Source organism: Cupriavidus sp. CP313 (genome assembly GCF_054072015.1).
This window is the reverse complement of the sequence record NZ_JBSVZB010000001.1, coordinates 55,606-112,489: the sequence shown is the minus strand read 5'-3', so window position 1 is coordinate 112,489 and position 56,884 is coordinate 55,606. Positions and strand designations below refer to the sequence as shown.

The following is a 56,884-nucleotide window of genomic DNA, read 5'->3' as shown; positions in this document are numbered from 1 at the left end:
CAGGGCTCCGAGATCAAGGTTTCGAAACAGGAATACCCGAAGTACCTGGAGCAGGTCTACAAGCGCACTTCCATGAAGAAGCCGCGCAATTTCGTCGGCTTCACCAAATCCCTGCCGCCCGAGGAAATGGAAAAGATGCTGATGGCCAACGCCACGGTCACCGAGGCCGACCTGAAGCGCCTGGCCGAGCAACGCGCACTGGTGGTCAAGCAGTCGCTCGAACGCGAGGGCAAGGTGCCGGAGAGCCGGCTGTTCCTGACCGCGCCCAAGCTCAGCGCCGAGGGTATCAAGGACAAGGGCGCGCCCAACCGCGTGGACTTTTCCATCCGTGGGTAGCCCGGGTGGCGGGGGGGGGGGGGGGGGGGGGAAAGCAGGGNTTTCATCGGTTTCCCCCCCGCCACAGGCCCTACCCGGAAAACCGGTATGATTCGGCCCGGACAATCCGTTCCATAGCCGATTCAGGAGTGTGTTTTGCAGCAGGATCAAATGGAAGCCGCCGTCGCCTACAAGACCTGGGTGTGCGTGATCTGCGGCTGGGTCTACGACGAAGAACAGGGCTGGCCGGAAGACGGCATCGCCCCCGGCACGCGCTGGGAAGACATCCCCGAGGACTGGCGCTGCCCGGAATGCGACGTCGGCAAGGCCGAATTCGCCATGATCGAGCTGTAACGCCGCAGGCACTTCCCTGTCCGGCTGAGCCTTGCAGGCTCAGCCCTGGGCTTGCGCCAGCATGGCAGCAAGCAGCACATTGGCGCCCGCCTCTAGGTGCTCGGGCCTGGCGTCCTCGATCTCGTTATGGCTGATGCCGTCCTTGCACGGCACGAAGATCATTGCCGTCGGCGCCACCCTGGCCAGGTAGACCGCGTCGTGGCCCGCGCCGGTGACGATGTCGCAATGCGTGTAGCCACGCGCCGCGGCCGCCTGCCGGACATGCGCCACAAGCTCGGGCGCGAAGGGCGTCGGCTCGAACCGCTGGATCGCTTCGACTTCCACCGCCAGCGCGGCACCTGTCGTGCTGCCGCTGGCCAGCGCCGCGCACGCTGCGCGCAGCCTTGCTTCCATCTGGTCAAGCTGGCCGCCATCGAGATGGCGAAGGTCGACGCTGAATTGCACCCGCCCCGGGATGACGTTGCGTGAAGACGGGTGGACATCGACCACCCCGACCGTCCCCCGGCCATGGGGGGCAAAGTCGTTCGCGATCTTCGTCACTTCCTGGAACAGGAACGACGCGCCATGCAGGGCGTCCCGGCGCAGCGCCATGGGGGTGGGGCCGGCATGCGCCTCCATGCCCGTCACCGTGACGTCATACCAGCGCAGGCCAAGCGACCCCGTCACCACGCCGATAACCTTGTCCTCGGCCTCGAGGATCGGGCCTTGCTCGATATGCGCCTCGAAGTACGCGCCAACCTTGTGGCCGACCGGCGCGTTGCCCGCATAGCCGATCGCCGCGAGTTCGCCGGCAACGGACTTGCCGGCGTTGTCCGTCGCCGTCAACGCGGTGGCTTCGGGGAAAACGCCGGCAAACACGCCCGATCCCATCATCACCGGCACGAAGCGCGCGCCTTCCTCATTGGTCCAGATCGCCAGTTCCAGCGGCGCCTCGGTGGTCACGCCGTGCTGGTTGAGCGTGCGCATGACTTCCAGCCCGGCCATGACGCCATAGCATCCGTCGAACTTGCCGCCGGTGGGCTGGGTGTCGATATGGCTGCCGGTCGTGACCGGGGCAAGCGCGTCGTTGCGGCCCGCCCGGCGCCCGAAGATATTGCCCACGCGGTCGATGCGCACCGTCATGCCGGCCTCGCGCATCCAGCCGGTGACGAGGTCGCGCGCCTGCCCGTCCAGCGCGGTCAGTGCCAGGCGCGCATTGCCGCCCCTGGGCGTGGCGCCGATCTGCGCCAGTGCCATCAGCGCTTGCCACAGGCGTTCGCCATTGATCGTGATTGCGTTCATAAGCCCGTCCCTGAGTGTTGGATGCCGCCGAAGAAGGCCCTCGCATTGGCGGCGAGCGAATCGAGGTGGTAGCCGCCCTCCTGCACGATCAGCGTGGGCAGGCCCAGCGCGGCAACGGCGCGGCCGAGGCGGCCGAAGCCTTCGGTGGACACGTCCACCAGCGACTGCGGATCCTCGCGGTAGATGTCGAAGCCAAGCGACAGCACCAGCGCGTCTGCCTGGAAGCGTTCGATGGCGCCGCGCGCCGTGTCCAGCTTGTCGAAGAAGACGGACTCGGGCGAACGGTGCGGCATCGGCAGGTTGAGGTTGTGGCCGGCGCCTGCGCCGCGGCCGTGCTCATCGTCGAAGCCCGCGACCACCGGATAGAAATTGGTCGGGTCGCCGTGGATCGACACGTAGAGCACATCGGCCCGGTCGTAGAAGATCTCCTGGATGCCCTGGCCGTGGTGCATGTCGGTATCGAGGATGGCCACGCGGCCAAAGCGCGCGCGCAGGGCCTGTGCGGCGATCGCCGCATTGTTCAGGTAGCAGAAGCCGCCCGCCGCGTCGCGCCGGGCATGATGGCCCGGCGGCCGGCACAAGGCGTAGGCGCGGCGTTCGCCGTCCAGCAGCGCCCGGGCGCCGGCCACCGCGCTCTGCGCCGACCAGTAGGCCGAGCGCCAGGTGTTCAGGCCCACCGGGCAGCTGCCGTCGGCAAGATAGCGCGCGGCCTGCGCCAGCACGCCGCGCAGGGCGTTGGGCTCGCGCACGAAGATATTGGACATGACCTCGTCGCCCCAGTCCTCCGGCAGCTCGCGCCAGCTGGCATGGGCGTCCTGCAGGAACTGCAGGTAAGGCTGGTCGTGCACGGCGGCGAGCGGCGCGAGGCCGAGGTCAGCGGGGGCGTGGAGCGCGAAGCCAAGCGCCTCTGCCGCCTGCACCAGCCGCTGCGCCCGCGCGGGCAGTTCCTGCGGCGAGCGCATCTTGCCGCGCGAGTAGTAGCTCTGCGGATGGTGCAGCAATTGCTCGGGATGGAAGAACGTCAGCATGGAGTTTGCAATGTCTGTGGAAAGCCGTCAGGCCTGCGCGGCTTGCCCGGCGGGTTGTTGTTGCTGGCGCTGGCGTGCATCGATGCCGGCGATGCACAGCAGCGACACGCCGGCCAGCAAGGTGTAGAACACCGCCAGCGGCCACCATTGGCCCTGGAAGCGCTGCGCGAGGATGGTCCCCACCAGCGGTGTCAGCCCGCCCGCCACCGCGCCGCAGACCTGGTAGGACAAAGAGATCGCCGAGTAGCGCACGCGCGTTTCGAAGACGCCGCTGACAAAGCCCGCGATCACCGAATAGAAGCTCGCCATGCACACCACCGCCAGCGCGATGCCGAGCACGATGGCCGGCGCCTGGCGCGTCTGCACCAGCAGGAACATCGGATAGGGTGAAGCCATGGCCAGCAGCGCGGCCAGCTTGAGGAAGCGCGCGCCGCCAAGCTTCTCTGCCAGCCAGGCGGCCAGCGGCTGCACCAGGAACTGGATGATGGCGACGGCGAACAGGCAGTCGAGAATCAGCGTCCTGGACAGCGACAGATATTGCGTGGTGTAGGCAATCATGAAGGTGTTGGTGAAGTACACCCCCGCAATGCCGATGGTATTGGCGCCGATGCACAGCAGCACCGGCACGCGGGCCGTGCGCCAGACCTCGGCAATCGGCAGCTTGGCGGTCTTGCGCTGCGCCTGCACCTGCGCGAACTCGGGCGATTCATTCACGCCCAGCCGGATTGCCACGCCCACCAGCAGCAGCGCCGCGCTGGCCAGGAATGGCAGGCGCCAGCCCCAGTCCATGAACACGTCGTGCTCCATTGACGTCACCGCGCGGAAAGCCAGCAGCGACAGGATCAGGCCGGCCGGGCTGCCGAGCTGCGCGAACGAGGCGAAGAAAGTGCGGCGGCCCCTGGGGGCGTGCTCGCCCGCCATCAGCACCGCGCCGCCCCATTCGCCGCCCACGGCGATGCCCTGCACCACGCGCAGCAGCACCAGCAGCACCGGCGCGATGGCGCCCGCGGTGGCGTAGGTCGGCAGCAGGCCGATGCCGATGGTGGCCACGCCCATCATCATGAGCGTGATCATCAGCGCCTTCTTGCGGCCGATGCGGTCGCCCCAGTGGCCGAACACGATGCCGCCGAGCGGACGGGCAAAGAAGCCGACCGCGAAGGTGCCGAATGACGCCAGCGTGCTCAGGAAGGGATCGCCGCCGGGAAAGAACAGCGGGCCGAACACCAGCGCGGCGGCGGTGGCGTAGATGTAGAAGTCGTACCACTCGATCATGGTGCCGACAAAGGCGGCCGTAGCGGCGCGCACGGGCTGGCGCGTGCCGGAAGGGGACACTTGCATGGACTGGCTCCTCACTATGTTTGTGCCGCTGCATCAGGGGCAGCTGTGGGAGGAGTTATCGCCCGTTGACAAACATCAGTCAAATTTCTAATATTTATTTTTAATATAACTTGAATTTATATGGTGGCGTGATGGAGCGTTCTGCCCTGGACCGGGCCCTGCTGACCGACCGGCTCGACTGGAACCTGCTGCGCACCTTCCTGACCATCGTCCACGAGCGCAGCCTGAGCCGCGCTGCGGTGCGGCTGCATATCACCCAGCCGGCGGTGAGCCTGGCCTTGCGCCGGCTCGAAGAGCATCTGGGACACACGCTGATCGAGCGGCGCGGCAGCAATTTCCGCCTGACCCGGGCCGGCGAAGAGGTGCTGCGCATCGCCACCGACGTCTATGGCAGCGTGGCGCGGCTGGGGGCGGAACTGGCGGAGCAGCACGATGAAGTCAGCGGCCTGCTGCGGCTGCTGACCGTGAGCCGGATCCATTCCGGCGTCTATGACGAATGCCTGGCCGCCTTCCATCGGCAGCATCCGCGCGTCACGCTGCAGGTGGACGTGATGCGCAGCACCGAGATCGCAGACGCCCTTGCGCAGAAGGCTGCCGGCGTGGGCCTGAGCCTGTACCGGCAGTCGGGCCGGCAGTCGGGCGACAGGCTTGAGCACATGCTCTTCCTGCGCCAGCGCTACGCCATCTTCTGCGGGCGCCATCACCGGTTGTTCGGAAGCACCGGGCTGGCCATTGCCGACCTGCTGACCGAGAACTTCGTGTCGTTCAGCAGCGACCAGCTTGGCGACGTGCTGGCGCCATTGGCCGTATTCCGTGACCAGCACGGTTTTTCGGGCCGCATCGTCGCGACCTCGCCCAGCCTCGATGAAATCCGGCGGCTGGTGTTCGCGGGCTATGGCATTGGCTGCCTGCCGGAACACATCGTGGCCGACGATGTCGCCCAGCAACGGCTGTGGCGCCTGCCGCCCGAAGAGGGCGTGGCCGATATCGACATGTACCTGCTGTGGAATCCGGAGCGGCGCCAGACGCCGGCCGAGGCGGCGTTCCTCGAGCACTTCCGGCACTACGTGGCGCGCTATTCGCTGATGGAGCGGCTGGGGGAGTCAGTGAACGCGCCGCTGGCGGCGTTGCGCGCGCCGACGGCGTGACGGGCTATTGCCCGGTTCGCGTGCCGGGCAATGGTGCAAGAGGGGGCATTGTTGCTGCTAGCCGGGCCGTCGCAGCGTATGCCGGCACAGCCCCGCGCGTTGCCGTTGTGCAGCGCAGCGCCGGTAGCGCATCCGGTACGGATGGCTGCAGCGCCAGATGGCCCGCAAGACGGTAATGAACAGCAGCGCCGCCATGACAGCAGCGAGCAGGCCGATCGACATAACGGCCCTCCTCCCCAAAAACCGTCTGTCCGACCTCTGGGGGTCAGATCAGCAGCGGTAATGCCTCTAGCACCAACACCGCAACCAGTGCGCCGATCAGGGCGCCCATGGTCCGGCAACTGATGCGCAGGTATTTGGCGGTCACCGGGATCGAACCCATGGCGATCACGCCTACCAGCGCCATCGGAATCAGGAATACAAGATCATGCGCGTTGAAGTGCATGGCGGTCTCCTGTCTCTCTCTTTTGTGATTCCAGTATAGGCAGTGTGTGGCCGATGCACGGCTGCTTGCATCGGGATTGTCCCGAACCCGGGCGATGCGGATGCCACCCAGGTATCGATGCGCGCACATAGGGCCGTTCAGGCGTTGCGCTGCGTACGCATGCCCCACGTTTTTCGCCATGCGAACCCCGAAGCGGGAAACACGTGTCCTATGCTGATCAGAGACGCGGGGCCCCGTTCCCATTCAAGTCCAATGCCCCGCAGACCGAGAGAGACGGAGGTGGCTATGGAACTTCACATGCAATCGCACCACTACGTGCGGCGGCAGCCGGACTGGACCGCGGCAGCGGTTTCGGGGCTGGCGGCCGGGGCGTTGCTGCTGGTGCTGGAGCTGTTCTGGTCGTCGATGGTGTCGGGCGTGAACCCGTGGATCGCCACGCGCATGATCGCCGGGATCCTGATGGGCCAGGACGTGCTGCAGAGCGCAACGTTCACCGTCGGCACGGTGGCCGCGGCTCTGATGATCCATTTCGTGCTGGGCGCCGTGCTGGGCATGATCCTGGCGGCCATCATCGCGCCATTTACGCTGGATTCGAGCCTGGGCATGGCAATGCTGGCGGGCGCCGTGTTTGGCCTGGTGGTGTACTTCTTCAATTTCTATGTGATGACGCGGGCCTTCCACTGGTTTGTCGAGGTGCGCGGATGGCATACGTTTATCGGGCACCTGATTTTCGGGATGGCCGCGGCGGCATGCTACTGGAAGCTGGAGAGCAAGGACGTATCGCACTGACATCGCATCGGGGCAGGGCGCGGCGAGCGCCCGCACATGACGGTTGCGTTGCGCGCGCCAGCCCCTGGGCGGGTACGCGCGCAAGGCCTGCGGCGGCCGGAATCAAGGGTTCCCGCCGCCGCTTTTTCTCGCGCTGCGCGCTTGTGCAGTGCGACACCAATGCATTGGCATGTCGCCTTGCAGTGACCTGACGGCATGCACTAGTCTTATGTCTACCTGCGTGACTTGAGCATCCCTCGCCGCGCGCGAGGAGGAGGGTGGATATGGCGTTGGCCATCGCACTCGTAGTCATGGTCGTCGCTTCGGTGCTCTTCCATTTCCTGAGCCCGTGGTGGGCGACCCCGCTGGCGTCCAACTGGAAGCAGATGGACGACACGCTGACCATTACCCTCGTCATCACCGGCATTTTCTTCATCGGCATCAACCTGTTTGTCGGCTACATCGTCTGGCGCTACCGGCATGAGGCGCCGCATCCCAATGGCGGCACCGGCCACCGCGCGTCCTACCACCCGGAGAACAGCAAGCTCGAACTGTGGCTGATCGCCGGCACCACGCTGGGCGTGGTGGCATTGCTGGCGCCGGGCCTGTTCGTCTACGCCGACTACGTGCGCCCGCCGCGCGACGCGATGGTGATGGAAGTGGTGGGGCAGCAGTGGTCCTGGGCCTTCCGCTTTCCCGGCAAGAGCGGCCAGCTGGGTGCGTCCGATCCGCGCTTTGTCACCGGCGCGAATCCGCTCGGGCTGGACCCCGACGATCCGCGCGGCCTGGACAATATCGTGATCGTCGGCCCGGAGGTGCACCTGCCGCTGAACAAGCCGGTCAAGGTGTTGTTGCGCTCCAAGGACGTGCTGCATGACTTCTATGTGCCGCCGTTCCGCGCGCGCATGAACATGGTGCCGGGCATGGTGACATCGTTCTGGTTCACGCCGACGCAGACGGGCCGCTTCGACGTCCTGTGCGCGCAGCTGTGCGGCGTGGGGCACTACAACATGCGCGGCACGGTGGTGGTGGAAGAACCGGCTGCGTACGAGGCATGGCTGGCGAAGCAGCAGACCTTTGCCATGACGCTGGCGAAGGCCGCGGCACCGCCGGCGGCAATGGCCGCTGCCGCACCCGGCGCCGCGGGCGACGCCGGCACTGTCGAGAAGGGCCGCGCGCTGGCGCAGAGCAAGGGCTGCGTCGGCTGCCACAGCATCGACGGCAATCCGGGCGTGGGGCCGACCTGGAAGGGCCTGTACGGCAAGACCGAGACCTTTGCCGACGGCAGCAGCGCCAAGGTGGACGATGCCTTCCTGCACCAGGAGATCATCGACCCGCATGCGCGCCTGGTCAAAGGCTTCGGGCCGGTGATGCCGAAGTTGCCGATGAGCGAGGACGAGGTCGCGGCGCTGACCGCCTATATCAAGTCGGCCGGCAGCGGCGCGGCGGAAGCTGGCATGGTGGCGCCGGTAGCGCCCGCGGACGTGCCCGCCGGCCCGGCTGCCGCAACCAGCGCCGCCACCACGGCAACCGCTGGCTCTGGCGCGCCCGCTGCCACGCCCGGGGCCGCGTCCGGCACCTATACGACTTCGACGGCCGTGGCCGTGCCGCCCTCGGCGGCGCCCGCGCCCGCCAGGAAGTGAGGAGACCCGCATGGCTTACGCCGACGATGCCGCCCATCACGCGCCGCAGAGCTTCTGGACCCGCTATGTCTGGAGCCAGGACCACAAGGTGATCGCCGTGCAGTACACCATCGTGGCGATCGTGGTGGGGCTGGTGGGCGTGGCGCTGTCCAACCTGATGCGCATGCAGCTCGGCTTCCCGGGGCGCTTCGAGTTCATCGACGCCAACCGCTACTACCAGTTCGTCACCATGCACGGCATGATCATGGTGATCTACCTGCTGACCGCGCTGTTCCTCGGCGGCTTCGGCAACTACCTGATCCCGCTGATGGTGGGGGCGCGCGACATGGTGTTCCCCTTCCTCAACATGCTCAGCTTCTGGGTCTACCTGCTGTCGGTGATCGTGCTGCTGACCAGCTTCTTCGTGCCCGGCGGGCCCACCGGCGCGGGCTGGACGCTATATCCGCCGCAGGCCATCCTGCCCGGCACCCCAGGCCATGACTGGGGCATCATCCTGATGCTGGTGTCGCTGGCGATCTTTATCGTCGCGGCCACCATGGGCGGCCTCAACTACGTCACCACCGTGCTGCAGGCGCGCACGGAAGGGATGACGCTGCTGCGCATGCCGCTGTCGGTGTGGGGCATCTTCATGGCCACCATCCTGGCGCTGCTGGCGTTCCCGGCGCTGTTCGTGTCGGCGGTGATGATGCTGCTGGACAAGACCCTCGGCACCAGCTTTTTCATGCCGGCGATGGTGTCGATGGGGCAGCAGCTGCAGTACAAGGGCGGCAGCCCGTTGCTGTTCCAGCACCTGTTCTGGTTCTTCGGCCACCCCGAGGTATATATCGTCGCGCTGCCGGCCTTCGGCATCGTCTCTGACCTGGTCAGCGTGCATTCGCGCAAGAGCATCTTCGGCTACCGCACCATGGTGTGGGCGATCCTGGCGATCGGGGTGCTGTCGGTGGTGGTGTGGGCGCACCACATGTTCGTCAGCGGGATGAACCCGTACTTCGGCTTCTTCTTTGCCACCACCACGCTGATCATCGCCATCCCCACCGCGATCAAGGTCTACAACTGGGTCATCACGCTATGGCGCGGCGATATCCATTTCACCGTGCCGATGCTGTTCGCGATCGCGTTCATCAGCACCTTCGTCATCGGCGGCCTGACCGGGCTGTTCCTGGGCAATGTCAGCGTGGATATCCCGCTGTCCAACACTTACTTCGTGGTGGCGCACTTCCACATGGTGATGGGCGTGTCGCCGATCCTGGTGGTGTTCGGCGGCCTCTACCACTGGTACCCGAAGGTCACGGGCCGGATGCTGGACGACAACATGGGCCGGATCCATTTCTGGGTCACCTTCGTCGGCACCTACGCTATCTTCTTCCCGATGCACTACCTGGGCGTGCTGGGCATGCCGCGCCGCTACTACGCCTATGAGAACTACGCCTTTATCCCGGAATCGGCGCATGTGATGAACATGTACATCTCGGTGGCCGCTTTCATCGTCGCCACGGCGCAGCTGCTCTTTGTCTTCAACCTGGTGTGGAGCCTGTGGCATGGCCGCAAGGCCGACGCCAACCCGTGGCGCTCCGCCTCGCTGGAATGGCAGACGCCGCAGACGCCGCCCGTGCACGGCAACTGGGGGCCGCATCTGCCGGTGGTGTACCGCTGGGCCTATGCCTACAGCGTGCCGGGCGCGCGCGAGGACTTTATCGCGCAGAACGCGCCGCCGGAAGAGGGCGGGGCCGAGCCTGAACCGCATGCCAGCCGCGGAGCCGTCGCATGAACGCCGAAGCCCTGTACAAGGTCAGCCGCGACGATTTCGGCGGCAACCCGTCCGACGAGAATGCCGCCAACCACCGGCCGCGCGGGCGTGCCCCCGCAAGCATCGGCCTGTGGGTGTTCATGGGCGTGGTGACCTCGCTGTTTGCGCTGTTCCTGACCGCCTATGCGCTGCGCATGGACAGCCCGGACTGGCACCGCATCGGGCTGCCCTGGCAGGTGTGGCTGTCCACCGCGCTGCTGGCCGCGGGCAGCGTGGCGATGGCGGTGGCGTCGCGCGCCGCGGGCCAGGGCGAGATGGCCGTGGCCAGGCAGGCGCTGCGCCTGGGCGGTCTGGGCGCGGCCGGTTTCGTCGCCTCGCAGCTGTGGGCCTGGCAGGCACTGGGCGCGATGCAGGTGATGCCTGCCGGCAATCCGGCCGGCAGCTTCTTCTACCTGCTGACCGCGATGCACGGCCTGCACGTGCTGGGAGGCCTGGCCGGCTGGGGCTTTGCCATGTCGTCACGCGGCAGCGGCGAGTCCGCGGTGCTGCGCATGCGGCTGTGCGCGCGTTACTGGCATTTCCTGCTGGCGGTGTGGGTGGTGCTGCTGGCGGCGCTGGGGTGGCTTACGCCCGAACTGGTGCGCTATATCTGCGGCACGGCCTAGCGGCGGCGGCAGCAAGGAGGACCGGCATGTCAACGCAACTGTCTTCACCATCGGGCACACCCGGCGTGGCGCCTGCGCCCCAGGTGGGCGGCGTGCGCGGCCTGCTGGCCGACTGGTCGTCAGACCAGCAGGCCTTCAAGGTGTCGTGGGGCAAGGCGATGATGTGGATCTTCCTGCTGTCCGACACCTTTATCTTCAGCTGTTTCCTGACCGGCTACATGACCGTGCGCATGTCGACCACGGTGCCGTGGCCCAATCCCAGCGAGGTGTTCGCACTGCACGTGGGCGGCGCCGACATCCCGTTGCTGCTGATCGCCATCATGACCTTCGTGCTGATCAGCAGCAGCGGCACCATGGCGATGGCGGTCAACTTTGCCTACCGGCGCGCGCGCCGTGAGTGCGCGCTGCTGATGTTCGTCACCGCGCTGTTCGGCGTGATGTTCGTCGGCATGCAGGCCTTCGAATGGACCAAGCTGATCGTGGACGAGGGCGTGCGCCCGTGGACCAACCCGATGGGGGCGGCGCAGTTCGGCTCGACCTTCTTCATGATCACGGGCTTCCACGGCCTGCATGTGTCGTGCGGCGTGGTGTACCTGCTGATCGTGGCCACGCGCGTGCTGCGCGGACGCTACGAGGCCACCGGCAACTACCAGATCGTGGAGATCGCGGGCCTGTACTGGCACTTCGTCGACCTGGTCTGGGTGTTTATCTTTGCGTTGTTCTATCTCTGGTGAGGGCGGCCATGGCATCGAATCCGGCAACTCCCGCAACCCCGGTTACGCCAGCGCATGGCTCCGGCCAGGATGCCGGGCATGCCGCGCACTCCGGCCAGCAGCATCCCATCGGGCTGTACCTGAAGATCTGGGCGCTGCTGTTCGTGCTGTCGACGCTGTCGTACCTGGTCGACTATTTCCATGTCACCGGCTACCTGCGCTGGACGCTGATCCTGGTGTTCATGGGGCTGAAGGCGGGGCTGATCGTGGCAGTGTTCATGCACATGGCATGGGAGCGCATGGCGCTGATCTGCGCCATCCTGGTGCCGCCAATGTGCCTGCTGGTGCTGGTCTGGCTGATGGCGGAAGAAGCGAATCACACTTTCCTCACGCGCGGCCTGTTCTTCCGCTGACCGGCCGCGCCGCTGCCGGATTTCAACGCTGAACGGAAGCCGAGCCCATGCACGCCGCCACGCAAGCCATCCTCACCTTCAACCATGGCCGCGATCCCGAGCGGCTGACCCGCAAGCTTGCGGCGATCGCCGCGGACCCGTTTGGCTTCTTTCGCGGCACCAACCATCTCTATGCCGCATCGCTGCGCGATGAGGCGGCAATGTGCGATGCGCCCATCACCTACGTCTGCGGCGATCTGCACCTGGAGAACTTCGGCAGCTTCAAGGGCGACAACGGGCTGGTTTATTTCGACCTGAACGACTTTGACGATGCCCTGGTCGCGCCGCTTACCGTGGATGTGGTCCGGGTACTGTCGAGCGTGCTGGTGGCCGCCGGCCAGCTGGGCCTGTCCGAAGCCAACGCCACGCGCGCCTGCGAGGCCATGCTGTCCACCTATGCCGCCGTGCTGCAGGCGGGCAAGCCACGCTGGCTCGAGCGCGCCACGGCGGTCGGCATGGTCGCCACGCTGCTGCGCCGGGTCAAGGGCCGCAAGCGCGGCGCGCTGCTGGCCGAGCTCACCACGCTGCGCAAGGGCAAACGGCGCCTGGTATGCAACGGCCGCCATGCGCTTCCGGCGGACAAGCCGGCCCGTGAGCACGCTCGCGCGATCCTTGTTGCCTACTCGAAGCAGGGCCACCATGGCCACCGCCTGGCCCTCGACGATGCCGCGCGGCGCGTGGCGGGCATTGGCAGCCTCGGGCTGGAACGCTACATGGTGCTGGCCCGGGATGAACTGAGCGGCATGCAGCGCCTGGTCGACATCAAGCGCGCCGCGCCCAGTCCATGGCAAGACCTGCCCAACCTCTGCCTGCCGCCCTGGAGCAGTGATGCACGGCGTGTGGCGGCCGTGCAGCAGGTCATGCAGGCGGCTTCGCCGGCGCTGCTGTCGGCAGTCGACATGGGCAAGGCCTCTTACCTGGTAAAGAGCCTGCAGCCAACCGCCGACCGCGTCGACCTGGCGCATTGCAGCAACTTTGCATCGCTACGCGAGTTGCTGGGCACCATGGCGCATGCCGCGGCGTGGGCGCATCTGCGTGGCTGCGGGCACCAGGCCGCGGACCGGATCGAGCAGCTGCAGGCGTTTGCCGGCGGCACCCGCTGGCGCACCGGCGTCCTGCGGCTGGCACGGCATGGCTGCGTGGTGTCGGTGGCACAGTGGAAAGCCTATGCGGACGATTACCGCAAGGCGCGGGGAGGGTGAGCGGGGGCCGAACGGGGGCGAAGGGTGCACGCGCCGTTCACGCTTGCGTGAACGGCGCCAGCGTCAGCGCCACCGTCAGGATGGTCAGGCCTGGGTGATGAACTTGGTCACCAGGTAGCCGTCGAAGGTCTCCTGGCCGCCTTCGCTGCCGATGCCTGAATCCTTGATGCCCCCGAACGGGGTCTCGGCCAGCGCCATGCCGAAGTGGTTGATATTGACCATGCCGGCTTCCAGGCCGTTGGACACTTCGGTCGCAGTCTTCAGCGAATTGGTGAACACATACGACGCCAGGCCAAAGGGCAGGCTGTTGGCGCGGCGCAGCACCTCGGCCGTGTCCTTGAAGCGCGTCACCGGCGCCACCGGGCCGAACGGCTCGTCGGTCATCAGGCGCGAGTCGTCGGGCAGGTCGGTGACCACGGTCGGCGCGAAGAAGTAGCCCTTGTCGCCAAGGCGCGAGCCGCCGGCCACCACCTTGCCGCCGCGCTGGCTGGCGTCGTCCAGGAACTGCTCCATCGACAGCACGCGGCGCTCATGCGCAAGCGGCCCCATCTGGGTGCCGTCTTCCAGGCCGTTGCCGACCTTGATCGAGCCGATCACCTCGGTAAAGCGCGCCAGGAAGCGGTCATAGGCCTTCTCCTGGACGTAGAAGCGCGTCGGCGACACGCATACCTGGCCGGCATTGCGCAGCTTGAAGCGCGCCAGCATCTCGGCGGCGGGGTCGATGTCGGCGTCGTCGAACACCAGCACCGGCGAATGGCCGCCCAGCTCCATGGTGACGCGCTTCATATGGGCACCGGCCAGCGCCGCCAGCTGCTTGCCCACCGGTACCGAGCCGGTGAACGAAATCTTGCGCACGATCGGCGATTCGATCAGGTAGGTCGAAACCTCGCCGGGCACGCCCCAGACGATGTTGAGCACGCCCGGGGGCAGGCCGGCATCATGGAACAGCTGCGCCAGCGCCACCACCGCGCTGGGCGAGTCTTCCGGGCCCTTCAGGATCAGCGTGCAGCCGGCACCCAGCGCCGACACGATCTTGCGGATGGCCTGGTTGAACGGGAAGTTCCACGGCGTGAATGCGGCGCACACGCCGATCGGCTCGCGTACCACGATCTGGCGCACATTGGGCTGGCGCGGCGGGATCACGCGGCCGTAGATGCGGCGGCATTCCTCGGCGTGCCAGTCGGCGTGTTCGGCGCAGACCATCACTTCGCCGACGGCTTCGGCGAGCGGCTTGCCCTGGTCCAGCGTGATATTGCGGCCGATCTCCTTGGCGCGCTCGCGGGTGAGCTCGCCCACGCGGCGCAGGATCCTGGCGCGCTCCAGCGGCGAGGTCTTCTTCCAGGTTTCAAAGGCACGCTGCGCGGCGGCCAGCGCGCGGTCCAGGTCGGCGCGGCTGGCATGCGGCAGCTTGCCCAGCACTTCCTGCGTCGCCGGGTTGATGACATCCTGCTCGCGCCGGTCGCCTCCCTTGATGAATTCCCCGTCGATATAGAGGGCGAGATCCTGGTACATGCGTGTTCTCCTGGTGGGCGGTGAAACCGCAAGCTTAACCCGGCGGCCGCGTTCATGCAGCGCGCCGGGTGCGTTCCCAGGAGGAATGTGCGGGAATGTCCCCGCGGCCGGTTCAGGCGATATCAGGCGGTATCGCGCGTCCGCGCCACGGGCACGACTTTAGCTCCGGCGCGGGTGGCTTCCACCACCAGGATCACCATCAGCGTGATCAGCGTCAGGCCGAACACCGCATAGCCGATGCTGTCGCCCTCGATGGCGAACAGGCTGGGCGCGTAGGTCGGGCTGGTGCAGATCATCGTGCCCGCCGACATGCCGGTGTAGTGCATGCCGCAGACGGCAACGCCCATGACCACTGCCGCTGCCAGCTGCTTGCCGCGGGTCTTCACCGTGGTGGCCAGCCACAGCGCCACCACCGACACCACCACCGCGATCACCACCGACAGCCCGATGACAGCCAGGTCCCAGTCGAAGCGGGTGTTGGAGCGGATCGCCGCCATGCCGGTGTAGTGCATCGCCACCACGCCCAGCCCGGTCAGCACGCCGCCCTTGACCACGTTGTCGGTACGGCTGCCGCGCGGGCGCGAGGCGATCGCCAGCCCGGCGCCGGCCAGCACCATCACGACGACCAGCGAAGCCAGCGTCATGAACAGGCCGAACTCGCGGTGCGTCGGGGTCTGGTAGGCCACCATGCCGATGAAATGCATCGACCAGACCGCGCCGCCGCCCAGCGCCACACTGGCGCACAACAGCCGGTCCACGTCCAGGCGGCCATCGGGCATGCGCACGCGCCGCGACCAGCGCAGGCCCACGTAGGCGCCGCAGACGGAGATCAGGAACGACAGGCCCACCATCGGCCAGTCATAGGCAAACGGCACCAGGGCGCCGGAAACAGGCTGGAAACCGACAAACATGACCCCACCTCCTCGTTTTGACTGCGACTGAAGGGCGCACGCGCATGCCGGGCATTCCTTCCGGCAGCCGGCCTGGGACGCGGTGGTCCCGCGCCGAGTATGCGGGGGGCCGCAACCGGAGGGGAATAACTCATTCAGGTAAAAAAGCACGGTGCCGTGCCGGCCGTGTGTCCTTGTAGCCGCCTCCGGGCAGGAATAGACTGGGCGGATTTCCTCATGCGCAACGCCTCATGAAGCCAGACGCCAGACTGACCACCGGCCCGATCGGCCGCACCCTGCTGCTGTTCTCGCTGCCGGTGCTCGGCAGCAACATCCTGCAGTCGCTGAACGCGTCGATCAATTCGGTCTGGGTCGGCCGCTTCCTGGGCGAGGCCGCGCTGACGGCAACCTCCAACGCCAACATCATCCTGTTCTTCCTGCTGGGCGTGGTGTTCGGCATCAGCATGGCCAACACCATCATGATCGGCCAGGCCGTGGGTGCGCGCGACCTGGACGAGGCGCGCCGCGTGGTCGGCACCAGCACCACCTTCTTTGTCGGGCTGTCGGTGCTGGCCTCGGCGCTGGGCTATTTCTATACGCCGGCCATCCTGGCGGCGATGCACACGCCGGAAGACGCCGCGCCGCTGGCAGTGAGCTACCTGCGCATCATCTTCCTGGCGCTGCCGTTCATGTACTTCTACAACTTCGTGATGATGACGCTGCGCGGCGCGGGCGATTCGCGAACGCCGTTCTGGTTCATGCTGCTGTCCGTGGTGCTGGACGTGGCGCTCAACCCGGTGCTGATCTTCGGCATGGGCCCGATCCCGCCGCTGGGCATCGCGGGCTCGGCGCTGGCCACGCTGATCGCGCAGCTGGTGAGCCTGGCGGCGATGATGGTGCTGCTGTACCGGCGCCGCCATTTCCTGCTGCTGCACCGTGGCCAGCTTGCGCTGCTGCGGCCCGATCCGGCAATCCTGCGGGCGCTGGTGGTCAAGGGCTTGCCGATGGGCCTGCAGATGGTGGTGATCTCGTCGTCGGCGATCGTGATGATGGCGCTGGTCAATGCCTATGGCTCGCAGACCACCGCCGCCTACGGCGTGGCCTCGCAGTTGTGGACCTACGTGCAGATGCCGGCGCTGGCGGTGGGCGCGAGCGTGTCGTCGATGGTGGCGCAGAACGTCGGCGCCGGGCTGTGGCAGCGGGTGTCGCGCATCACGCGCATGGGGCTGCTGATCAATGTGGTGATGACCGGTGCGCTGGTCGCGCTGATCTATCTGTTCAACCGGCATTCGCTGGGGCTGTTCCTGGGCACTGACGGCGTGGCCATCGGCGTCGCGCAGCATATCAACGTGGTGGTGCTGTGGTCGTTCATCCTGTTTGGCTTCACCATCGTCATCTTCGGCACGGTGCGCGCCACCGGCGCGGTGATGGCGCCGCTGGTGATCCTGTTCCTGTCGATGTGGGTGATCCGGCTGCCGTTCGCGTGGGTGCTGGGCCCGCGCATCGGCGCCGAGGCGATCTGGTGGAGCTTTCCGCTGGGCTCGGTGGTGTCGCTGGTGCTGGCGGCCGGCTACTACCGCTTCGGCAACTGGCGCCGCAGCCATATCCTGCCCGCCGGGCCGCACCCGGCAGAAGCCGTGGGGCAGGCGGCCGACACCAGCATGGGAACGCCCTGTGAAGACGCGGGCGAGGTCGTCGAGGAGACAGCCTCGGCAACGCCCGAGCCCGCAGGCGCGCGCTGACCTGCAGCGGCCCGTGATTGTGTCGCCGGCTTTGAAAGCCATTCGAAAGACCGGTGTGTCATCGTGTCATCGCTGGCACTCCCTCCCAGCGCACGCGTCGCCTGCCTAGCCAGAGCAGGCGTGCGCGTCTTTCCGGCCGCGCCTTGCCTTTGACGCAAGCGCGCGTGCCGTCTTGTTCGTCTGACGTTCCCGCCGATTTTGCTTCCGGATTCTTCCCCGAATTAATACATCACGTTGTGATGTATTAATTCTGGCGCATCGGCTGGATTTGCCTTGTTTTCAAGGGGTATCGGTGAATACCCCTAAACCAAGACAAATGAAAGGCACCTGAAAGATCACGTCTCTAAGGTTCGGGTCAACCGTCGGGGAGCATGCGCGGCGCATGCCTTGCCGCCCGAGCCAGTGCGCCCCCGACACGGCATTTCGTGAACTTTGAGGAGAATCGTTTTGCGCATACGCAGCCAAAAGGACTTTGCCTCCGGCCTGATGTTCGTTCTGGTCGGTCTGGGCTTTTCCTGGGTCGCTCGCGGCTATTCCATGGGAACGGCCGCGAAGATGGGACCCGGATATTTTCCATTCCTGCTGGGGCTGGTGTTGGCAGTGCTTGGGGCGGTGGTGCTGCTGTCCGCGCTGTCGTCCAAGGGTGAGGAAGACCATCTTGCCCGCTGGGACCTGAAGACGTTGCTGTGGATCCTTGGTTCGGTGGTGCTGTTCGGCCTGCTGCTCAAGCCGCTGGGCATGGTGCTGTCGGTGTTCGTGCTGGTGATGGTGTCGTCGATGGCCAGCCATGAATTCAGCTGGAAGGGTGCGCTGCTCAACGCCGTGGTGCTGGTGCTGATCAGCCTTGGCGCATTCGTCTACGGCATCAACCTGCAGATGCCGGTGTGGCCGGCCTTCATCACCGGTTAAGGAGCGCCGACCATGGAATTGATTGATCACCTTGCGCTGGGCTTTTCCACGGCCCTGTCGCTGCAGAACCTGGCCTACGCCTTCCTGGGCTGCGTGCTGGGTACCCTGATCGGCGTGCTGCCGGGCCTGGGGCCGCTGGCCACCATCGCCATGCTGCTGCCGGTGACCTACACGCTGCCGCCGGTGGCCGCGCTGATCATGCTGGCCGGCATCTACTACGGCGCCCAGTACGGTGGTTCGACCACCGCCATCCTGGTGAACCTGCCTGGTGAATCGTCCTCGGTGGTGACAACCATCGATGGCTACCAGATGGCGCGGCGAGGGCGAGCGGGCGTGGCACTTGCCACCGCCGGTCTCGGCTCGTTCTTCGCCGGCTGCGTGGCGACGCTGATCCTGGCCGCCTTTGCCACGCCGCTGTCGGAACTGGCGTTCAAGTTCGGCCCTTCCGAATACTTCTCGCTGATGGTGCTGGGCCTGATCGGCGCCGTGGTGCTGGCTTCCGGCTCGCTGCCGAAGGCTGTGTCGATGATCGTGCTGGGCCTGCTGATGGGGCTGATCGGCACCGACGTGAACTCGGGCGCCGCGCGCTTCTCGTTCGACGTACCGGAACTGACCGACGGCATCGACTTCGTGGCGCTGGCCATGGGCATGTTCGGCTTCGCGGAAATCATCGCGAACCTGGAGCAGAAGGAAGCCCGTGAGACGTTCACCGATAGCGTGACGAACCTGTGGCCGACCAAGGAAGACTTCAAGCGCATGATCCCGGCCGTGCTGCGCGGGACGTTCCTGGGCTCGGCCCTGGGCATCCTGCCGGGCGGCGGTGCGGCACTGGCTTCGTTCGCGGCCTACTCGCTGGAAAAGAAAACCTCCAAGTACGCGCATGAATTCGGCAAGGGTGCGATCGAAGGCGTGGCCGGTCCGGAGTCGGCCAACAACGCCGCGGCGCAGACCTCCTTCATCCCGCTGCTGACGCTGGGCATTCCGCCCAACGCGGTGATGGCGCTGATGGTCGGTGCCATGACCATCCACAATATCCAGCCCGGCCCGCAGGTGATGACCAGCAACCCGGCGCTGTTCTGGGGCCTGATCGCCTCGATGTGGATCGGCAACCTGATGCTGATCATCCTGAACCTGCCGATGATCGGCGTGTGGGTGAAGCTGCTGACCGTGCCGTACCGCTTCCTGTACCCGGCGATCCTGGTCTTTTGCGGCATTGGCGTGTACTCGGTCAACAACCAGACCTTCGACGTGTTCATGGCTGCGGGCTTCGGCATCATCGGCTACCTGTTCCTGAAGCTGCGCTGCGAACCGGCACCGCTGCTGCTGGGCTTCGTGCTGGGGCCGATGATGGAAGAGAACTTCCGCCGCTCGCTGCTGCTGTCGCGCGGTGACTTCACCGTGTTCGTGACGCGCCCGCTGTCGCTGGGCCTGCTGATCGCAGCCGCTGCCCTGGTTGCAGTGGTGGCCCTGCCGTCGATCAAGGCCAAGCGCGAAGAAGCGTTCCAGGAAGAATAGCGTTACGCGCGCTCCCCGGAATGGCGCCGGCCTGGCTCATGCCAGACGGCGCACGCAACGCAAGCATTCGGGGTGCCTTCGCGCACCCCGTTTGCTTTCGCGGGCCGATCGCGCTGCACGTCCGCCCGCCATCAAGACCAGAGAGTGCCCGACTGCGGCAGCAGTCATGGGCTGCGCATGATGATCAGGATTCCCGCACCGTCGGGTGCGCCGACAGCGCCCATGAAACCGCCTATCTTTGACCGGTTTTTCTCACGTATCTATGTGCTCAAGCTGGTCCAGTCGAGCCCGTCCACGGTCCTGAGCCTTGTCGACCGGCTGCGCGAGCGCGGCATCGACAAGAATATCCGCTCGTTGCGGCCGATCCTGCGCAGCCTGATGATGGCGCGGGCCATTACTGCCGAGCTGGTTGAAGGTAGTGGCCGCGTCTATTGCATCACCGAGCAGGGGCGGGCGGAGCTGGAGGCTTATATGTCGCACCTGGCGGTGCTGAAGGCGGAGCTGGAGCCGGGGGAAGAAGAGTAGGGGCAGTCAGCCGCCACCCGTCAAACAAGAAAGGCCGATCCTTCGGACCGGCCTCCTGCAGGCTGCCCGCCTGCCGCAGGCAGCTGCAAGCATGCTGTTACTGCGTTACGAGCTCAAGCCCAGCCTGCGACTCATCATCGCCACGTGCCACCAGCACCTTGATCTTGTTCGGCGTCAGGCCAGCAATGCCATCCACCGGGATCGTGGTGATCAGCCAGTCAGCGTTGTTGGCCAGGGTCAGGGCACCCGAATCGAAGATGACGGTCTTGGTGCCCGCCGTGGTGATACGCAGGCGATAGGTGCCGCCGTCCAGGTCAAGCGAGTCCCTGCCTGAAGCGGGAGAGGCCTGCTTGTACCCAACCGCGCCGAAAGTCGGCGCCACCGAGTTCAGGTCGATCGCCGGCATGGTGATGTAGACATCGACGTTCTGCGCATTGAACGAGGCGTTCAGTGAGCGCACGCGGGCCTTGTTGGACAGCAAGCCCTTTTCAAACGGATCGTCGATGGTCAGGGCTTCCGCGGCGCTGGCCCCCGGCAGCGCCACCACGGTGTACTTGTGGCCGGTGGCGGCGATGACCGTGGCGCGGGCCAGTTCGGTCTGCGTGCCGGCGGTGTTGAACGAGATCAGCTGGTTGCCGATTTCAACGTTGAAGTAGGTCGAAACGAACTTGTACGGCTTGTTCACGAAGCTGGTCTTCACGCCGTTCTGCAGCACGTCGACATTGGGGCCACCGGTGATGGCGTGGATCGCGCGGATGGTCGGCTTGCTCAGCCCGATGCGGTCGTCGATGCCGTCGTCACCGCCGCCGCAGGCGGTCAGGACCGCGGTGGCGGCCAACGCCAGGCCAATGAACAGGGTCTTGGATCGGAACATGGGTCACCTCTTGCTGTTGGAGTCAGAGACGATCTGGCCCATGCCCGCGCGGGGCGCGCCGGTCGCGTGGCCAGTTGGCGGTCTGTCGATGCAGGCGCAGCGCTTGCGCCCGCCGTGATGCAAAGATAGGCATCAAGCCAGGGGCGAGACAGGCGCGGGGTTCCTAATCGCTTGTCGGACGATTCCGACAAGCGATGACGCGTGCGTGCGCGGCGGGGCGGCCAGGCCCGCAGGCGCGGGGCCTGGCGGACGTGGCCGGGGCAGGTGGCGCGGTTGGCCGGGTGGCTGCCAGTGTGTAACTGGTTGTTGCAGCCGTGCTGCTGCAGTGACTCAGCCTTGCGACATCATTACCTGGTTGCGGCCATTGCGCTTGGCCTGGTAGAGGCCTGCATCGGCGGCTTCCACCAGCTGGTTCGGCGGCTGGTCAGGCTGGGGCACCAGCACGGCGCCGCCGACGCTGACGGTGACGCAGTCGGCGGTGGGGGAGCCGCTGTGGACAATGGCCAGCCCCTGCACCGCGCGCCGTACCTTCTCGGCCAGCAGCCGCACGCCGCCGGGCGAGGTCGCCGGCAGCACCATGGCGAATTCTTCACCGCCGAAGCGCGCGGGCAGGTCGGTGGCGCGCACGCAATTCTCGCGGATCACCGTGGCCACGCGGCGCAGCACCTCGTCACCGGCGACGTGGCCGTAGGTGTCGTTGTAGGCCTTGAACGCGTCGACATCGATCATCAGCAGCGCCACCTGGGTTTGCTCGCGCAGCGCGCGGCGCCATTCCGCGCCGAGGTATTCATCGAAATAGCGCCGGTTGGACAAGCCGGTCAGGCCGTCTGAATTGGTCAGCCGCTGCAGCTCCAGGTTGGTTTCCAGCAGCTGTTGCTGGCTTTGCCGCAGCGCGCGATAGGCTTCGTCGCGCTGCAGCTGGTTCAGGTACGAGCGCGAGTGGTAGCGGATGCGCGCAATCAGCTCGATGCTGTCGGGCAGCTTGACCAGGTAGTCGTTGGCGCCGGCGGCAAATGCCGCGCCCTTGGTCGCGGCTTCTTCCTTGGTCGACAGCACGATGATGGGGATGTCGCGCGTGGCGGGGTTCTCGCGATAGCGCTGCACCAGCGTCAGGCCGTCCACGCCCGGCATGACCAGGTCCTGCAGGATCACGGTGGGCTTGGTGCGCTGCGCCACCGCCACGGCCTCATCGGGCTGCGAGCAGTAGTGGAAGTCGATGTCGGGCTCGGTGGAGAGCGCGCGGCGCACCGCTTCGCCGACCATGGACTGGTCGTCCACCAGCAGCACCATGGCAAGGTAGTCCTTGTCGGCTGCAGGCGCCGCGGGTTGGTTGGGTGATTCGGGTTGCATGTTCAGTTCCTGGGTGTCACGGTCCCGGTGCCGGCCGGGACGTATTGCATTGGGTCAAAGCAGCGCGGCGCCGCCGCATGCCTGCACCAGCCGCGGCGCAATGCGCGGCAGCGGCAGGATCTCCGCGGCCGCGCCCATGGCTGCGGCGGCCTTGGGCATGCCGTACACGGCGCTGGTGGCGCGGTCCTGGGCGATGGTCAGGAAGCCGCGCTCGCGCATGGCCTTCAGCCCCAGCGCGCCGTCGCGGCCCATGCCGGTGAGCAGCACGCCGATCACGTCGCCGCGCCAGTGCTCCACCACGCTTTCGAAGAACACATCGATGGAGGGGCGGTACAGGTAGTCGCAGGGCTGCTCGGTGTAGGTCATGCGCGTGGGGCTGGCCAGGCGCAGGTGATCGTTGGTGCCGGCCAGCAGCACCGTGCCGGCCTGGGGCGCGTCGCCGGCGCGGGCAATGCGCACCGGCAGCGCGCACTGTCCGTCGAGCCAGTTGGCCATGCCGGCGGCAAAGGCCTCGTCCACATGCTGCACGGTGACCACCGCGGCACCGAAGTCCGCCGGCAGTGCCCCCAGCAGCGTGGCCAGCGCGGCCGGGCCGCCGGCCGAGGCGCCGATCGCCACCAGCCGTGGTGCGGCCACTGCGCGCGGCGCCGCCGTCAGCGTGTGCTGCGGGGCCACCCGGCCCGCCAGCAGGCGGCCGATATTGCGCAGCTTGCGCAGCAGCGGCCCGGCGGCAAGCTGGGCGTCGGGCTCGGCCAGCGTGGGGGTGTCGACCGCGTCGATGGCGCCATGGCCCATCGCGTCGAACACCTGCGAGGCGTTGCGGCCCAGGTCCATGGTCACCACCACGATCGCGCAGGGCGTGGCGGACATGATGCGCCGGGTCGCCTCGACGCCGTCCATGACCGGCATCAGCAGGTCCATCAGGATCAGGTCAGGGGTCCGGCGCGCGGCCATCTGCACCGCCTGTTCGCCGTCGCCGGCGACCCAGGCGATCTCGAACGACGGATCCAGCGCAAGCGCGCGGCGCAGCGCGGTTACCGCAAGCGCCGAGTCGTTGACGATGCCGATTTTCATTGACGTGCCTCGCCGATCAGGTCCTGGACCGCGTCGAGCAACGCGGCGTCGTGGAAACTTCCCTTGGCCAGATAATAGTCCGCGCCGGCCTCCAGGCCGCGCTGGCGGTCCTGTTCGCGGTCCTTGTACGACACCACCATCACCGGCAGCTGCCGCAGCGCGGCGTCCTGCCGGATCCGGCGCACCAGCTCGATGCCGTCCATGCGCGGCATGTCGATATCGGTGATGACCAGGTCGAAGGGCTCGGCGCGCAGCACGTTCCAGCCGTCCATGCCGTCGACCGCCACCGCCACATCATAGCCGCGCCCGGCCAGCAGCTTGCGCTGCAGCTCGCGCACGGTGAGCGAGTCGTCCACCACCAGCACGCGCCGCGCGCGCGCCTGGACGCTGGCCACGGCCGCCTGCCGCACGCCTTCGATGCGGCCCTCGGAGACCAGCTTCTCGACCGAGCGGATCACGTCCTCGACATCGAAGATCAGCACCGGCATGCCGTCGTCGGTGAGGCTGCCGGCGGCGATGTCGCGGACCTTGCCCAGTGCCGCGGGCAGCGGCTGCACCACCAGCAGGCGCTCGCCCAGCATGCGGTCGACGGCAATGCCATAGATGCGCTCGGCCTCGCCGATGACCACCACCGGCACTTGCTCGCGCGCATTGGCAGCGTCGGCCTCGGGGCGTTGCAGCACCTGCGCCGCGCTGACCAGCCCGATGGCGCGGCCCTCGTGGCGGAAATGCTGGTGCCCTTCAGTCTGCTCGATCTCGCTGCGCGCCACCGAGGTCGCGCGCAGCACGCGGCCCAGCGGGAAGGCATAGGCTTCGCCCGCGACCTCCACCAGCAGCGTGCGCACTACCGACAGCGTCAGCGGCAGCTCCAGCCGGAAGTGCAGGCCCTGGCCCGGCTGCTGCGTCAGGCGCAGGCTGCCGCGCACGCGGCGCACCATCTCCTGCACGGCATCGAGGCCCACGCCGCGGCCGGAGACCTCGGAGACCGTGTCGCGCATGCTGAAGCCCGGCAGCAGCAGGAAGTCGAGCAGCTCTGCCTGCGACAGCCGCGCCGCGGTCTCTTCGGACGCCAGCCGCCGCCGCACGATGGCGCGGCGCAGGGCTTCCAGGTCGACGCCGGCACCGTCGTCGAAGATCTCGATGACCAGGCGGCCCGCGTTGTGGCGCGCCTGCAGCGTGACGCTGCCCTCCGCCGGCTTGCCCTGCGCCGCGCGCGCCTCGGGCGGTTCGATGCCGTGGTCCACCGCGTTGCGCAGCAGGTGCGCCAGCGGCGCGTCCAGCGCTTCCAGGATGTCGCGGTCCACCTGCGTGCCTGCGCCGATGAGCTCCAGGTGCACCGGCTTGCCCAGCGCGCGCCCGAGGTCGCGCACCATGCGCGCGTAGCCGGTCAGCGCGTCCGCCAGCGGGCGCATGCGCGAAGCCAGCGCGCTGTCATAGAGCCGGCGCGCCAGCCGCGTGGCGCGGTGATCGTACTGTTCGAACTCTTCCAGCCGCGCGGCCAGCTGGTCGTGGCCTTCGTCCAGCAGCTGGCGCAGTTCGGCCAGTGCGGTGTGCGCAGCCGCGCCCGCGTTGCCGTCCGGCGCGTCCTGCAAGGCTTCCTGCAGCGCATCGGCGGCGCGCAGTGCGCGTGCCTGTTGCCGCCTTGCCTTCTGCAGCGAGGTGCCGAAGGGGCGCAGCCAGTGCGACTCGACCATGGCCTCGCCGGACAGCGCCAGCAGCTGGTCAAGCGCATCGGCATTCACGCGCAGCATGCGCTCCTGCGTGTCGTCTGCCGGTATCGCGGGCGCTGGTTCCGGTAACGGGGCCGGGGCCAGCGCTGGCGGTGCCGGCACGAACGGCGCCCCGGCACCGCCATCGACCGTGCCCAGCCGCTGCACCACTGCATCGATCTCGGCGCGGCCCGCGTGCTCGGCCCAGCCTGGGTCGCCGCCGGGCGGATGGCCGATGCGCAGCAGCAGGTCGGTGCCTTGCAGCAGTGCGTCGATATGCGCGGCGGTCAGCGGCATGCCGCCCTGTGCGGCGACCAGGCAGTCTTCCATGGCGTGTGCCACCCGCACGCCGCCATCGAGCCCGACGATGCGGGCCGCGCCCTTGAGCGAGTGGGCGGCACGCATGCAGGCTTCGAGCTGCTCGGCGGCTGCCGGGTTGCGCTCCAGCGCCAGCAGGCCGGCATTGAGGACTTCGGCCTGGGCATCGGCCTCGAGCGCGAACAGTTCCAGCAGCGAGGCGTCGCGCAATTGCTCGGGATTCATGCCAGGCTCCTGGCCAGCGCCTGGCGCACCAGTGCGGCATCGAGCAGCCCGACGCTGCGGCCCTGGTCGAGGAAGAGCGCCTGGGTATAGCGCGCCGACGCCCGCGCAAGGGTGGCGGGCAGCGGCTGCAGCGCGGGCTTTGGCACGCGGGCGATGCCGGACACCTCGGCCACCGGCAGCGCGATCGCGGCGCGGCCCTGCCCGAGGATCAGGAAGCGGCTGCCGCTGGCACTTTCACCGGCGCCCGCGTCGAACAGCCGGGCCAGCGACAGGCAGGCCAGCAGGTTGCCGCGCACCGCGGCCAGCCCCAGCACGGCGGCATCGCGCCGGTGCGGCAGCGAATGGATCGGGCAGGGGGCGGTGACTTCGCCCAGCGCAGCGGTCGGCAGGGCCAGCCACTCATCGCCGATGCGGAACACCAGGCAGGCCAGCGCGGTGCCGCGTTCGGCCGGCAAGGCGCCGTCATCGTCGGTGAGCGTGGCGGCATCGGGCAGTGCGTCCGGCACGACGTCCAGCCGTTGCGCGTCCAGCAGCATGGCCGCGGCCTGGGCGTAGGTCGGGCAGTTGCGGCAGTGCGCGTGCTCGGCCAGCGCGGGGCACGAGCCGTCGCCGCGCACGCCGATGCGCCGCCAGCAGTCGTCGACGTTTTCGGTGCGCAGGACAATGCCTTGGGGCTCAGCCATGGTGCTTGCGGGTGTGGCGTTGCGCGCGCTGGCGCAGGCGCATGGCGCCATCGTGATCGCCTTCGGTATCGAGCAGCGCGGCCAGGTGGTACAGGCTTTCCTGGTGCGCCGGGTCCAGGTACAGCGCCTTGCGGTAGGCGGCATGGGCCTGCGCGGCGCGGCCGGCGGCGTCGTGCAGCACGCCCAGCATGCAATAGGCGTCGGCGTTGGCATCCGGGGTGCGCTCGAGCAGCGCCAGGCAGGCGGCGGTGGCGGCCTCCAGCTCGCCGCGGTCGGCCTGGGCGGCAATGGCAGCCAGCGCGGCGCGCTGATCGTTGCCAGGCGCGGGCGCCGCGGGCCGCAGGGGCGTGGGCGTGACCGGGGCAGGCCGCATCGAGGCTGGTGGCCTCGGCAGCCGTGGCGGTGCGGCCATGCGGGGCGGCTGGGCCGCGTGCACGGGCACACGCGGCGCCGCCCTGGCGGCTGGCGCGGCGGACGGCTTGCGGAAGGCAAAGGTCAGCGGCAAGCCAACCGGCTCCAGGCCCTGCGCACTCAGCACGCTGGCCTCGGCCGGCCCGACAAAGAGCAGGCCGTCGGCAGCGGCCAGCCGCGCCAGCGTCTGCACCGCATGCCGCTGCCCCGGCGCGTCGAAATAGATCAGCAGGTTGCGGCAGAACACAAAGTCATAGGGCGGCTCGCCGGCCAGCAGGCCGGGATCGACCAGGTTGCCCTGCAGCAGCCGCACCTGCGCGCGCACGCGTGCATCCAGCACATAGCCGGCGGGCGTGGCCGTGAAATAACGGTCGCGGAAATCCAGCGGCGCGCTGCGAAAGGCGTTTGCGCCGTATTCGCCCTGGCGTGCGCGGGCCAGCGCGCGGGCGCTGATGTCCACCGCATCGATGGCAAAGCGGCCCGCCGGCACGCCCGCATCGAGCATGGCCATGGCGATCGAGTAGGGCTCTTCGCCGGTGGAGCAGGGCAGGCTCAGCACGCGCAGCGTGCGCCTGCCGTCGGCAAAGGCGCGCTCGGCGGCAAGGCGGCCCAGCGCCAGCAGCGCTTCGCGATGCCGGAAGAACCAGGTCTCGGGCACCACCACGGCCTCGATCAGCGCCTGGAATTCATCGGCGGTGCCGTGCAGCAAGTCCCAGTAGGCCTGGGTGTCCGGCGCCTGCCGTGCCTGCTGGCGCTCACGCACGGCGCGTGCCACCGCACCGGTGCCGATGGCGCCCGCGTCCAGGCCGATGCGGGCCTTGAGCAGGGCCTCGATGTGCGTGGCAGTGCTCATGTCGCGGCCTCCCCGGAGGTGTCGGCAAACAGCATGGCATGGACGTCGTCCGGCAGCAGGGCCTCGACCCGCACCCACTGCAGCAGGCCGCGCGCGTCGTGCCGCACCGGCCCCAGGTAGCGCGGGCTGGCCCCGGCGATGCCGCCGTCGACAAACGATTCCGCCGGGCAGCGCAGTGTCTGGGTGGCCGATTCCAGGCGCAGGCCCAGCAGCCGGCTGGCCTCGCCGCCATGGCGGCGGTAGTGGACCAGCACCGTGCGCGTGCTGGTGCGCAGCGCCGCCGGCACGCCGGTGGCCAGCGCCGGCAGGTCGATCACCGGCACTGGCTGGCCGCGGCGCTCCATCAGGCCCGCCACCCAGGCCGGCGTGCCGGGGATCTGCTTGAGCCGCGTGAGCGGCAGCACTTCGGCCACCTCGGCGGCATCGAGCGCATAGTGGTCAGCGCCGAGGCGGAACAGCAGGAAGAGTTTCATGGCGGCGGGGCGCAGGTCCTGGTGGCGGGGCCTAGACCTTGAAGCGCGATACGCCGCTGCGCAGGTCGTTGGCCACCAGCGTCAGTTCGTCGATCGCCTGGCTCGACTGGCGCAGCGACTCCACGGTCTGCTGCGCGGCCTCGGACAGCTGCATCAGCGCCTGGTTGATCTGCTCGGCGCCGCCGGCCTGGGCCTGCATGCCCTCATTGACCATCAGCACGCGCGGCGCCAGCGACTGCACCTGCGCGATGATCTGCGACAGCTGGTCGCCCACCTGCGTGACCTCGGACATGCCGCGGCGCACTTCCTCCGAGAACTTGTCCATGCCCATCACGCCCGCCGACACCGCCGACTGGATCTCGCGCACCATCTGCTCGATATCGTAGGTGGCCACCGCGGTCTGGTCGGCCAGGCGGCGGATCTCGGTCGCCACCACGGCAAAGCCGCGGCCGTATTCGCCGGCCTTCTCGGCCTCGATCGCGGCGTTCAGCGACAGCAGGTTGGTCTGGTCGGCCACCTTGGCGATGGTGGTCACCACCTGGTTGATATTGCCGGCCTTTTCGTTGAGCGTGGCCAGCTTGGCATTGACCGAGCCGGCGGCGTCCATCACATGCTGCATGGTGCCTTCCATGCGCGACAGCCCCACCTGGCCGGTGCCGGCCAGCCCGGCCGCCTGCTCGGCGGCACTGGAGACTTCATGGATGGTGCGCACCAGGTCGCGCGCGGTGGCCGAGATCTCGCGCGAGGTCGCGCCGATCTGCGTCGTGGTGGCGGCGGTCTCGGTGGCGGTGGCCTGCTGCTGGCGCGCCGTCGCGGCGATCTCGTTGACCGAGGTGGTGACCTGGATCGCGGTGCGCTGCGCCTGGCCCACCAGCGAGGTCAGCTCGCCCGACATCTGGTTGAAACCTTCCTCCACTTCCTGGAATTCGTCCTTGCGGCGCAGCGCCATGCGCAGGCGCAGGTCGCCGCCGCGGATGCCGGACAGCAGGTTGACGATCAACTGCATCGGCACCGTGATCGCGCGTAGCAGCAGGTAGCCGCAGACCACGGCAACCACCAGGGCCACGATCAGCGCCGCTTCGATGCCGATCTTGGCTGCACTGACGGCATCGTCGATGCCCCGCGCCGCCCGCGAATTGACCGCGCTGTTGTCGTCCACCAGGTGCTGGGCCGCCTTGCGCGCCTCGACCCAGCGGTCATGCGCTTCGCCGCGCAGCGCTGCCGCGGCGGCGGCGCCGTTCCACTCGCCCTGGCGGGACAGGATCTGGGCGGCCTGTTCGTAGCGCGCGCGCACGTCCCGATAGGCCTTGAAGGCGACGCGGTCTTCGTCGCGCGTGATTGAGGTCTCGTACTGCTGCTCGAGCTTGTCGAGGCGGCCGGCGGCGTCCTGGCTTTGCTGCTGGAAGCCGCGGCGCTCAGCCGGGTCGGCGGCATTGATGGTCTGCCACGCCAGCACATAGCGCTCGCCCCAGACGCCGCGGATGCCGGTGCTGTAGTTCAGCCCGGGCAGCGCGTCCTGCAGCATCAGCGTGGTTTCGCGTTCAATGGCGCTCAGGCGGGCGTAGGCGACAACGCCCATCAGTGCCATGACAAGCAGGATCAGCGAGAAGCTTGCCAGGATGCGCGTGCGGATGGTCCATTCGTTCACGGTGAGGTCCCGGTGATGTTCTTGTTCAGGAGCGGCCGTTCCCCGCAAAGCCGCCTCAGGGGCGGCGCTCCGGGCAAGCAGGAGGTCGCGGGGCGGCGGGGGCGGCCTGATGCGCGGTAGGGTACTGTAAGCCGGGAGCCGATTCAACGCGCAATGCGGCGCCGTTGCGCGGCCGCATAGATGTTCCCGCCACAATCGGAACTGCTTGATTTTTTCCAAGTTTTCGTCACACTTGCTAAATTGCTAGCAGGTAACAATGTCGACAATTACAGATGGGGCAGGGATGGTGGCCAAGTCGGGGGCGAAGGCGGCTGGCGCCTCGCCAGGCTCGGATCTCGATCCGCTGACCGGCGTTGACAATCGCCAGGGATTTCTGAAGCGGCTGGAGGCACGCCTGCAGAGCGAGGCGGTGCCCCGCTGTGCTTTGCTGCTGATCGGCATTGACGATTTCCGCGCCTTCAACGACATGCACGGGCATGCCGAAGGCGACCTGATCCTGCAGCGCGTGGCCCGCCGCCTGCGCGACGCCTCGCCGCGCGACGCCGCCATCGGCCGCATTGGCAGCGACGAGTTCGGTGTGCTGCTCCCCTCCATTGCCGATCCCACGCTGGTGCGCCATGTCGGTGCGGCGATCCTCTCGATGCTGTCCTCCCCGCATGAGAGCGCAGGTCGCCGCCACCATGTGCTGGCCAGCATCGGCGCCTGCGTGATCCCCGCCGCCGGCGAACAGGGTTCAGACGTGCTGGCCGCGGCCAGCCTGGCGCTGGCCCGCGCCAAGCACGACGGCGGCCGCACCATCCGCTTCTTCAAGCCGCAGATGCGCTCGGACGTGACCACGCGGCTGTCGCTGGTGCAGGCGTTGCACGAAGCCTATGCCCAGCGCCAGTTCGAGCTGCTGTACCAGCCGCAGGTCGACCTGCGCGACGGCCGCGTGCACGGTGCCGAGGCGCTGATGCGCTGGCGCCATCCGACCCGCGGCCTGCTGGCGCCTGCCGCCTTCATCGACGCGCTGGCCGGCAGCAGCATTGCCAGCGATGTCGGCATGTGGCTGCTGCAGACCGCCTGCGCCCAGGCGCGCGCGTGGTCGCTGGCCTTTCCGCAGCCGCCGCGGGTGGCCATCAACCTGTTCGCGGCCCAGCTGTCCGAAAGCCGGCTGCTGACCGAGGTGCGCCACGTGCTGCGCGCGCTGGAACTGGCGCCGGACTGCCTGGAGATCGAGATCACCGAAACCATCGCGCTGCAGCAGGGCGACGAGGTCGCGGACCAGCTGCAGGCGCTGCGCCGCGACGGCGTGACGCTGACCTGCGATGACTTCGGCACGGGCTATGCCTCGCTCAGCTTCCTGAAGTCGTTCCCGGTGGACCGGCTCAAGATCGACCAGTCCTTTATCCGCAACGTGACCGAAGATCCGGTCGATGCGGCAATCGTGCGCTCGGTGATCAACGTGGGCGCAAGCCTGCACATTGGCGTGGTCGCCGAAGGCGTGGAAACGCCCGAGCAGCGCGACTTCCTGCTGGCCAACGGCTGCCATGAGGCGCAGGGCTACCTGTACGGCCGCCCGATGCCGGCCGAGCGCCTGACCGAAATGCTGCGCCAGCAGTCCGGCCGCTGAGCCGCCTCCGCCCCCGTTTCGCCCCGCCCGCCCCCGCCCTGTCAGGGAAGTTGTTTCCACCTTTGACGGCGAGCCTGCCCGTCCCGGGCACCCGCTGCCCCCCCGCCCGCCCGCAGCCTGCCTGGGATAGCGCTCCGGCCTGCGCTGCACTGCCGCATGGCGAAATACGAACTTACAAAGTCTGCCGCGCCGGGCGTGCCGCGGCCTCCGGGGCAATGTATGGTGACATTAGGGTTGCCGCTGACATCGGCCGGCCGCCCCGGTGCGTTATGCGTTTTGTCCCGGTCCTGACTTCCATGTTCGATCCTTCCCAATCTTCCCGCCCTGCTCGTGGCCAACTCCGTGGCAGACTGGCGCTGACGGCCCTGGCCGCCGCCGCCGGCCTGGCGGTGGCGGCTGCTGCACTGGCCCAGGTGCCCGCCGGCCCGCCCGGCGAGGCCTATCTTGATGCGCCGGGGGCTGATGCCCCGCTTCAGCAAGCCGATCCTTCCTCGCGCATTGCCACGCTGACCGCCGTCGACGGCAACCTCAGCTTTGCGCCGGCAGGCTCGGACGACTGGGCTGCCGCAGGCCTGAACCGGCCCGTCACCACCGGCGACCGGCTCTGGCTGGACCACGGCGGCCGTGCCGAGCTGCATGCCGGCACGGTGGCGGTCCGGCTGGGCGGCGCCACCGCGGCCAGCATCCTGAACCTGGACGACAGCGCCACGCAGGTCAAGCTGACCCAGGGCACGCTGCAGCTGCGCGTGCGCGCGCTGCCGCCGGGCCAGACGGTCGAGGTCGACACCCCCAACCTGGCCTTCGTGCCGCGCGAGCCGGGCGACTACCGGCTGGACGTGGCGCCGGACGGCAGCACCACCACCGTGACCATGCGCCACGGCAGCGCCGTGGTCTATGGCGACAGCCGCTCGATCGAGCTGCAGCGCGGCGACCGCATGCGCTTTGCCGGCACCGACCTGGCCGACGCCGGTGGCGGCGCCGCGCCGGAAGACGCCTTCGACCACTGGACCGCGGCGCGCGACGCGCGCGAAGACGCCTCGCCGTCCGCCCGCTACGTGCCGCGCGAGATGCCGGGCTACGCCGCGCTGGACGGCTACGGCGACTGGCAGGAAGACCCCGGCTACGGCGCGGTCTGGTTCCCGCGCGTGGTCAGCGTCGGCTGGGCGCCGTACAGCGCCGGGCACTGGGCCTGGATCGCCCCGTGGGGCTGGACCTGGATCGATGACGCGCCCTGGGGCTTCGCGCCTTCGCACTACGGCCGCTGGGCCTATGTGGGCGCGCGCTGGGGCTGGGTGCCGGGACCGCGCGTGCGCCCGTGCTACGCCCCCGCGGTGGTGGCCTTTGTCGGCGCCAGCGGGCCGAACTGGAGCGTGCGCGTTGGCAGCGGGCCGGGCGTGGCCTGGTATCCGCTGGGGCCGCGCGACGCGTACCGGCCGGTCTATCGTGCCAGCCCGACCTATGTCGCCCGCATCAACCGGGTGACCGTCAACAACATCGTGATGGGCGACCGCCGGCCTCCGCCTTACGCCAACCGCAACGTGCCCGGCGCCATCACCGGCATGCCGGCACGCAATTTCGTCGAAGGGCGCCCGGCGCGCGGCATGCATCGCGACGAATGGCGCAACCTGCCGGCAGGCGAGGCCAGGGGGGGGCCGCCGGTGGCGCCGGTCAAGGGCAGCCTGGTGGGATCGGCCCCGATGCGGCCGCTGCCGCCGCAGGCCCGCCATGGCTTCGAGCGCCAGGCCATCGCCGCCCGCCCGCCGGGCCGGCCCGCCACGGACGACCTGGCCCGCCGCTTCGCGCGCGAGGGCGGGGTTGTGCCCGGCGCCGGCCCTGCCTGGCGCGGTGGCAATGAACGGCGGCCCGGGCGCGACGTGCAGCGGGCACCCGATGTGCGCATGAGCCAGGCTGCCATCGCCGCGCGCGACCAGGCGCCGCCGCAGCCGCGCGCCGGCCGCGGCGATGCCGATGGCCCCGGTCGTGGCGATCGCGGCGATCGCAACTATTCGAACGCCCCGGGCGAACCCTGGCGCGGCAACGGCCGTGGCCAGAGCAGCCGGCCCGACGAAGCCCGCGGCTTTGTTGGCCAGCCGGGCCAGCCGGGCGGGCCGGCCGACGCGCAACGGCAGGCGCAGGGCATGCAGCGCGAACAGCAGCAGGCTTTGCAGCGCCAGCAGATGGAACAGCAGCGGGAACAGCAGCGCGCGCTGCGCGAGCAGCAGCGGCAGGGGCCTGATCTGCAGCGGCAACAGCAGGAGGCCCAGCAACGCGACGCCCAGCAACGCCAGTGGCAGGACCAGGCCCGCGACCAGCAACGCCAGCAGGATCAGCAGCGCATGCAACAGCGCCAGTGGGCGGATGGGCAGGACCGTCCCGATCCGGGGCGGCAATCGCAGGAAATGCAGCGGCAGCGCTTTGAGCAGCAACGGCAGATGCAGGAAGCCCAGCAACAGCGCCAGATGCAGGAAAGCCAGCAGCAACGGCAGATGCAGGAATCGCGGCAGCGCCAGGCGCAAGACACCCAGCGCCAGCAGATGGAGCAACAGCGCCAGTCCGAAGTCCAGCAGCAACGGCAGATGCAGGAATCGCGGCAACGCCAGGCGCAGGACACCCAGCGCCAGCAAATGGAGCAACAGCGCCAGTCCGAAGTCCAGCAGCAACGGCAGATGCAGGAATCGCGGCAACGCCAGGCGCAGGACATCCAGCGCCAGCAGATGGAGCAACAGCGCCAGTCCGAAGCGCAGCAACGCCAGGCCGCCGACCAGCAGCGCCAGCAGGTGGAGCGCCAGCACCAGATGGCCGAGCAGCAGCGGCAGGGCCAGGAGATGCAGCGCCAGCGTTTCGAGCAGCAGCGGCAAATGCAGGAAGCCCAGCAGCGGCAGGCCGAGGCGGCCCAGCGCCAGCAGATGGCACAGCAGCGGCAGATGCAGGAGCAGCAACGCCAGGTGCAGGAGCAGCAGCGGCAGCAGGCCATGCAGCGCCAGCAGGCGGAACAGCAGCAGCGCCACATGCAGGAGCAGCAGCGTGCCGCGCAGGAGCAGCAGCGTGCGATGCAGGAGCAGCAGCGGCACCAGCAGGACCAGCAACGACAGATGCAGGACCGCCAGCGGCAGCAGATGGAACAGCAGCGCCAGCAGCAACAGCAGCAACAGCAACAGCAGCAACAGCAACAGCAACAGCGCGCCCAGAACTAACGCGGCCAGATGGAGGCGCGCAACGGGGCGCGACGGCGATCGCCGGCAGTAGCACGGCCCGTTTGACGGAGCCCGGAAGGCAGAAACCCCGGCAGGCCTCGCGGCCTGCCGGGGTTTGTTCTTGCGCGGTGCCGCGCGGGCGGCGCCGCGGCCTGGCTTACTTCGCCAGCTCCGACAACCGTACCTGCGAAATCTTGCCGTTCTGCACCCAGCCGACGATGGTGTCGGCCATCGACCCGCCCTTGGCGTCGATGCCGTCGACTTCGTTGGGGTTGACCTCCCTGGCCAGGCCCTTGACCGCGTCGGGCATCTTCGCCCGGATCGCTGCCGCGTCGCTGGTGGTGCCGGCCAGCTTCATCGCACCGGCCAGCGCGTACACCATGGTGTAGTTCAGCGACATCTCGGTGGTGGCATCGCGCCCGTCATGCAGCTTCTTGTACTTGGCGTTGAAGTTCTGCGCGGCGGGGCGGCTGTCGTTGACCAGCGGCAGCACGCCGATGGAACCTTCCAGCATGCCCAGGCCGTTGGTGACCTTGGCCATTTCATCCATCTTGGCCTGGTCCATCACGATAAAGCCGCCCTTGAAGCCCAGTTCGCGCGCCTGCTTGACCACCAGTGCGGTCGGCTCCGACGGGCCGCCGACGAACATCACGTCCGGCTTCTCGCTCATCGCGCGCGACACGCCGCTGTAGAAGTCGGTGGCCTTGGTGTACGACATCGGGTTGTTGGCCACCACCTTGCCGCCGGCCGATTCCCACGCCGGCACGAAGGCCTGCACCCAGGCCTTGGCGTAGTCGTGGTCGGCCGGTGCCAGCGCCACGTTCTTGCCGTAGCGCTTCATCTGCGCCTTGACGAAGGGCTCGATATAGCCGGTGTACGCGGGCGGGATGCGGATGGTCAGCTTGTTGCCGGCGTCAGTGATGCGCGGCACGCTGGAGTAGGCCATCACCAGGAACTTCTCCTGCTCATTGAAGGCCTGCAGCGCGAAGATGCCGCCCGAATGGGGCACGAACACCGCCGGGGTCTTGTGCTGCTGCACCAGGCGGCGCCCGTTGATGGCGGCCTCGGCGGGCGAGTACTTGTCATCCAGCGCCACCACCTCCAGCTTGACTTTCTTGCCCTTGACTTCCAGGCCGGATGCATTGATCTCGTCCACCGCCATCTGCACGCCCGACAGCACGTTCTTGCCATACAGCGCGGCGCCGCCGGACAGCGGGCCGGTATAGCCGATCTTGACCACTTCCTGCGCCAGCGCAGTGCCAGAGGCCAGCATGGCGGCCACGGCGGTGGCGGCCAGCGGGAAGATACGGCGCATGATCTTGCTTTGCATTGCTATGTCTCCTGAAAGTACTGCTTGTCAGTTCCGGTTGTCTTTAATGACCCCTCGGTTTTCTCCCCTCTCCCGCTTGCGGGAGAGGGGCCGGGGGAGAGGGCAGGCACAGGCAGACCGACACGCTTTACTTCGTCGATACTCCGGCCCTCTCCCCAACCCTCTCCCGCAAGCGGGAGAGGGAGCATGCTTGCGGGACAGCAAGCTCATCGCGTCGAGCCTGCCGGCTACCCCCCGATATACGCCTTCCGAATCCCCTCATCCTTCAGCAACGTATCCCGATCCCCTTCCATCACGATGCGCCCGCTCTCGATCACATAGGCGCGATGCGCGATCCCCAGCGCCGCGTAGGCGTTCTGCTCGGCCAGCAGCACGGTGGTGCCGGCGCGGTTGATGCGCTGGATGATCTCGAACATCTGCTTGACCACCAGCGGCGCCAGCCCCAGCGACGGCTCATCCAGCAACAGCGCGCGCGGGCGGCTCATCAGGGCGCGGCCCAGCGCCACCATCTGCTGCTGCCCGCCGGACAGCGAGCCGGCCGGGTCGTCCTTCTTCTGCCGCAGGATCGGGAACAGTTCATAGACCTCTTCCAGCGTCTTGCGGATGCCCGCGCCATCGCGCCGGTGCACGTAGGCGCCCAGCACCAGATTCTTCTCCACGCTCATCGCCGGGAACAGCTTGCGGCCCTCCGGGCAGTGCACCAGCCCGGCCTGCACGATCTGCGACGGCTTCATGCCCGACAGCTCGCGCCCGTCAAAGCGCATGCTGCCGCCGCTGATGCGGTGGATCGCGCTCATCGCCAGGAAGATCGAGCTCTTGCCGGCGCCGTTGGCGCCCAGCAGCACCACCAGTTCGCCGGCGCGGGCGTGCAGGGTGATGTTGTCCAGGGCGCGGAAGCTGCCGTACGACAGCGAGACGCGTTCAAGCTGCAACATGGTCGGCTCCCAGGTAGGCCTCGATGACATGCGGATCCTGCTGGATCTGCGCGGGCGTGCCTTCGGCAATCTTCTCGCCGTAGTTCAGCACCATGATCTTGTCTGCGAGGCGCATGATCATGTCCATCTTGTGTTCGATCAGGCAGACGGTCTTGCCATGGCGCACCATCTTGCGGATCAGCTCGGCCAGGCCGACGGTCTCTTCCGGGTTGACGCCGCCTGCCGGTTCGTCAAGAAGCAGCAGTTCCGGGTCGGTCGCCAGTGCCAGCGCAAAGGCCACGCGCTTGCGCGCCTCTTGCGTGATGTCGGCGGCGACCTCGTGCGCCAGGTGCGACAGGCCGACGAAGTCCAGCGCGGCTTCGGCCTTGTCGCGGCACAGGCGCTCTTCCTCACGCAGGCGGCGCGAGTTGAACAGCACGTCGCGCAGGCCGGAGTGGGTGCGCAGGCGGTGGCCGACGATCAGGTTGTCGAGCACCGTGGCGCGGTCGAACAGCGCCGTGGCCTGGAAGGTGCGGGCCACGCCCAGGCGCGCGATCTGGTCGGCGCGCATGCCGGCCACGTCCTGGCCCTTGAACAGGATCTGGCCGGAGCTGGGCGCATGCGTGCCTGCCACCAGGTTGAAGAAGGTGGTCTTGCCGGCGCCGTTGGGGCCGATGATGGCGTTGATATGGCCTTGCTCGAAGGTCACCGAGACATCGTGCACCGCGGTCAGGCCGCCGAATTTCTTGGTCAGGTTGCGGATCTCAAGCATGGTCGGCTCCGGCGCGGGTGGTCGGGACAGCGGTGGCGGGTTGTGCAGGGGACTGCGCCGCCAGCTTGCCACGCCGTTCGGCCGCGGCCTTGCGCGCCTGCTTCTTCAGCCAGGAACCCACGATCCCGTCCGGCACGAAGATGATCAGCAGGATCAGCACCGGGCCGAACACCAGCATGCGGTAGTCCTGCATGAACTGCAGCGACTGCGTGATCCACGGCACCAGCACCGCGCCCAGCAGCGGCCCGAAGATGGTGCCGATGCCGCCCACCAGCATCGACATCACCATGTCGAAGGTCAGGTCCGTGCGCGCGATATCCGGCCCCAGGAAGCGCACCTGCCCGGCGTACAGCGCACCGGCAAAGCCGGCGTAGCCCACCGACAGCACGAACGACAGCACCTTGGTGCGCATCAGGTTGATGCCCAGCGCCTCGGCCAGGGCGTCGCTGTTGCGCACGGCCATGAAACTGCGGCCCAGCAGCGAGGTGACGATGCGGTGCATCAGGAAGGTGCCGACCGCCAGGAAGAACAGCACCAGGTAGTACTGGGCCTGCACGCTGTCGAACGCGACCGGGCCGATCGCCGCCGGCACCGGGATGCCGATCAGGCCCACCGTGCCATGCGTCAGGCTTTCCCACTTCTCGATCAGCAGGTAGATGATGTAGCCCACGCACATGGTGAAGATCGAGAAGTAATGGCCCTTCAGGCGCAGCGACACCACGCCGACCACATAGCCCAGCACCATGCAGACCACGCCGGCCAGCACGAAGGCCAGCCAGAACGGCACCTGGTGGTCCACTGTCAGGATGCCCAGCGTATAGGCGCCGATGGCCATGAAGCCGCCATGGGCCAGGTTCAGCTGGCCGGTGTAGCCGGTGATCAGGTTCAGGCCGAGCGTGGCGATGGCGTAGATGAAGGCCAGCGTCATCACGGTCAGGTAGTAGCTGTTGGGCGTGATCAGCGGGAAGGCGATGGCCAGCGCCAGCAGCAGCGTCCAGCCGGTTTTTCCTTGCAGTGCTTTCATGTCTTGTGCTCCTCAGGCCGTCTTGCCGGCAAACAGGCCCTGCGGCCGGATCGACAGGATCACCACCAGCAGCACGAAGGCGATGATGTCCTTGTAGTCGGTGGAAACGTAGAAGCCGCCGAAGCTCTCGGCCATGCCGATGATCAGCCCGCCGACGATGGCGCCGGGGATGCTGCCCATGCCGCCCAGGATGATGATGACGAAGGCCTTGGTGATCACCAGGTTGCCCATGCTGGGGTAGACCAGGTTGATCGGGGCGTAGAGCGTGGCGGCGATTGCGGCCAGCGCGCCGGAGATGGCAAACACCAGCAGCGTCACGCGGGTGGCGTCGATGCCCACCAGTGCGGCGCCTTCGCGGTTCTGCGCCATCGCCATGATGGTGGCGCCGGTCATGGTGCGCGTCAGGAACAGGTGCAGCAGCACCATCAGCGCAAAGGCGGCGCCGATGATCAGCAGGCGCTGCAGCGGCGCGGTCAGCCCGAACACGTCGACGATCTGGCCATAGGGCGTGGGCATGCGGTGGAAGTCCGCGCCCCACAGCGCCTGCGCGCCGGCTTCCAGGAACAGCAGGATGCCGATCGCGGCGATCATGTCGTGCAGCTCGGGCGAGTTGCGCAGCGGGTGGAACACCAGCCGGTCGGCAGCCATCGACAATACGGCCACCGCCAGCGCCGCGCCCAGCATCGCCAGCCAGTAGTTCACGCCCAGCGAGGTCATCAGGAAGTACGACACATAGGCGCCAGCCATGTAGAAGGCGCCGTGCGCGAAGTTGGGCACGTGCAGGATGCCGTAGACCAGCGTCAGGCCAAGCGCCACCAGGCTGTAGACGCCTCCCAGCGTCAGGCCGTTCAGGAACTGTTGAAGGAACAATGCCACAGGGGTACCTCGTGCGGTTCGGGAAACCAGGCACGCAGCGGCAAAGGCCGTGCGTGTGCCGTCGCGGCGGCGCCAGGCGCGGCCACGGTCAGGAAGTCGGGGGCGGAACTCAGGCGGGCGGCAACGCCGGCTCGCGCGCGGCGATACGCGGGCGGGATGGCCTGGCCCAAGGCGCGCCGTGGCGGTCACGGTGCGGGTGCGCAGATGCGTGTTGCAGGTGCTGCATGGTTGATCTCCTGTGCGATGCGGCGCGCTGGCCGCCCGGCAAGCCGGGGCACTGGCCGCGTCGGCGTGGACGGCGGCGTTGCGACCCGGTGACGAGGTGTCGGGAGTATTCCCGCACGATCGTTCGTTTTCATCGACTGTTGCATAGGCTTCGAGGCACCGTCAAGGAAAGCGGCGGAGTATTCCGCACCGCGAAATAGCAAGACACTGGCCTCCGGGTATGTCCTGAGAGGGTCTGTCCGCCGCCATCGATGGGGCATATGACCCCTATGTTTTCCCTGCATTGACGTCAGCCCGACCGCGTCACCGCGGGATACGCTGCCGACCGGGCGGATATGGTGGATTAGGTATTTGCTGACGATATGGGTCGATTTGCACTTGGCGATCACATCGGCCAAAGACATACCGATGGCATCCAGGCGCAGTGCCGTCGGGATAGCAACCTTCACGTCAGTCTTAGAGCGGCGGGCGATGATCACGTCGCCCTTAACGGTCGACCTCTCCCAGCGCGCGACAGTGGAACGATCCTGGCCTGACACCAGCGCCAGCAGCATGGCGTTCTCCAGCCACTCCGAGACTTCGGGCGCCTTTGCCAATATCGCCTTGAACTCGTCCAGCGTCAGCCGGCGGCGAATCACCTTCACCGTGAACCTCTCGGTCACAGCAGCCGGGTTTTTCTCCATCCAGCCCAATGCGATCACGGGGCGAGACAGCGCGTGCCTGCCTTCGACTACCGCGGCAATGGCTTCAGATGGCTCGGATGATCTGTGTCAAGAGGATCGATCTGCGGCGTCGATTCAAGGGGCTGGAATGCCCCACGCTGCGTGCCGCAGGCCTCGACCACGCGGCGGTCGGTTCCATTGCCGAACGCGGCGGAAGTTGGATGGAAGACACCAGCACAAGAAGGTTTCCCGCTCGATTCCGACGTTTGCCGGCCTGTCGCGGCACCCAGCATCAAATCGTCAGTTTTGACGACGGACAGCCGTGGGGGGCGTCGCTAGACTGCTTCCAGACGTGAGGGCAGGGGATCGCACGGTGACACTGGGTAGCGTGCGAAACATCGGCACTCGCATGCTTCAGCGCCGCGCCGTGTGTGGCCACGCTGTGCTGACCGAAAGCGCACATCAAGGATAGGAACGATAGCGATGTCTCTCAGAAATGTTGCGGCGATCACAGGGTATGCAGAGTTCAAATCTCGGAAGACTGCAGACGGGCTGACGCCCATGGGATTGACCGCGGAAATCGCGCGCAGGACGGCGCTGGACGCGGGCGTGTCTCCCGGTGAAATCGACGGCCTGCTCGTCACCACGCCGGTGGCTGCATACAGCATGTTCTGGCCGTCTGCTGTGGCCGAGCACTTGGGCCTGAACTTGAAGTACTTCGATACGGTGGAGTTGGGTGGCGCATCTGCCGCTGGCATGGTGTGGCGCGCGGCCGCGGCGATCCAGGCAGGGCTGTGCGATCGCGTGCTCTGCCTGACCGTCGAAGTGCCAAGTGCAGACCGGAACAACAGCCGCAAGGGCATGCTGCGCTCGGAAGCCGTTACCGAATTCGAAATTCCGTTTGGTGCGTCTCCTCCGAATGCCGGCTACGCGATGGTGGCGCGGCGGCACATGCATGAATTCGGCACGAAGTCGGAGCAGCTGGCAAAAATTGCCGTGGATCAGCGCACGAGTGCCTTGTCGAATCCGCTTGCGCTCTTCAATCAGAGCGTGCTCACGATCGATGATGTGCTGAACTCAAAAATGATCTTCGACCCGCTGCACCTGCTGGAGATCGTTTCGCCTTGCGTGGGTGGTTCCGCGGTTCTGGTAACGCGGCAGTCCCTGGCGAACCGAGGGCCGAATCCGCCGGTCAGGCTATTGGGAGCAGGAGAGGCGGGGTCCCATCTTTCGATCACCCATAGGCAGGACATCACCACATCCTGGTCGAAGCAGTCCGCCGAAGCGGCCTTCGCCATGGCCGGCGTTTCGCCGGGACGCGTCGATCTTGCCCAGCTCTATGACTGCTACACCATCGCGGTCCTGATGGCGATCGAGGACCTTGGATTCTGCCCCAAGGGACACGGCGGCCCATTTATAGCGGAGCGTGACCTCACATTTGCGGGCGATTTCCCGTGCAACACCAACGGCGGCCAGCTGTCCTTCGGACAGGCAGGCGCCGCGGGCGGCATGACCCACGTCGTGGAGGGCGTGCGGCAACTGATGGGGCGCGCCGAGGCCCGGCAGGTCAAAGGGGCGACGGTCGGCGTCGTCCACGGCAATGGTGGCGTCATGTCAGACGAAGTCACGCTCGTCCTCGCAAACTGAAAAGGAAGACCCATGGCAGCCAATGAATATCGCAAGCCGCTACCGATCCCGCAGCCGCATACCCGTGCGTTCTGGCAGGCAGCCAGGCAGAACGAACTCAAGATCCAGAAGTGCAGGCAATGCGGCCATGTCCAGCACTATCCGCGTGCCACATGCACGGCGTGCTGGAGTGCCGAACTGGATTGGCAGACCTGTACCGGCAGGGGGACCGTCTATTCCTACACCATCGCCTATCGGTCGACCACGCCAGAGTTCGTGAACGACGATCCGTACATCGTCGCCATTGTCAAGCTCGAGGAGGGCGTGCGCATGACGACGAATATCGTGGACTGCCCCCTGACCGCGATTGGTGTCGATATGCCTGTCCAGGTCGTGTTCGATCACGTTACCGAGGAAATCGCATTGCCGAAATTCAGGCCGGCTTAGGGCGCCTTGGGGCACCTTAGGGCCCCTGGTGACTCAGGCATCCACTGGCGAACGCAAGTTCCGAAGTCACCCGGCTCGGCCGAGGGACAACTCATAGCTCACGGAAGGATCATGGATAACACTGAAAAGCGCAGCTATTTCCGCACGGAAGTCATCGAAGATCATGTGCTGGTCATCACGATCGACCGGCCGGAAGCGCGCAATGCATTCAACCTCGCGATGGCTCTCCAGATGGAGGCGATCCTGGATCGGTTTGAAGAGGACGACGCCTTGTGGGTGGCTGTCCTGCGGGGGGAGGGCTCGACCTTCTGCGCAGGCCATGACCTGAAGGCCGCGGCAATCGGCGAGATCGCCCGTACACCCAAACGCGGCGGCTTCGGCATGATGACGCGCCCGCCGTTGAAGCCCGTGATCGCGGCGATTGAAGGCCATGCCTATGCGGGCGGCCTGGAGCTTGCCCTGTCCTGCGACATGATCGTCGCCTCGGAAGAGACCCGGTTCGCCTTGACCGAGGTGAAGCGCGGCCTGGTTGCCACTGGCGGGGGATGCTTCCGCCTGCACAAGCGGATTCCGTATCACCTGGCCATGGAGATGATCCTGACCGGAGAGCCACGCAGCGCGGCCGAAATGCAGGGGCATGGCCTGCTGGCCAAGGTCACGGCGCCAGGCAAGACGTTCGAAGCGGCGCTCGAGCTGGCGCGCAAGGTCCTGGTCAATGCGCCGATCGCCGTTCGCGCTTCCAAGGAAATCGTGTCGCGCTCCCAGGCGGAAGGCTGGACCGAGGAGGAGAGCTGGTCGAAGCAGCGAGGACCGGCCGGCCGCAATGCGGAGTCCGAAGACAAGCGGGAAGGGCTTGCCGCGTTTGCCGAGAAACGCAGCCCGGTCTGGAAGAACCGCTAGCCGAGCGCCATCGATCGAAGATGAGAGCAGACCCAGTTAAGGTGAATGGCATGTTGCAAGGCGTCGATCCATCCGGGAACTCCCCGCACCGCAAACCGCTTGCCGGCGTCCGCGTCCTTGAGCTCGCCCGGGAAGCTACGGTCTCGTCCTGTGCCTGGATACTGTCGCGCCTTGGTGCCGAAGTCTTGCGGCTCGTTCCGCCAGCGCCCACGTATGCCTTTTCCGCCGATGCAGGCGGTGGCGCCTCCAGCGAAGGTCATGGCGACGGAGCGAACTCGCGTGGATCGCCGCCTGGACAACCACACTCGCTGACCATTGACTTTGCCGGGTCGGCGGAGCGCGAACTCATTCTACAGCTCGCCAAGGAATGCGACGTGTTTCTTGGCAACCTCGACGTCGTGGAGATGACGCGCTGTGGCCTGGACTATGACGCAGTGTGGAAAGTCAATCGTCGCATCATTTATCTCCTTCAGGCGGAGTGCAGGCAGAGGGAAGACCCCGCCTGTGCAGGGTCATCTCAGAGCGGACTCCATGGTGCGATCGCCGTGCTCGGTGCGCTGCGCCATCGCGAGGTACAAGGCGGTCTTGGGCAAGCGATCGACATTGCGCCTCTGGACGTCGGCCCTGCGGCGCGCGATGACACGCCAGGGACGCTGCCGGGGCAGGTTGCGCGCCACATCCTTTCCGACTGGCTCAGCCTGTCAAAAGAGCAGCTCACATGCCTGGTGAATGACGGCGTGATCTGATTGGTTTGCCTAAGGAGCATTGGATTATGAAGAAAGAAAACGGCCCCATGCTGGAGGGTATTCGCGTCGTCGATATGTCGACCGTGATCTTCGGGCCCTACTGCACGCAGATCCTGGCTGACATGGGCGCGGACGTCATCAAGATCGAGCCGGCCGAAGGGGACTCGATGCGCCATAGCGGCAGCTTCGTCGAGACGCCTGGCATGAGCGGCACGCATATGACCATAAACCGCGGGAAGCGGTCCGTCACGTGGGACCTGCGTAGTGAAGCAGGCCGAGAGGCGATGCACCGGCTATTGCAGTCGAGCGATGTCTTCATCCATAACGTGCGTGCCGACGGTATCGCCCGGCTTGGCCTTGACTATGACGCTGTCCGCCAGATTCGGCCCGACATCATTTACGTTCACTGCGTTGGCTTTGGCATGTCTGGGCCCTATGCATCTATGCAGGCTTACGACGACGTCATCCAGGCCGCCTCCGGCATGGCTTCGCTCTTGCCCAGGGTGGATGGAGACCCCAATCCCCGCTATTTCCCAATGATCATCGCGGACAAGGTGTCTGGTCTGCACGCCGCTTACGCCACGCTTGCCGCTCTGGTACACAAGCTTCGAGCCGGCGAAGGTCAACATGTGGAGGTGCCGATGATGGAGGCCCTCACGAGCTTCACGCTGCTGGAGCATCTGGGAGAGCGCACGTTCATACCGTCGATCGGCAATATGCTGTCTCCCAGGGTCATGAATCCAAAGCGCAAACCTGCGCGAACGAAGGATGGCTACATCGGGATCACGCCCTATTCCGATGAGCGATGGGTTGCCTTCTTCCATGCCGTCGGCAAGAGTGACGTGCTGGAAGACCCTCGGCTCAACTCGAAGGCACTGCGAACCAAGCACCTTGACGTCATGTACGAACTGCTCGCGGCGGTTACGCCTGAGCGGACCACGGATGAGTGGCTGGCCTTCCTCAAGAAAACCGGCATTCCGGCAATGCGTGTCAATGACGTGGAAGACCTGTTCGACGATCCACACCTGAAGGCAGTCGGCTTCTTCCAGGATCGGATTCATCCCAGCGAAGGCAAATACGTCGAGGTACAGCCACCCGTCAAGTTCTCCGCCAGGCCGAAGCCAAGGATTGAACCCGCACCTCGCCTCGGCCAGCACAGCGATGACTTACTGGCCGAACTCGGTATTGCCGAGCGCACAGCTTAGACAGCTCAGATTTTGCGGCACCTGGGCCACGGAATCTTCGCGTGGCAAAAGAAAATGGACGGAGACAAGGAAATGAGAAAGCACCGCCTGGTTGGCGCCATGCTGGGTATTGCGCTCGTACTATGCGGCGCAAGGAATGTGGGAGCAGCGTATCCGGAGAAGCCGATTCGGCTGATTGTGTCTTTCCCTGCTGGCAGCGGTCCGGATCGGCAGGCGCGATATGCCGCGATGAAACTGCAGGAACGGAACGGGCAGGCGGTCGTCGTCGAAAACCGGCCGGGGGGTAACGGCATCATTGCCGCACAGGCGGTGGTGCATGCGCCGCCGGATGGGTACACCGTCTTCTTCACCAGCAACTCGCCCGTGGCGACCAATGCCGCCATGTTCAATGCCTTGCCCTATGACCCCATCAAAGACCTTGCACCGGTTGCCAGGCTGACGAAGTCGGTGATGACGGTCGTGGTCCCGGGCGGGTCGCCCATTCGTACCGTGGCGGATCTGGTGGCGCGGGCAAAGGCCGCTCCCGGCAAGCTGAACTACGGTAGCGGTAGTCCGCTGTACCAGCTCGCGACGGAGAAGTTCCTCGTTGCAGCGGGGGTTTCCGCGGCGCACGTGCCATACAAGGGCGCGGTGCAGGCGCTCAGTGACCTGGCTGGCGGGCAGATCGACTTTGCATTTGCCGACTACTCCATCGTCCGGCCGCATATCCAATCCGGGAAGCTACGCATCCTGGCGGTGACAGGCGACAAGCGGCTTTCCATGGAGCCTTCGGTGCCCACCATGCAGGAAAGTGGCTATCGCGATTTCGTCTTTGTCACGTGGATGGCGGCTTATGTTCCCGCAAAGACGCCGCCGGACATCGTCAAGAAGCTCAGCGATGACCTGCTCGCTATCTATGCGCTCCCAGAGTCCGCGCGGTTCTCCAAACAGATGGACGGGGAGATCTTCCTCGCCGGACCGGCAGAACTGCGCCGCTTTCAGTTGGCCGAGATCGAGCAGGCGGAGAAGATTGTCAAGGCGGCGGGCATTCCTAAGCAGTAAGTGGACACCGGGTGTGTCTGATGGTCGGTAACAGAAGCCAAGGGGCTCAAGGAGAGGGCATGTCAGCGGATGGCGTACTGAGTGGAATCCGGGTCCTCGACTTCGGGAGATACGTTGCGGCGCCATATTGCGCGGCCCTGCTGGCCGAGTTTGGTGCCGAGGTCATTCGCATCGAGAAGCCGGGCGGTAGCGAAGACCGGTACCTGATGCCGGTGGCGCCCACAGGGGATGGTGCCCTGTTCATGCAGATGAACCGCAACAAGCTGTCCATGACGCTGGATCCCGCGACCCCGGAAGGCAGGCAGGTGGTCAGGCGCCTGGTGGCATCGGCGGATGTCGTGGTGGTGAATCTGCCGGCCTACACGCTGGAGAAGATGGGGCTGGACTACCCCTCGCTCGCCGCGATCAATCCGCGCATCATTCTCACGCATGTGTCGGCCTTTGGTTCGCAGGGGCCCCTGCGCGATCACCTCGGCTTTGATGGCGTGGCGCAGGCCATGTCGGGAGGTGTCTTTCTCAGCGGCCCGCCCGGCTCGCCGCAGAAATCGCAGATCGTCTGGGCCGATTTTGGCACCGCTCTGCACTGTGCTTATGGGACGCTGGCTGCCTTGCTTGCCAGAATGAAGACGGGGAAAGGGCAGGTCGTCGAAGCTTCGCTATTCGCGACGGCGGCGATGTTCGGCAGCGGGCTGATCGCCGAGCAGGCCCTGACCGGGATCAATCGGGCGGCGGTGGGGAACCGGAGCTTCGTGGCCGCACCGTCCGATCTGTACCGGACGCGCGATGGCTGGATCACGTGCGCCGTGGTGGGCCAGCCGCTCTTCAAGCGGTGGGCCAGGCTGACGGGAAACATCGCATGGCTGGACGACGATCGCTTTGCCAGCGATACCGCGCGTGGCGAGAACGGTCATCTGGTATCGGCGCGCATGCAGCAGTGGTGCGAGACCTTGTGTACCGAGGAAGCACTGGCTCTTCTTGCCGAGGCCAAGATTCCTGCGGGCCCGGTGTTGAGGCCGGCGGAGGTGGTCGACCATCCTCAGGCCGTTGCCACGGCCCTTTTTCAACCCGTTGCCTATCCGGGCGTCGATCGGCCCGTGCCAATCGCGCGTGCGCCCGTCTTCCTGTCGGATACCCCCGGCGGGATCCGGAATCGTCCGCCGCGCCTGGGCGAACACACGGGCCAGATTCTTTCGAGCCTTGGATACACCGAAGCGGCAATCCGGAACTTGGAAGACACCGGAATCATTTGAAACAGACCAAGACTTACAGAGGAAATCATGAGAACGGAAGCTGTCATTGTGGACGCAGTGCGCTCGCCCATGGCCCGAGGGAAGGCCGGTGGCGCGTTTGCCAACCTCCATCCCGTGGAGATGCTGGCGCAGGTGCTTCAGGGACTGGTGCGCCGGAACGATCTTGACCCGGCGCTGGTTGACGATGTGCTGATTGGCTGCGTCAGCCAGGTTGCGGAGCAATCGGCCTTGCCCGGCCGGAACGCGTGGCTGGCTGCCGGCTTTCCGGAGCATGTGCCGGCGGCGATGATCGACCGCCGCTGCGGATCGAGTCAGCAGGCGGTGCATTTCGCCGCGCAGGGGATCATGGCCGGCGCCTATGACATTGTGATCGCCGGGGGGGTCGAGTCGATGAGCCGCGTGCCGATGGGAAGCTCGCGTGGCGGTGCTGATGGGGACGGGCCATCCGTCCGGGCCCGCTATGCACCGGGCCTGGTGGGCCAGGGTATCTCGGCCGAGCTGGTGACACGGAAATGGGGGCTCAGCCGGCAGGAACTGGACGAATACTCGGCGACGTCGCATCGGCGCGCCGCCAGGGTGCGGGACAGCGGCGGGTTCGCGGCCGAGATCCTGCCGATCCATACCGACGAGGGCATCGTCACGGAGGATCAGACCATCCGAGCGGAAACGACGGTTGCAGGTCTTGCCCAGCTCAAGCCCTCCTTCCGCTCGGAAGCCTATATCGAGCGCTTTCCGGAGATCGACTGGAGCATCACACCCGGCAATTCATCGCAGATCACGGATGGCGCTTCCGCGCTCCTGATCATGAGTGAGGCAATGGCGAGAAGACTGAATCTCAAGCCGCGGGCCCGCTTTGTATCGTTCGACGTGCGCGGCGACGATCCGCTACTGATGCTGACGGCGCCGATCACGGCCACGCAGCGGGCGCTTGGGAAGGCGGGACTCGCCGCCGAAGACATCCATCACTATGAGGTCAACGAGGCCTTCGCGCCAGTGCCGCTCGCATGGCAACGCGAGTTCAATGTCGACCCGGATCGCCTCAATCCATGCGGCGGGGCGATTGCACTCGGCCATCCCCTCGGCGCATCTGGTGCCCGTCTCATGACCACGATGCTGCACGCGCTGGAGCGCGGCGGTGGCCGCTACGGGCTGCAGACCATGTGCGAGGCAGGCGGCATGGCCAATGCCACCATTATCGAGAGACTGTAAACGCGGCGTCATCCGTACGTCAGGAGAGCATAAGTCATGAAGATTCAGGGAAGTTCCTGTGTGGTGACCGGTGGTGCTTCCGGTCTTGGCCTTGCTACAGCAAAGTTCCTTGCCGGGCAGGGAGGCGCAGTGGTAATTGCGGACCTGCCTTCGTCGAATGGCGCCGCAATTGCTGCTGAACTGGGTGACGCCGTGACGTTCGTCCCGGCAGACATCACCAGTTCGTCGGATCTCGAGCGTGTCTTCGATGCGGCGCAAGCCAATGGCGAACTGCGCGCCGTGGTGCATTGTGCCGGTCGGGGAGGCGCGCTGCGCATCCTTGGCAAGGACGGGGAGCCAGGCTCGCTGGAGCAGTACGAAGCGATCGTGCGCGTCAACCTGGTCGGCAGTTTCAATGTCCTGCGCCTGGCGGCGGCCAGGATGGCGAGGAATGAGCCAGTCAACGGCGAGCGCGGCGTGCTCGTTCTTACGGCCTCGGTCGCCGCGTACGAGGGCCAGATCGGGCAGATTCCCTATGCCTCGTCCAAGGCGGGCGTGGTCGGGATGACGCTCGTGGCCGCACGCGACCTCGCCGCCAGGGCCATTCGCGTCTGCACCATTGCCCCTGGTCTCTTCGATACTCCGATGCTGGCCAGGCTGCCCGAGGATGCGCGCGCTGCACTGGCGAGTGGCGTGCCACATCCGCGTCGACTGGGTGATGCCTCGGAATTTGCCGCACTCGCCGCGCACATCATCGAGAACCCGATGCTCAATGGAGAGACCATCCGTCTCGATGGCGGACTTCGCATGCCACCGCGCTGAGTAGCACGCGTGACATTGGCCTAGACCCAGCTCAAGGATGCCAGGCGGACGGCAGAGTCTCGCTTGCTCTGCCGCCCTGCAACCACCGATCACCGGAGCGATTTCTCCATGACCAAAAGAACGCTGCTTGCCATTGCGATGCTTCTCTTGAGTGCGATTTGCGCGGCCCAAGGGTATCCGTCCAAGCCGATCACCTTCATCGTGCCCGCACCACCAGGGGGTTCCCTCGATACCTTCGCGCGCAGCCTGGCGCAAGAGATGGGCAAGCAGATGGGCCAGCCAGTCATTGTGGACAACAAGCCCGGCGGTGGTGGCGTGCTGGCCGTCCAGACCGTGACCCGCGCGGCGCCCGATGGTTATACGGTGCTGCTCACACATTCCGCCCCGATCGTCAGCGTGCCCTACCTGGTGCAAAAGGTACCCTATGATGTCAGGCGCGATCTGGCGTTCATCTCCCAGGTAGCCATTGGCAGAATCGTATTGGCCGTTAATCAGAATGTGCCGGTGAGCAATATGACGGAATTCCTTGCCTGGGCGGTCAGCAACAAGGGCAAGGCGGCCTTTGGCTCCTATGGCGTGGGAAGCTTCGGACATCTGGCCGGCACCTACTTGTGCCAATCCAGAGGGCTCGATATGGCTCATGTTCCCTATAAGGGCGAGGCGCCAATGGTGCAGGACCTGGCGGCAGGACAGATCGCCTGGGGCATTGCCAGCGTCGGCTCGATGAGGCCCCATATTGAGAGTGGAAAGGTGCGGCCGATCGCGGTATTCGGTGACCGTCGGGCCAAGAGCTTGCCAAATGTGCCAAGCATGGCTGAGCTCGGCCTGACCGATCCTGAGCTGAAGCCGCTTGGCTGGACCGGGATGCTCGTACGCGCGGGCACTCAGCCAGCGACTCTTGCGCAACTGGAAAGGGCGACGCGTGCCGCTGCCTGGTCGGTGCCGGTGAAGGCCAGCCTGGACCTGGCTGGGAGCGAGCCAGTCGGCAACACGGGCGCCGAGTTCAGGCGGGAGTTTGAAGCCATCGAGCCGACGGTCAGGCGGATGATCGAGGTGTCGGGCGCCAAAGCGGAATAAGCGCGGCCATCCCACCTGGATGGTGTTCAACGCGCAGCCCCATCCTTAGCTGATCAGTCCCAGCAGACGTGCTTTCGCGACTGCCTGAGTCCGACTATGCGTCCCGAGTTTCTGGCTGATATTTCGGACGTGGGTGCGCACCGTGCTGTCGGAGACGAACAGCTTCTCGCTCATGGCCTTGTTGGAACAGCCTTCGGCGAGCAGGCGCAGCACCTTGAGCTCGGCAGCTGACAGCGTTGGCGTCGACTCACCGCTGTCGCCGGGCGTCCGTGTCGCCCGGTCGTCCAGAAAGGGCCCGAACCCCTGCAGCAAGCGCTGCAGGAAATCCGCAAAGATGGGGTCGCGCTGAGTCGGTGGTTCGGCCTGGCTGGACCGCTCCAATCGCAAGACAATGTTGCGGGCAGGTCTGCCTTCATCCAGCACCAGGCGCATGATGCCTTCATGGCACGCCGCCTTGAGTAGCTCCCGCATCTGGGCGTTCGCCGCGGCCATATCGCCCATGCTGTCCAGTGCCAGGCTCTTCAGCACGCAGAGCTTCATGGCACGCCGCAGCCGGCGCTGGGACGTCGCCATCGAGATGGCACTCTCGATGTCCGGTAACGCCTCGCTGGCGTTGCCCGCAGCGATCTGCCAACGCAGCTGGCCTAGTTCGAGATAGTCGACATCATTGGCGGGGAGGCGCAGCGCCTGGCAGCGCTTCCAGATGTCAGGGGAATTGGCGCGCTCGAGCTCCGCCTGGGCTGCGATCAGATTGCCTTGCATGACCAGCAGGCGCGCGCGCTCCAGCTTTGCGCTGGCCACGGCACGGGCCGCATGCCGGTGATGGCCCAGGTACTCGAGCTCGCTGAGCAGTTGGAAGGCCTGGGGGACATTGCCATTGGCGACAGCAATACGCGCCAGGGTGACATGCCCCGTGATCATATGGTCGGGCAGGCCGAGTTCCTTCGTGATTGGCACATAGACGTCGAGCAAGCGCGCAGCCTGCTCCAGCTCATTGGCTTCGTACAGTGCATGGGCGTAGAAGACACCGGCCCATGCGTTGCCGGTCGTGTAACAGTAGGATGGTGCGCCCGTTGCGGCCACGGCCATGCGAAAGCGGGCCGTCGCCTGCCGCAGCCGGTTTTCCTGCATGTCGATCATGCCTTCAACTGACTCCGTGTACATCAGGCCGAATGGGTTCGGGCTGTCGGATTGCGTGATTCTGGCCTCGTCGAGGAGCTTGCGGGCTTGCTCATGTTCGCCCCTGACGGCAAAGGCGACGGCCATTGCATTTGCCAGGATGCCGTCGGCAAACGAGTTTCCTGTTGGAAACGACGATAACGCTGTCACGCCTACCTCATAAGCTGCTTCATGGCGATCCACGCTTGCCAGCAGCAGCGGGCGCAGGGCGCGAAGGTGGGTGACGACCTCGGGATTCGTCGCCTCTTTCAGTTCCGGTTGCTCCAGGTGCCGGTTCGCCTCGTGTGCGCCGCGGGTGAAATAGACGGCAAGAATATGGACCACCCGGAGAATGGGGTAGTTGCCCAGCAGGGCCGACGGTATCGCCCCGAACCAGCGGCTGAGAAGTCGCCAGCGGCCGCTGGAAAGAAAGCTGTCGGCATGTGTGGCGAGGAGATCCAGGGCACGCCCATAGTCCTGCGCGTCGATGGCATAGTCGATCGCCGGCACAGGTCGGCCTTGCTCTTCATGCCAGTGCGAAGCCGCCATCGTGAGCCGGGGAGCCTCGTCCGGCATCTCGTGCGCCAGCTGATTGCGCAGGAAGCTGGCGAACAGGCTGTGATAGCGATACGTCGGCTCCGGACCAGCGATCGAGGTGAGGAAGAGGTTGGATCTTTCCAGCCTCTCCAGCATCTGCGTGCTGTCGGTGCGTCGCAGGATGGCATCGCACAGCGCAGGGGAAAGATGCTTCAGGACGCTGGTCCGCAGCAGAAAGTTCCTGGTCGCGGCTGGCTGCCGGTTCAGGACATCCTCGCTCAGGTACTCGGCTATCTCCCGGTTCGACGCCGAGAAGCGAGTGATGAAATCGCTATGCCTGACATGGCGCTCCAATGCGACGGAAGCGAGCGATATCGCGGCGACCCAGCCTTCCGTCGTCTGGTGCAGTTGGCGCACCTCATCGTACGGTATCGACAGGTGACGTTTCTTGTTGAAGAAGTCCACGGTCTCCTCGAGCGAAAACCTGAGCCATGAAGCATCGATCTCCACCAGTTCGCCATGCATACGAAGCCGGGCCAGCCCGAGATCCGGGGTGGTTCTTGTACCGATCACGACCAGGCCGCGGCGGGGGAGTTGGCTCAGGATTTCCCTGAGCAAGCCCAGCACGGCCGGTTCGTGAAGATGCTCCAGCTCGTCCAGAAAGAGCGCGAACGGCAACGGACTTCTGCCGAGCTCGTGGATCGTCTCCAACACGGTCATGGATTGCCGCGGCTCCAGATTGTCCCGATCGTCCCGAGCATGCTGTCGGGGCGCGAGCCGGGAGACCGCCACCGCAAGATTGCCAAGAAAGCGCGAAGTATCGTTGTCAGCCGCGTCGCAGGTCAGCCAGGCGGTGGCAACGCCATTGCCTTCGAGCCTGGAACGAATCTGGGTCATGGCCGTCGTCTTGCCAAAACCGGCGGGCGCGCTGATGAGAACCACCTTGGCGGCGTGCGAGTCACAGGCCGCGTCACAGATCGTCTGACGCTGGACCTGACTTGGCAAAGCATTGGGGGGGTTCAGCTTTATCGCAACTGGCGGCGAAGATCCGTGCCGCTCTCTACTGCCGATCATCTCGTTGTCTCCTGAGCGAGGCACGGCGCGTGCTCGCAGGTGGCCGTCAACTCCGTGGAGGATGGGTCATTGCCCAGGCCTTCCTGCGATTATCAAATATTTGGCTTGCGTAGCACAACCATGTTCGAAGCGGCGCGTGCTGGTCAGGCTTGCGAGCGGCGTGTTGGCCGGTGATGTGAAAACAGGATTCGGATGGCGACGCCTCTGATCGTCAATTCTGACGATGTGCCAGCGCGAAGGATTTAGCCATACTGGCCGCACGTCACTGGTTTCCCGCCAGCATCCGGTGGGACGGCCGCGCGGACGTGCTGTGGCCACTTCTGGTCGGCTCTGTTCCGATATGGACTGCGGTCGGCGTCGAAGCCTCGTGATATCCCCGCGAGCTTGACCGCTATCGGTCACACGCAGGTACGCAGATTCACTCGAGAATAGCTATGAACCTGAACGACATCCTGCCGGGACCACCATGTGCGGTCAATCCGTTTGAAGCCCGGTCAAAGTGGTATTTCTGTCTTGTGGTCTCGCCGTTGGAGATCCGGGAATGAGCCCGGACATTCTGACCGTGGATGTACTTCCATCCCATCGTTTCAATGTCGAGGCACTGGTCGCGTACTTGCGCGGACGCCTGGATGGCGTTGATGAAAGCCTTGCCGTGTCGCAGTTCCAGGGCGGGCAGTCGAACCCCACCTACCTGCTGAAGGCGAACGGGCACAACTATGTGCTGCGCAAGAAGCCACCTGGCAAGCTGCTTCCCTCCGCACATCAGATCGAGCGCGAATACCGCGTTCTGGCGGCACTGGCCGATACCGACGTGCCCATTCCACGAGCGAGACTCCTTTGCGAGGACGCAAGCGTGATTGGTACGCCGTTCTATGTCATGGAGCATCTTCCCGGCAGGATTCTCAGTCGGGTGGACCTTGCCGGGGTGCCGACGGCAAGCCGCAAGGCCATCTATGAGGCGATGGTGGACGCGCTGGCAAGACTGCATAAGGTCGACTGGCGTGCGGCGGGTCTGGGCGACTTTGGTCGTCCTGAGGGTTATGTGGAACGCCAGATCGCGCGTTGGAGCGCGCAGTACCTGGCGAGCCAGACCGACGAGATGCCGGCAATGCATGCGCTGATGGCATGGTTGGCCACGCAAGTTCCCGTGCTGAACCGTGATGCCATTGCGCATGGGGACTTCCGGCTTGGCAACCTGATCTTTCATGCCGAACGCGCCGAGGTCGTCGGCATCCTTGACTGGGAACTGGCGACGATCGGCCATCCGCTCGCGGACCTTGCCTATTGCTGCATGCCTTATGTGCTGCCTGCAGACGTCTTTCCCAACGGTCTCCATGGCCTTGACCTGGAAGCCGCGAGCCTTCCCGGCATGGACAGCCTGGTGTCAGCCTACGTCAGGAATGCGGGGGACGCGGACCTCGAGCATTGGCCGTTCTTCGTTGCGTTCTCGCTGTTCCGCTCGGCCGCCATCGCGCAGGGTGTCTACCATCGCGCATTGCAGGGGAATGCAGTCGGCGCCGACGCATCGGAGTTCGGTCGGCGGGCACGCCAGTTCGCCGAGGTCGGGTGGCAGGTGGCCCAGCGGCGGTCGGCATGAGCTGGCATTGGCCGAGCCGCGCTGCCCATGCGGGGGGGGCGTTCGAACGGAACGCGCAACGATGGAGATGACTTGATGCACGCATCGCAATCAATAGCGTCTGGCGGCAGGCTTCCAAAACACATTGCAGAACGACTTGGCCTGCCGCTGATTGCAGCGCCAATGCTGCGCGTGTCAGGGCCCGAGATGGTGATCGCCGCTTGCCGACAGGGTGTGATCGGTGCGTTTCCGACCGCCAATGCCCGCTCGACGGATGAGCTCGACCACTGGCTTGCCGGCATGAAGCGGTCGCTTGCCACCTATGACAGCCCGCCTGCGCCGATTTGCCCGAATCTCATCATGCAGCAATCGCGGCTCAGGGACGATCTGGCGTGCCTGGTGCGGCATCGGGTGGAACTGGTCATCACCAGCGTTGGATCGCCGACGGCTGTGATACCTGCCTTGCATGGCATTGGCACGCAGGTGTGGGCGGACGTGGCCACACTGAAGCACGCGCACAAGGCCATCGAGGCGGGTGCCGACGGACTGGTGCTGCTTTCAGCCGGGGCCGGCGGGCAAACCGGCTGGCTCAATCCCTTCGCCTTTGTGCGTGCCGTGCGCAGCCTGTTTGACGGCCCCATCGTCCTTGCTGGCGGCATATCCGATGGCATTGCGCTTCGCGCCGCAGAAGTCCTGGGTTGCGACCTTGCCTATATGGGGACTCGCTTCATCGCTACGGCTGAGAGCATGGCGGCGCCAGGATACAGGCAACTGCTGGTGGACAGCACCATGGACGATGTGATCCTGACCAGGGCGTTCACAGGGTTGGATACCAGCATGCTTCGGCCGTCCATTCGCGCGGCGGGCCTGGACCCGGACCGCCTCGACGAGCAGGTTTCCCGCCCGCGCGCTGGCGAACTGTTCGGTGCCGGATCCGGTAAGGCCGGGCCGCGGCGATGGGTGGATATTTGCAGCGCCGGGCACAGCGTGTCGGGCGTACGCGCGGTCCAGTCCGTTGCAGAGCTCGTTGACCAGACCTTGACGGAGTATCGGTCAGCCCTTGGCAAGTGACGTCGGAACAAGACTATTCAAAGGAGGAGACATCAACATGGACCAGTCGATTCAAATGGCCCCAACCATTGGCACGCTGCTGCTGCGCGCTGTTTGGCAGTACGGTGATCGGACTGCTTTCAGCTGGGAGGGCGGATCGTTGAGCTATCGCGCCATGGGCGACCTGCTTGGGCGCATGCAGGCCGTCTATGCGAGCGCGGGCCTGATCCGCAGCCATCGGGTCTGCCTGCTGACCGGCAATTCAGCCTTCGGCTGGTGCGCTGGCATGGCGGCACTTTGCAGCGGAATGATCAGCACACCGCTTCATCCCCTTGGCTCCCTTGAAGACCATCTGCTGCAGATCCAGGATTTCAATGCAGACGTGCTGGTGGTGGATGTCTCAACGCACCGGGAGCGTGGCGAAGAAATTCTCGCGGCTGCTCCCGGTTTGCGCTCGGTGTTCAGTCTTGGACAGTCGGATCTCGGCAGTGATTTGCTGGCACAGGCGGAAAAGGCCGGAAGTTGCTCGCCACGCGATCTCACGCATCGAGAAGACGTTCCGTATGTCCACTATACCGGCGGATCAACCGGTCGGGCCAAGGGGGTGGTACGGGACCACGCGGCATTTACCGCGATGCTCCTGAACTGCCTGGCTGATTTTGAGATCCCGGCCGTCCCGCGCTATCTTGCCGTGGCGCCGATCACCCATGTGACGGGTACAAAGATCATGCCGACGCTCGTACGCGGTGGCACCGTCCATCTGCAGGA

51 protein-coding genes (2 of these 51 running past the window's edge) are annotated in these 56,884 nt (G+C 66.4%); 29 read left to right on the top strand and 22 right to left on the bottom strand.

The genetic code is table 11. The features are described 5' to 3' along the window. Both ACW4E8_RS00525 and ACW4E8_RS00520 read left to right on the top strand, forming a co-directional pair. Positions 1-336, top strand: the final stretch of a protein-coding gene (locus tag ACW4E8_RS00525; RefSeq protein ID WP_456802728.1) for a DUF748 domain-containing protein. Its footprint begins 3,681 nt before the window's first position; only the last 336 of its 4,017 coding nucleotides appear in the window; its start codon lies off the left edge, out of view; it ends in the stop codon at positions 334-336. Between the two features lie 150 nt (positions 337-486). Further along, positions 487-669 (top strand): rubredoxin, encoded by a 183-nt coding sequence (locus ACW4E8_RS00520; RefSeq protein ID WP_010811065.1) that lies wholly within the window; start codon positions 487-489, stop codon positions 667-669. 39 nt (positions 670-708) lie between these two features. On the opposite strand, the gene ACW4E8_RS00515 is transcribed toward ACW4E8_RS00520, so the two are convergent. From ACW4E8_RS00515 to ACW4E8_RS00505, 3 genes are read right to left on the bottom strand one after another with little or no spacing between them, the layout of a single operon-like run. Next, a complete protein-coding gene (locus tag ACW4E8_RS00515; protein WP_456802727.1) occupies positions 709-1,950 on the bottom strand; it encodes a Zn-dependent hydrolase in 1,242 nt (413 codons plus the stop codon). Then, entirely contained in the window at positions 1,947-2,978 is a 1,032-nt protein-coding gene (locus ACW4E8_RS00510; protein WP_456802726.1) for a histone deacetylase family protein, read from the bottom strand. Before ACW4E8_RS00510 ends, ACW4E8_RS00515 begins: the two co-directional genes overlap by 4 nt. Before the next feature lie 27 nt (positions 2,979-3,005). After that, a complete protein-coding gene (locus ACW4E8_RS00505; protein ID WP_456802725.1) occupies positions 3,006-4,316 on the bottom strand; it encodes an MFS transporter in 1,311 nt (436 codons plus the stop codon). Between the two features lie 131 nt (positions 4,317-4,447). Here ACW4E8_RS00505 and ACW4E8_RS00500 point away from each other — a divergent pair, with 131 nt between their 5' ends. After that, positions 4,448-5,464, top strand: a complete 1,017-nt coding sequence (locus ACW4E8_RS00500) for a LysR family transcriptional regulator (RefSeq protein WP_456802724.1) — start codon at positions 4,448-4,450, stop codon at positions 5,462-5,464. A gap of 57 nt (positions 5,465-5,521) precedes the next feature. Here ACW4E8_RS00500 and ACW4E8_RS00495 read toward each other — a convergent pair whose 3' ends face one another. Further along, entirely contained in the window at positions 5,522-5,686 is a 165-nt protein-coding gene (locus ACW4E8_RS00495) for a hypothetical protein (protein ID WP_456802723.1), read from the bottom strand. Between the two features lie 43 nt (positions 5,687-5,729). Then, positions 5,730-5,909: a hypothetical protein gene (locus ACW4E8_RS00490; protein ID WP_035824179.1), complete on the bottom strand. Its 180-nt coding sequence runs from the start codon at positions 5,907-5,909 to the stop codon at positions 5,730-5,732. Between the two features lie 285 nt (positions 5,910-6,194). Here ACW4E8_RS00490 and ACW4E8_RS00485 point away from each other — a divergent pair, with 285 nt between their 5' ends. The 7 genes from ACW4E8_RS00485 (at position 6,195) to ACW4E8_RS00455 (ending at position 13,099) form a co-directional block, all read left to right on the top strand. Continuing rightward, positions 6,195-6,698 (top strand): hypothetical protein, encoded by a 504-nt coding sequence (locus ACW4E8_RS00485; RefSeq protein ID WP_456802722.1) that lies wholly within the window; start codon positions 6,195-6,197, stop codon positions 6,696-6,698. A 263-nt stretch (positions 6,699-6,961) separates the two neighbouring features. Further along, positions 6,962-8,320 carry a cytochrome c oxidase subunit II gene (locus tag ACW4E8_RS00480; protein ID WP_456802721.1) on the top strand — a complete coding sequence of 453 codons (1,359 nt, stop codon included), beginning with the start codon at positions 6,962-6,964 and terminating at the stop codon, positions 8,318-8,320. 10 nt (positions 8,321-8,330) lie between these two features. After that, entirely contained in the window at positions 8,331-10,088 is a 1,758-nt protein-coding gene (ctaD, locus tag ACW4E8_RS00475; RefSeq protein ID WP_456802720.1) for a cytochrome c oxidase subunit I, read from the top strand. Next, on the top strand, positions 10,085-10,732 hold the full coding sequence (locus ACW4E8_RS00470) for a bb3-type cytochrome oxidase subunit III (protein ID WP_456802719.1): 648 nt from the start codon (positions 10,085-10,087) through the stop codon (positions 10,730-10,732). Before ctaD ends, ACW4E8_RS00470 begins: the two co-directional genes overlap by 4 nt. A gap of 26 nt (positions 10,733-10,758) precedes the next feature. Further along, positions 10,759-11,466, top strand: coding sequence for a heme-copper oxidase subunit III family protein (locus tag ACW4E8_RS00465; protein WP_456802718.1), 708 nt, complete (start codon positions 10,759-10,761; stop codon positions 11,464-11,466). 8 nt (positions 11,467-11,474) lie between these two features. After that, positions 11,475-11,858, top strand: a complete 384-nt coding sequence (locus tag ACW4E8_RS00460) for a cytochrome C oxidase subunit IV family protein (protein ID WP_316156670.1) — start codon at positions 11,475-11,477, stop codon at positions 11,856-11,858. Positions 11,859-11,905: 47 nt separating this feature from the next. Continuing rightward, positions 11,906-13,099 carry a DUF2252 domain-containing protein gene (locus ACW4E8_RS00455; RefSeq protein ID WP_456802717.1) on the top strand — a complete coding sequence of 398 codons (1,194 nt, stop codon included), beginning with the start codon at positions 11,906-11,908 and terminating at the stop codon, positions 13,097-13,099. Between the two features lie 84 nt (positions 13,100-13,183). Here ACW4E8_RS00455 and ACW4E8_RS00450 read toward each other — a convergent pair whose 3' ends face one another. Beyond that, complete coding sequence (locus ACW4E8_RS00450; RefSeq protein WP_456802716.1) at positions 13,184-14,611, bottom strand: NAD-dependent succinate-semialdehyde dehydrogenase; 1,428 nt, start codon at positions 14,609-14,611, stop codon at positions 13,184-13,186. Positions 14,612-14,733: 122 nt separating this feature from the next. Next, positions 14,734-15,522, bottom strand: coding sequence for an MHYT domain-containing protein (locus ACW4E8_RS00445; protein ID WP_456802715.1), 789 nt, complete (start codon positions 15,520-15,522; stop codon positions 14,734-14,736). Positions 15,523-15,752: 230 nt separating this feature from the next. On the opposite strand from ACW4E8_RS00445, the gene ACW4E8_RS00440 reads away from it, so the two are divergent. From ACW4E8_RS00440 to ACW4E8_RS00425, 4 genes are all read left to right on the top strand, one after another. Next, positions 15,753-17,243 (top strand): MATE family efflux transporter, encoded by a 1,491-nt coding sequence (locus ACW4E8_RS00440; RefSeq protein ID WP_456802714.1) that lies wholly within the window; start codon positions 15,753-15,755, stop codon positions 17,241-17,243. 447 nt (positions 17,244-17,690) lie between these two features. Next, entirely contained in the window at positions 17,691-18,152 is a 462-nt protein-coding gene (locus ACW4E8_RS00435; protein ID WP_436224926.1) for a tripartite tricarboxylate transporter TctB family protein, read from the top strand. Between the two features lie 12 nt (positions 18,153-18,164). Next, positions 18,165-19,667, top strand: coding sequence for a tripartite tricarboxylate transporter permease (locus ACW4E8_RS00430; protein WP_456802713.1), 1,503 nt, complete (start codon positions 18,165-18,167; stop codon positions 19,665-19,667). A 222-nt stretch (positions 19,668-19,889) separates the two neighbouring features. Beyond that, a complete protein-coding gene (locus ACW4E8_RS00425; protein WP_456802712.1) occupies positions 19,890-20,192 on the top strand; it encodes a transcriptional regulator in 303 nt (100 codons plus the stop codon). A 97-nt stretch (positions 20,193-20,289) separates the two neighbouring features. Here ACW4E8_RS00425 and ACW4E8_RS00420 read toward each other — a convergent pair whose 3' ends face one another. The 8 genes from ACW4E8_RS00420 to ACW4E8_RS00385 form a co-directional block, all read right to left on the bottom strand. Beyond that, complete coding sequence (locus ACW4E8_RS00420) at positions 20,290-21,066, bottom strand: DUF4397 domain-containing protein (protein ID WP_456802711.1); 777 nt, start codon at positions 21,064-21,066, stop codon at positions 20,290-20,292. 330 nt (positions 21,067-21,396) lie between these two features. Beyond that, a complete protein-coding gene (locus ACW4E8_RS00415) occupies positions 21,397-22,416 on the bottom strand; it encodes a diguanylate cyclase (RefSeq protein WP_456802710.1) in 1,020 nt (339 codons plus the stop codon). A gap of 54 nt (positions 22,417-22,470) precedes the next feature. Next, positions 22,471-23,490: a chemotaxis-specific protein-glutamate methyltransferase CheB gene (gene cheB, locus ACW4E8_RS00410; protein ID WP_456802709.1), complete on the bottom strand. Its 1,020-nt coding sequence runs from the start codon at positions 23,488-23,490 to the stop codon at positions 22,471-22,473. Then, a complete protein-coding gene (locus ACW4E8_RS00405) occupies positions 23,487-25,742 on the bottom strand; it encodes a hybrid sensor histidine kinase/response regulator (protein ID WP_456802708.1) in 2,256 nt (751 codons plus the stop codon). Before ACW4E8_RS00405 ends, cheB begins: the two co-directional genes overlap by 4 nt. Next, the gene (locus ACW4E8_RS00400) at positions 25,739-26,425 is read right to left on the bottom strand and encodes a chemotaxis protein CheW (RefSeq protein WP_456802707.1); all 687 of its coding nucleotides are present in this window, start codon (positions 26,423-26,425) and stop codon (positions 25,739-25,741) included. The genes ACW4E8_RS00405 and ACW4E8_RS00400 overlap by 4 nt, the downstream gene beginning before the upstream one ends. After that, positions 26,418-27,689, bottom strand: a complete 1,272-nt coding sequence (locus ACW4E8_RS00395; RefSeq protein WP_456802706.1) for a CheR family methyltransferase — start codon at positions 27,687-27,689, stop codon at positions 26,418-26,420. The genes ACW4E8_RS00400 and ACW4E8_RS00395 overlap by 8 nt, the downstream gene beginning before the upstream one ends. Further along, positions 27,686-28,162: a chemotaxis protein CheW gene (locus ACW4E8_RS00390; protein ID WP_456802705.1), complete on the bottom strand. Its 477-nt coding sequence runs from the start codon at positions 28,160-28,162 to the stop codon at positions 27,686-27,688. Before ACW4E8_RS00390 ends, ACW4E8_RS00395 begins: the two co-directional genes overlap by 4 nt. A 31-nt stretch (positions 28,163-28,193) precedes the next feature. After that, positions 28,194-29,810 carry a methyl-accepting chemotaxis protein gene (locus ACW4E8_RS00385; RefSeq protein ID WP_456802704.1) on the bottom strand — a complete coding sequence of 539 codons (1,617 nt, stop codon included), beginning with the start codon at positions 29,808-29,810 and terminating at the stop codon, positions 28,194-28,196. A gap of 283 nt (positions 29,811-30,093) precedes the next feature. Here ACW4E8_RS00385 and ACW4E8_RS00380 point away from each other — a divergent pair, with 283 nt between their 5' ends. Continuing rightward, positions 30,094-31,422 carry a putative bifunctional diguanylate cyclase/phosphodiesterase gene (locus tag ACW4E8_RS00380; protein WP_456803016.1) on the top strand — a complete coding sequence of 443 codons (1,329 nt, stop codon included), beginning with the start codon at positions 30,094-30,096 and terminating at the stop codon, positions 31,420-31,422. Positions 31,423-31,718: 296 nt separating this feature from the next. Then, positions 31,719-34,616 (top strand): DUF6600 domain-containing protein, encoded by a 2,898-nt coding sequence (locus ACW4E8_RS00375; protein ID WP_456802703.1) that lies wholly within the window; start codon positions 31,719-31,721, stop codon positions 34,614-34,616. Positions 34,617-34,773: 157 nt separating this feature from the next. Here the strand turns inward: ACW4E8_RS00375 and ACW4E8_RS00370 are convergent, their stop codons facing one another. From ACW4E8_RS00370 to ACW4E8_RS00345, 6 genes are all read right to left on the bottom strand, one after another. After that, positions 34,774-35,946 carry an ABC transporter substrate-binding protein gene (locus ACW4E8_RS00370; RefSeq protein ID WP_456802702.1) on the bottom strand — a complete coding sequence of 391 codons (1,173 nt, stop codon included), beginning with the start codon at positions 35,944-35,946 and terminating at the stop codon, positions 34,774-34,776. Between the two features lie 227 nt (positions 35,947-36,173). Beyond that, entirely contained in the window at positions 36,174-36,881 is a 708-nt protein-coding gene (locus ACW4E8_RS00365; RefSeq protein ID WP_456802701.1) for an ABC transporter ATP-binding protein, read from the bottom strand. After that, positions 36,868-37,632: an ABC transporter ATP-binding protein gene (locus ACW4E8_RS00360; protein ID WP_456802700.1), complete on the bottom strand. Its 765-nt coding sequence runs from the start codon at positions 37,630-37,632 to the stop codon at positions 36,868-36,870. The genes ACW4E8_RS00365 and ACW4E8_RS00360 overlap by 14 nt, the downstream gene beginning before the upstream one ends. Continuing rightward, on the bottom strand, positions 37,625-38,656 hold the full coding sequence (locus ACW4E8_RS00355; protein ID WP_456802699.1) for a branched-chain amino acid ABC transporter permease: 1,032 nt from the start codon (positions 38,654-38,656) through the stop codon (positions 37,625-37,627). Before ACW4E8_RS00355 ends, ACW4E8_RS00360 begins: the two co-directional genes overlap by 8 nt. Before the next feature lie 12 nt (positions 38,657-38,668). Then, positions 38,669-39,532 carry a branched-chain amino acid ABC transporter permease gene (locus ACW4E8_RS00350; RefSeq protein ID WP_013953621.1) on the bottom strand — a complete coding sequence of 288 codons (864 nt, stop codon included), beginning with the start codon at positions 39,530-39,532 and terminating at the stop codon, positions 38,669-38,671. Between the two features lie 185 nt (positions 39,533-39,717). Then, entirely contained in the window at positions 39,718-40,440 is a 723-nt protein-coding gene (locus ACW4E8_RS00345) for a hypothetical protein (RefSeq protein WP_456802698.1), read from the bottom strand. A 462-nt stretch (positions 40,441-40,902) separates the two neighbouring features. On the opposite strand from ACW4E8_RS00345, the gene ACW4E8_RS00340 reads away from it, so the two are divergent. From ACW4E8_RS00340 to ACW4E8_RS00295, 10 genes are all read left to right on the top strand, one after another. Beyond that, positions 40,903-42,066, top strand: a complete 1,164-nt coding sequence (locus ACW4E8_RS00340; protein ID WP_456802697.1) for a thiolase family protein — start codon at positions 40,903-40,905, stop codon at positions 42,064-42,066. A 12-nt stretch (positions 42,067-42,078) separates the two neighbouring features. Continuing rightward, a complete protein-coding gene (locus ACW4E8_RS00335) occupies positions 42,079-42,492 on the top strand; it encodes a Zn-ribbon domain-containing OB-fold protein (RefSeq protein WP_456802696.1) in 414 nt (137 codons plus the stop codon). Between the two features lie 165 nt (positions 42,493-42,657). After that, positions 42,658-43,392: a crotonase/enoyl-CoA hydratase family protein gene (locus ACW4E8_RS00330; protein ID WP_456802695.1), complete on the top strand. Its 735-nt coding sequence runs from the start codon at positions 42,658-42,660 to the stop codon at positions 43,390-43,392. A gap of 50 nt (positions 43,393-43,442) precedes the next feature. Beyond that, positions 43,443-44,138, top strand: coding sequence for a CoA transferase (locus tag ACW4E8_RS00325; RefSeq protein WP_456802694.1), 696 nt, complete (start codon positions 43,443-43,445; stop codon positions 44,136-44,138). 26 nt (positions 44,139-44,164) lie between these two features. After that, complete coding sequence (locus ACW4E8_RS00320; protein ID WP_456802693.1) at positions 44,165-45,343, top strand: CaiB/BaiF CoA transferase family protein; 1,179 nt, start codon at positions 44,165-44,167, stop codon at positions 45,341-45,343. Between the two features lie 72 nt (positions 45,344-45,415). Beyond that, positions 45,416-46,384: a Bug family tripartite tricarboxylate transporter substrate binding protein gene (locus tag ACW4E8_RS00315; RefSeq protein WP_456802692.1), complete on the top strand. Its 969-nt coding sequence runs from the start codon at positions 45,416-45,418 to the stop codon at positions 46,382-46,384. Positions 46,385-46,443: 59 nt separating this feature from the next. Further along, positions 46,444-47,634, top strand: coding sequence for a CaiB/BaiF CoA transferase family protein (locus ACW4E8_RS00310; RefSeq protein ID WP_456802691.1), 1,191 nt, complete (start codon positions 46,444-46,446; stop codon positions 47,632-47,634). Positions 47,635-47,661: 27 nt separating this feature from the next. After that, the gene (locus ACW4E8_RS00305) at positions 47,662-48,843 is read left to right on the top strand and encodes a thiolase family protein (RefSeq protein ID WP_456802690.1); all 1,182 of its coding nucleotides are present in this window, start codon (positions 47,662-47,664) and stop codon (positions 48,841-48,843) included. 36 nt (positions 48,844-48,879) lie between these two features. Continuing rightward, positions 48,880-49,644, top strand: a complete 765-nt coding sequence (locus ACW4E8_RS00300; protein ID WP_456802689.1) for an SDR family NAD(P)-dependent oxidoreductase — start codon at positions 48,880-48,882, stop codon at positions 49,642-49,644. Positions 49,645-49,752: 108 nt separating this feature from the next. Further along, positions 49,753-50,721 carry a Bug family tripartite tricarboxylate transporter substrate binding protein gene (locus tag ACW4E8_RS00295; protein ID WP_456802688.1) on the top strand — a complete coding sequence of 323 codons (969 nt, stop codon included), beginning with the start codon at positions 49,753-49,755 and terminating at the stop codon, positions 50,719-50,721. A gap of 45 nt (positions 50,722-50,766) precedes the next feature. Here ACW4E8_RS00295 and ACW4E8_RS00290 read toward each other — a convergent pair whose 3' ends face one another. Further along, on the bottom strand, positions 50,767-53,490 hold the full coding sequence (locus tag ACW4E8_RS00290; protein ID WP_456802687.1) for a LuxR C-terminal-related transcriptional regulator: 2,724 nt from the start codon (positions 53,488-53,490) through the stop codon (positions 50,767-50,769). A gap of 541 nt (positions 53,491-54,031) precedes the next feature. Here ACW4E8_RS00290 and ACW4E8_RS00285 point away from each other — a divergent pair. From ACW4E8_RS00285 to ACW4E8_RS00275, 3 genes are all read left to right on the top strand, one after another. Beyond that, positions 54,032-55,087 (top strand): phosphotransferase, encoded by a 1,056-nt coding sequence (locus ACW4E8_RS00285; protein ID WP_456802686.1) that lies wholly within the window; start codon positions 54,032-54,034, stop codon positions 55,085-55,087. 75 nt (positions 55,088-55,162) lie between these two features. Next, positions 55,163-56,137: an NAD(P)H-dependent flavin oxidoreductase gene (locus tag ACW4E8_RS00280; protein ID WP_456802685.1), complete on the top strand. Its 975-nt coding sequence runs from the start codon at positions 55,163-55,165 to the stop codon at positions 56,135-56,137. A 37-nt stretch (positions 56,138-56,174) separates the two neighbouring features. Next, a protein-coding gene (locus tag ACW4E8_RS00275) for an AMP-binding protein (RefSeq protein ID WP_456802684.1) crosses the window boundary here: on the top strand, positions 56,175-56,884 show its 5' end (the start). 853 nt of this gene lie beyond the right edge of the window; the window shows 710 of its 1,563 coding nt (coding positions 1-710); its start codon is at positions 56,175-56,177; its stop codon lies off the right edge, out of view.

Bases quoted from the DNA above. Each gene is read 5' to 3' on its own strand.
- cheB (WP_456802709.1), bottom strand. From the start codon at position 23,490: ATGAAAATCGGCATCGTCAACGACTCGGCGCTTGCGGTAACCGCGCTG.
- ACW4E8_RS00365 (WP_456802701.1), bottom strand. From the start codon at position 36,881: ATGTTGCAGCTTGAACGCGTCTCGCTGTCGTACGGCAGCTTCCGCGCC.
- ACW4E8_RS00520 (WP_010811065.1), top strand. From the start codon at position 487: ATGGAAGCCGCCGTCGCCTACAAGACCTGGGTGTGCGTGATCTGCGGC.
- ACW4E8_RS00425 (WP_456802712.1), top strand. From the start codon at position 19,890: ATGAAACCGCCTATCTTTGACCGGTTTTTCTCACGTATCTATGTGCTC.
- ACW4E8_RS00445 (WP_456802715.1), bottom strand. From the start codon at position 15,522: ATGTTTGTCGGTTTCCAGCCTGTTTCCGGCGCCCTGGTGCCGTTTGCC.
- ACW4E8_RS00500 (WP_456802724.1), top strand. From the start codon at position 4,448: ATGGAGCGTTCTGCCCTGGACCGGGCCCTGCTGACCGACCGGCTCGAC.
- ACW4E8_RS00485 (WP_456802722.1), top strand. From the start codon at position 6,195: ATGGAACTTCACATGCAATCGCACCACTACGTGCGGCGGCAGCCGGAC.
- ACW4E8_RS00480 (WP_456802721.1), top strand. From the start codon at position 6,962: ATGGCGTTGGCCATCGCACTCGTAGTCATGGTCGTCGCTTCGGTGCTC.
- ACW4E8_RS00335 (WP_456802696.1), top strand. From the start codon at position 42,079: ATGGCAGCCAATGAATATCGCAAGCCGCTACCGATCCCGCAGCCGCAT.
- ACW4E8_RS00300 (WP_456802689.1), top strand. From the start codon at position 48,880: ATGAAGATTCAGGGAAGTTCCTGTGTGGTGACCGGTGGTGCTTCCGGT.
- ACW4E8_RS00390 (WP_456802705.1), bottom strand. From the start codon at position 28,162: ATGAAACTCTTCCTGCTGTTCCGCCTCGGCGCTGACCACTATGCGCTC.
- ACW4E8_RS00285 (WP_456802686.1), top strand. From the start codon at position 54,032: ATGAGCCCGGACATTCTGACCGTGGATGTACTTCCATCCCATCGTTTC.
- ACW4E8_RS00295 (WP_456802688.1), top strand. From the start codon at position 49,753: ATGACCAAAAGAACGCTGCTTGCCATTGCGATGCTTCTCTTGAGTGCG.
- ACW4E8_RS00345 (WP_456802698.1), bottom strand. From the start codon at position 40,440: ATGGAGAAAAACCCGGCTGCTGTGACCGAGAGGTTCACGGTGAAGGTG.
- ACW4E8_RS00360 (WP_456802700.1), bottom strand. From the start codon at position 37,632: ATGCTTGAGATCCGCAACCTGACCAAGAAATTCGGCGGCCTGACCGCG.
- ACW4E8_RS00375 (WP_456802703.1), top strand. From the start codon at position 31,719: ATGTTCGATCCTTCCCAATCTTCCCGCCCTGCTCGTGGCCAACTCCGT.
- ACW4E8_RS00290 (WP_456802687.1), bottom strand. From the start codon at position 53,490: ATGATCGGCAGTAGAGAGCGGCACGGATCTTCGCCGCCAGTTGCGATA.
- ACW4E8_RS00440 (WP_456802714.1), top strand. From the start codon at position 15,753: ATGAAGCCAGACGCCAGACTGACCACCGGCCCGATCGGCCGCACCCTG.
- ACW4E8_RS00450 (WP_456802716.1), bottom strand. From the start codon at position 14,611: ATGTACCAGGATCTCGCCCTCTATATCGACGGGGAATTCATCAAGGGA.
- ACW4E8_RS00325 (WP_456802694.1), top strand. From the start codon at position 43,443: ATGTTGCAAGGCGTCGATCCATCCGGGAACTCCCCGCACCGCAAACCG.
- ACW4E8_RS00370 (WP_456802702.1), bottom strand. From the start codon at position 35,946: ATGCAAAGCAAGATCATGCGCCGTATCTTCCCGCTGGCCGCCACCGCC.
- ACW4E8_RS00420 (WP_456802711.1), bottom strand. From the start codon at position 21,066: ATGTTCCGATCCAAGACCCTGTTCATTGGCCTGGCGTTGGCCGCCACC.
- ACW4E8_RS00405 (WP_456802708.1), bottom strand. From the start codon at position 25,742: ATGAATCCCGAGCAATTGCGCGACGCCTCGCTGCTGGAACTGTTCGCG.
- ACW4E8_RS00395 (WP_456802706.1), bottom strand. From the start codon at position 27,689: ATGAGCACTGCCACGCACATCGAGGCCCTGCTCAAGGCCCGCATCGGC.
- ACW4E8_RS00460 (WP_316156670.1), top strand. From the start codon at position 11,475: ATGGCATCGAATCCGGCAACTCCCGCAACCCCGGTTACGCCAGCGCAT.
- ACW4E8_RS00515 (WP_456802727.1), bottom strand. From the start codon at position 1,950: ATGAACGCAATCACGATCAATGGCGAACGCCTGTGGCAAGCGCTGATG.
- ACW4E8_RS00465 (WP_456802718.1), top strand. From the start codon at position 10,759: ATGTCAACGCAACTGTCTTCACCATCGGGCACACCCGGCGTGGCGCCT.
- ACW4E8_RS00510 (WP_456802726.1), bottom strand. From the start codon at position 2,978: ATGCTGACGTTCTTCCATCCCGAGCAATTGCTGCACCATCCGCAGAGC.
- ACW4E8_RS00430 (WP_456802713.1), top strand. From the start codon at position 18,165: ATGGAATTGATTGATCACCTTGCGCTGGGCTTTTCCACGGCCCTGTCG.
- ACW4E8_RS00380 (WP_456803016.1), top strand. From the start codon at position 30,094: ATGGTGGCCAAGTCGGGGGCGAAGGCGGCTGGCGCCTCGCCAGGCTCG.
- ACW4E8_RS00400 (WP_456802707.1), bottom strand. From the start codon at position 26,425: ATGGCTGAGCCCCAAGGCATTGTCCTGCGCACCGAAAACGTCGACGAC.
- ACW4E8_RS00470 (WP_456802719.1), top strand. From the start codon at position 10,085: ATGAACGCCGAAGCCCTGTACAAGGTCAGCCGCGACGATTTCGGCGGC.
- ACW4E8_RS00505 (WP_456802725.1), bottom strand. From the start codon at position 4,316: ATGCAAGTGTCCCCTTCCGGCACGCGCCAGCCCGTGCGCGCCGCTACG.
- ACW4E8_RS00455 (WP_456802717.1), top strand. From the start codon at position 11,906: ATGCACGCCGCCACGCAAGCCATCCTCACCTTCAACCATGGCCGCGAT.
- ACW4E8_RS00310 (WP_456802691.1), top strand. From the start codon at position 46,444: ATGTCAGCGGATGGCGTACTGAGTGGAATCCGGGTCCTCGACTTCGGG.
- ACW4E8_RS00320 (WP_456802693.1), top strand. From the start codon at position 44,165: ATGAAGAAAGAAAACGGCCCCATGCTGGAGGGTATTCGCGTCGTCGAT.
- ACW4E8_RS00280 (WP_456802685.1), top strand. From the start codon at position 55,163: ATGCACGCATCGCAATCAATAGCGTCTGGCGGCAGGCTTCCAAAACAC.
- ACW4E8_RS00305 (WP_456802690.1), top strand. From the start codon at position 47,662: ATGAGAACGGAAGCTGTCATTGTGGACGCAGTGCGCTCGCCCATGGCC.
- ACW4E8_RS00315 (WP_456802692.1), top strand. From the start codon at position 45,416: ATGAGAAAGCACCGCCTGGTTGGCGCCATGCTGGGTATTGCGCTCGTA.
- ACW4E8_RS00490 (WP_035824179.1), bottom strand. From the start codon at position 5,909: ATGCACTTCAACGCGCATGATCTTGTATTCCTGATTCCGATGGCGCTG.
- ctaD (WP_456802720.1), top strand. From the start codon at position 8,331: ATGGCTTACGCCGACGATGCCGCCCATCACGCGCCGCAGAGCTTCTGG.
- ACW4E8_RS00495 (WP_456802723.1), bottom strand. From the start codon at position 5,686: ATGTCGATCGGCCTGCTCGCTGCTGTCATGGCGGCGCTGCTGTTCATT.
- ACW4E8_RS00340 (WP_456802697.1), top strand. From the start codon at position 40,903: ATGTCTCTCAGAAATGTTGCGGCGATCACAGGGTATGCAGAGTTCAAA.
- ACW4E8_RS00415 (WP_456802710.1), bottom strand. From the start codon at position 22,416: ATGCAACCCGAATCACCCAACCAACCCGCGGCGCCTGCAGCCGACAAG.
- ACW4E8_RS00355 (WP_456802699.1), bottom strand. From the start codon at position 38,656: ATGAAAGCACTGCAAGGAAAAACCGGCTGGACGCTGCTGCTGGCGCTG.